This window comes from Streptomyces sp. ADI95-16 (genome assembly GCF_003721495.1).
Lineage (GTDB): Bacteria > Actinomycetota > Actinomycetes > Streptomycetales > Streptomycetaceae > Streptomyces > Streptomyces goshikiensis.
This window is the reverse complement of record NZ_CP033583.1, coordinates 1-55,917: the sequence shown is the minus strand read 5'-3', so window position 1 is coordinate 55,917 and position 55,917 is coordinate 1. Positions and strand designations below refer to the sequence as shown.

At 68.6% G+C, this 55,917-nt stretch carries 58 protein-coding genes, 7 pseudogenes and 1 CRISPR repeat array (1 of these 66 only partly in view); of the genes and pseudogenes, 42 read left to right on the top strand and 23 right to left on the bottom strand.

The features are described from left to right. Positions 1–42: direct repeats of the CRISPR family, unit length 24 nt (it extends 6,019 nt beyond the left edge of the window). 30 nt (positions 43–72) lie between these two features. The 6 genes from EES41_RS40155 to EES41_RS40130 all read right to left on the bottom strand — a co-directional run bounded on the left by EES41_RS40155 (position 73) and on the right by EES41_RS40130 (position 6,619). After that, positions 73–882 (bottom strand): DciA family protein, encoded by an 810-nt coding sequence (locus EES41_RS40155; RefSeq protein ID WP_123083585.1) that lies wholly within the window; start codon positions 880–882, stop codon positions 73–75. Next, on the bottom strand, positions 879–2,882 hold the full coding sequence (locus tag EES41_RS40150; RefSeq protein WP_123083484.1) for a hypothetical protein: 2,004 nt from the start codon (positions 2,880–2,882) through the stop codon (positions 879–881). The genes EES41_RS40155 and EES41_RS40150 overlap by 4 nt, the downstream gene beginning before the upstream one ends. Positions 2,883–3,739: 857 nt before the next feature. Beyond that, complete coding sequence (locus tag EES41_RS40145; RefSeq protein WP_254211952.1) at positions 3,740–3,943, bottom strand: helix-turn-helix transcriptional regulator; 204 nt, start codon at positions 3,941–3,943, stop codon at positions 3,740–3,742. Positions 3,944–4,432: 489 nt separating this feature from the next. Further along, entirely contained in the window at positions 4,433–4,903 is a 471-nt protein-coding gene (locus EES41_RS40140; protein ID WP_123083482.1) for a deaminase, read from the bottom strand. After that, positions 4,903–5,583 carry a dihydrofolate reductase family protein gene (locus EES41_RS40135; protein ID WP_123083481.1) on the bottom strand — a complete coding sequence of 227 codons (681 nt, stop codon included), beginning with the start codon at positions 5,581–5,583 and terminating at the stop codon, positions 4,903–4,905. The genes EES41_RS40140 and EES41_RS40135 overlap by 1 nt, the downstream gene beginning before the upstream one ends. A 1-nt stretch (position 5,584) precedes the next feature. Next, entirely contained in the window at positions 5,585–6,619 is a 1,035-nt protein-coding gene (locus tag EES41_RS40130; RefSeq protein ID WP_254211979.1) for a DNA-binding protein, read from the bottom strand. A 129-nt stretch (positions 6,620–6,748) separates the two neighbouring features. Here EES41_RS40130 and EES41_RS43645 point away from each other — a divergent pair, with 129 nt between their 5' ends. Then, the gene (locus EES41_RS43645) at positions 6,749–6,916 is read left to right on the top strand and encodes a hypothetical protein (protein WP_254211982.1); all 168 of its coding nucleotides are present in this window, start codon (positions 6,749–6,751) and stop codon (positions 6,914–6,916) included. On the opposite strand, the pseudogene EES41_RS43640 reads toward EES41_RS43645, so the two are convergent. The 3 genes and pseudogenes from EES41_RS43640 to EES41_RS40120 form a co-directional block, all read right to left on the bottom strand. Continuing rightward, a pseudogene (locus EES41_RS43640) lies at positions 6,842–7,012 on the bottom strand (helix-turn-helix domain-containing protein); the annotation flags it as partial. The gene EES41_RS43645 and the pseudogene EES41_RS43640 sit on opposite strands and share 75 nt — an antisense overlap. Before the next feature lie 132 nt (positions 7,013–7,144). Next, on the bottom strand, positions 7,145–7,831 hold the full coding sequence (locus EES41_RS40125; protein ID WP_123083479.1) for an AAA family ATPase: 687 nt from the start codon (positions 7,829–7,831) through the stop codon (positions 7,145–7,147). Next, a complete protein-coding gene (locus tag EES41_RS40120) occupies positions 7,828–8,586 on the bottom strand; it encodes a GntR family transcriptional regulator (RefSeq protein WP_123083478.1) in 759 nt (252 codons plus the stop codon). Before EES41_RS40120 ends, EES41_RS40125 begins: the two co-directional genes overlap by 4 nt. Before the next feature lie 334 nt (positions 8,587–8,920). Here EES41_RS40120 and EES41_RS40115 point away from each other — a divergent pair, with 334 nt between their 5' ends. The 20 genes and pseudogenes from EES41_RS40115 (at position 8,921) to EES41_RS43635 (ending at position 24,796) form a co-directional block, all read left to right on the top strand. Further along, positions 8,921–9,769: a hypothetical protein gene (locus tag EES41_RS40115; RefSeq protein WP_123083477.1), complete on the top strand. Its 849-nt coding sequence runs from the start codon at positions 8,921–8,923 to the stop codon at positions 9,767–9,769. Between the two features lie 165 nt (positions 9,770–9,934). After that, the gene (locus tag EES41_RS40110) at positions 9,935–10,147 is read left to right on the top strand and encodes a hypothetical protein (protein ID WP_164496248.1); all 213 of its coding nucleotides are present in this window, start codon (positions 9,935–9,937) and stop codon (positions 10,145–10,147) included. Beyond that, complete coding sequence (locus EES41_RS40105; protein ID WP_123083475.1) at positions 10,144–10,335, top strand: hypothetical protein; 192 nt, start codon at positions 10,144–10,146, stop codon at positions 10,333–10,335. Before EES41_RS40110 ends, EES41_RS40105 begins: the two co-directional genes overlap by 4 nt. Before the next feature lie 169 nt (positions 10,336–10,504). Continuing rightward, entirely contained in the window at positions 10,505–10,789 is a 285-nt protein-coding gene (locus EES41_RS40100) for a WhiB family transcriptional regulator (RefSeq protein ID WP_123083474.1), read from the top strand. Positions 10,790–11,186: 397 nt separating this feature from the next. Next, entirely contained in the window at positions 11,187–13,004 is a 1,818-nt protein-coding gene (locus EES41_RS40095) for a DUF2637 domain-containing protein (protein WP_123083473.1), read from the top strand. 123 nt (positions 13,005–13,127) lie between these two features. After that, the gene (locus EES41_RS40090) at positions 13,128–13,625 is read left to right on the top strand and encodes a hypothetical protein (protein WP_123083472.1); all 498 of its coding nucleotides are present in this window, start codon (positions 13,128–13,130) and stop codon (positions 13,623–13,625) included. Then, positions 13,622–13,858, top strand: coding sequence for a hypothetical protein (locus tag EES41_RS40085; protein WP_123083471.1), 237 nt, complete (start codon positions 13,622–13,624; stop codon positions 13,856–13,858). Before EES41_RS40090 ends, EES41_RS40085 begins: the two co-directional genes overlap by 4 nt. Before the next feature lie 374 nt (positions 13,859–14,232). Next, a complete protein-coding gene (locus EES41_RS41990) occupies positions 14,233–16,263 on the top strand; it encodes an ATP/GTP-binding protein (RefSeq protein ID WP_254211951.1) in 2,031 nt (676 codons plus the stop codon). A gap of 17 nt (positions 16,264–16,280) precedes the next feature. Then, positions 16,281–16,697 carry a conjugal transfer protein TraB gene (locus EES41_RS40075; protein ID WP_123083470.1) on the top strand — a complete coding sequence of 139 codons (417 nt, stop codon included), beginning with the start codon at positions 16,281–16,283 and terminating at the stop codon, positions 16,695–16,697. A gap of 79 nt (positions 16,698–16,776) precedes the next feature. After that, positions 16,777–18,885: a chromosome segregation protein ParM gene (locus tag EES41_RS40070; protein WP_123083469.1), complete on the top strand. Its 2,109-nt coding sequence runs from the start codon at positions 16,777–16,779 to the stop codon at positions 18,883–18,885. A 73-nt stretch (positions 18,886–18,958) separates the two neighbouring features. Continuing rightward, positions 18,959–19,147: a hypothetical protein gene (locus EES41_RS40065; protein ID WP_123083468.1), complete on the top strand. Its 189-nt coding sequence runs from the start codon at positions 18,959–18,961 to the stop codon at positions 19,145–19,147. 67 nt (positions 19,148–19,214) lie between these two features. Then, entirely contained in the window at positions 19,215–19,745 is a 531-nt protein-coding gene (locus tag EES41_RS40060; RefSeq protein WP_123083467.1) for a hypothetical protein, read from the top strand. A 117-nt stretch (positions 19,746–19,862) separates the two neighbouring features. Next, positions 19,863–20,669 (top strand): hypothetical protein, encoded by an 807-nt coding sequence (locus EES41_RS40055; protein WP_123083466.1) that lies wholly within the window; start codon positions 19,863–19,865, stop codon positions 20,667–20,669. A gap of 116 nt (positions 20,670–20,785) precedes the next feature. Then, positions 20,786–21,001 (top strand): hypothetical protein, encoded by a 216-nt coding sequence (locus tag EES41_RS40050; RefSeq protein ID WP_123083465.1) that lies wholly within the window; start codon positions 20,786–20,788, stop codon positions 20,999–21,001. Between the two features lie 194 nt (positions 21,002–21,195). After that, a complete protein-coding gene (locus EES41_RS40045) occupies positions 21,196–21,660 on the top strand; it encodes an RRQRL motif-containing zinc-binding protein (RefSeq protein WP_123083464.1) in 465 nt (154 codons plus the stop codon). 124 nt (positions 21,661–21,784) lie between these two features. Beyond that, positions 21,785–22,369 carry a hypothetical protein gene (locus EES41_RS40040; protein WP_123083463.1) on the top strand — a complete coding sequence of 195 codons (585 nt, stop codon included), beginning with the start codon at positions 21,785–21,787 and terminating at the stop codon, positions 22,367–22,369. After that, entirely contained in the window at positions 22,366–22,704 is a 339-nt protein-coding gene (locus tag EES41_RS40035; protein ID WP_123083462.1) for a hypothetical protein, read from the top strand. The genes EES41_RS40040 and EES41_RS40035 overlap by 4 nt, the downstream gene beginning before the upstream one ends. Next, a pseudogene (locus tag EES41_RS40030) lies at positions 22,701–22,871 on the top strand (AAA family ATPase); the annotation flags it as partial. The gene EES41_RS40035 and the pseudogene EES41_RS40030, both read left to right, overlap by 4 nt. 721 nt (positions 22,872–23,592) lie before the next feature. After that, on the top strand, positions 23,593–24,222 hold the full coding sequence (locus tag EES41_RS40025; protein WP_216827331.1) for a hypothetical protein: 630 nt from the start codon (positions 23,593–23,595) through the stop codon (positions 24,220–24,222). 199 nt (positions 24,223–24,421) lie between these two features. After that, a complete protein-coding gene (locus EES41_RS43635) occupies positions 24,422–24,796 on the top strand; it encodes a DUF5958 family protein (protein WP_367995827.1) in 375 nt (124 codons plus the stop codon). Between the two features lie 83 nt (positions 24,797–24,879). Here the strand turns inward: EES41_RS43635 and EES41_RS40015 are convergent, their stop codons facing one another. Next, positions 24,880–25,116, bottom strand: a complete 237-nt coding sequence (locus tag EES41_RS40015; protein WP_123083583.1) for a DUF2283 domain-containing protein — start codon at positions 25,114–25,116, stop codon at positions 24,880–24,882. A 121-nt stretch (positions 25,117–25,237) separates the two neighbouring features. Between EES41_RS40015 and EES41_RS40010 the strand changes: the two genes are divergently transcribed. From EES41_RS40010 to EES41_RS39955, 11 genes are all read left to right on the top strand, one after another. Continuing rightward, a complete protein-coding gene (locus tag EES41_RS40010) occupies positions 25,238–25,768 on the top strand; it encodes a GNAT family N-acetyltransferase (RefSeq protein WP_302186205.1) in 531 nt (176 codons plus the stop codon). 281 nt (positions 25,769–26,049) lie between these two features. Next, a complete protein-coding gene (locus tag EES41_RS40005) occupies positions 26,050–26,619 on the top strand; it encodes an SMI1/KNR4 family protein (RefSeq protein WP_123083460.1) in 570 nt (189 codons plus the stop codon). A 186-nt stretch (positions 26,620–26,805) separates the two neighbouring features. Continuing rightward, positions 26,806–27,528 (top strand): AAA family ATPase, encoded by a 723-nt coding sequence (locus tag EES41_RS40000; protein WP_367995824.1) that lies wholly within the window; start codon positions 26,806–26,808, stop codon positions 27,526–27,528. Next, positions 27,525–27,911, top strand: coding sequence for a hypothetical protein (locus tag EES41_RS39995; RefSeq protein ID WP_123083459.1), 387 nt, complete (start codon positions 27,525–27,527; stop codon positions 27,909–27,911). The genes EES41_RS40000 and EES41_RS39995 overlap by 4 nt, the downstream gene beginning before the upstream one ends. Positions 27,912–28,031: 120 nt before the next feature. Beyond that, positions 28,032–28,334 carry a hypothetical protein gene (locus EES41_RS39990; protein WP_123083458.1) on the top strand — a complete coding sequence of 101 codons (303 nt, stop codon included), beginning with the start codon at positions 28,032–28,034 and terminating at the stop codon, positions 28,332–28,334. 89 nt (positions 28,335–28,423) lie between these two features. Beyond that, positions 28,424–28,618: a hypothetical protein gene (locus EES41_RS39985; protein ID WP_008742152.1), complete on the top strand. Its 195-nt coding sequence runs from the start codon at positions 28,424–28,426 to the stop codon at positions 28,616–28,618. After that, the gene (locus EES41_RS41985) at positions 28,618–28,788 is read left to right on the top strand and encodes a hypothetical protein (protein WP_008742153.1); all 171 of its coding nucleotides are present in this window, start codon (positions 28,618–28,620) and stop codon (positions 28,786–28,788) included. Before EES41_RS39985 ends, EES41_RS41985 begins: the two co-directional genes overlap by 1 nt. A 96-nt stretch (positions 28,789–28,884) precedes the next feature. Further along, positions 28,885–29,256, top strand: coding sequence for a DUF6193 family natural product biosynthesis protein (locus tag EES41_RS39980; protein WP_123083457.1), 372 nt, complete (start codon positions 28,885–28,887; stop codon positions 29,254–29,256). 697 nt (positions 29,257–29,953) lie between these two features. Then, a complete protein-coding gene (gene ltrA, locus EES41_RS39965; RefSeq protein WP_123083456.1) occupies positions 29,954–31,384 on the top strand; it encodes a group II intron reverse transcriptase/maturase in 1,431 nt (476 codons plus the stop codon). Between the two features lie 239 nt (positions 31,385–31,623). Continuing rightward, positions 31,624–32,769 carry a ParA family protein gene (locus EES41_RS39960; protein ID WP_123083455.1) on the top strand — a complete coding sequence of 382 codons (1,146 nt, stop codon included), beginning with the start codon at positions 31,624–31,626 and terminating at the stop codon, positions 32,767–32,769. Then, positions 32,766–33,779 carry a ParB/RepB/Spo0J family partition protein gene (locus tag EES41_RS39955; protein ID WP_123083454.1) on the top strand — a complete coding sequence of 338 codons (1,014 nt, stop codon included), beginning with the start codon at positions 32,766–32,768 and terminating at the stop codon, positions 33,777–33,779. Before EES41_RS39960 ends, EES41_RS39955 begins: the two co-directional genes overlap by 4 nt. Before the next feature lie 243 nt (positions 33,780–34,022). On the opposite strand, the gene EES41_RS42525 is transcribed toward EES41_RS39955, so the two are convergent. From EES41_RS42525 to EES41_RS39940, 3 genes and pseudogenes are all read right to left on the bottom strand, one after another. Further along, complete coding sequence (locus EES41_RS42525; RefSeq protein WP_216827330.1) at positions 34,023–34,484, bottom strand: DUF6193 family natural product biosynthesis protein; 462 nt, start codon at positions 34,482–34,484, stop codon at positions 34,023–34,025. Positions 34,485–34,652: 168 nt separating this feature from the next. After that, complete coding sequence (locus EES41_RS39945; RefSeq protein WP_123082039.1) at positions 34,653–35,525, bottom strand: IS3 family transposase; 873 nt, start codon at positions 35,523–35,525, stop codon at positions 34,653–34,655. 17 nt (positions 35,526–35,542) lie between these two features. After that, positions 35,543–35,821 (bottom strand): annotated as a pseudogene (locus EES41_RS39940) (transposase); the annotation flags it as partial. Between the two features lie 572 nt (positions 35,822–36,393). Here EES41_RS39940 and EES41_RS39935 point away from each other — a divergent pair. Both EES41_RS39935 and EES41_RS39930 read left to right on the top strand, forming a co-directional pair. Continuing rightward, complete coding sequence (locus tag EES41_RS39935) at positions 36,394–37,359, top strand: restriction endonuclease (RefSeq protein ID WP_164496247.1); 966 nt, start codon at positions 36,394–36,396, stop codon at positions 37,357–37,359. Further along, complete coding sequence (locus EES41_RS39930) at positions 37,359–38,342, top strand: restriction endonuclease (RefSeq protein WP_123083452.1); 984 nt, start codon at positions 37,359–37,361, stop codon at positions 38,340–38,342. The genes EES41_RS39935 and EES41_RS39930 overlap by 1 nt, the downstream gene beginning before the upstream one ends. A gap of 262 nt (positions 38,343–38,604) precedes the next feature. Here EES41_RS39930 and EES41_RS44000 read toward each other — a convergent pair whose 3' ends face one another. After that, positions 38,605–38,733, bottom strand: coding sequence for a hypothetical protein (locus EES41_RS44000; protein WP_274536221.1), 129 nt, complete (start codon positions 38,731–38,733; stop codon positions 38,605–38,607). Between the two features lie 177 nt (positions 38,734–38,910). On the opposite strand from EES41_RS44000, the gene EES41_RS39925 reads away from it, so the two are divergent. After that, entirely contained in the window at positions 38,911–40,890 is a 1,980-nt protein-coding gene (locus tag EES41_RS39925) for a tetratricopeptide repeat protein (protein WP_123083451.1), read from the top strand. A 256-nt stretch (positions 40,891–41,146) separates the two neighbouring features. On the opposite strand, the gene EES41_RS39920 is transcribed toward EES41_RS39925, so the two are convergent. Beyond that, on the bottom strand, positions 41,147–41,884 hold the full coding sequence (locus tag EES41_RS39920) for a PP2C family serine/threonine-protein phosphatase (RefSeq protein WP_254211948.1): 738 nt from the start codon (positions 41,882–41,884) through the stop codon (positions 41,147–41,149). A 134-nt stretch (positions 41,885–42,018) separates the two neighbouring features. After that, positions 42,019–42,329: pseudogene (locus tag EES41_RS43630) on the bottom strand (hypothetical protein). Between the two features lie 723 nt (positions 42,330–43,052). On the opposite strand from EES41_RS43630, the gene EES41_RS39910 reads away from it, so the two are divergent. Then, positions 43,053–43,274 carry a hypothetical protein gene (locus tag EES41_RS39910; RefSeq protein ID WP_123083450.1) on the top strand — a complete coding sequence of 74 codons (222 nt, stop codon included), beginning with the start codon at positions 43,053–43,055 and terminating at the stop codon, positions 43,272–43,274. Positions 43,275–43,878: 604 nt separating this feature from the next. Here EES41_RS39910 and EES41_RS39905 read toward each other — a convergent pair. Next, on the bottom strand, positions 43,879–44,751 hold the full coding sequence (locus EES41_RS39905) for an IS3 family transposase (RefSeq protein ID WP_123083449.1): 873 nt from the start codon (positions 44,749–44,751) through the stop codon (positions 43,879–43,881). A gap of 17 nt (positions 44,752–44,768) precedes the next feature. After that, positions 44,769–45,047 (bottom strand): annotated as a pseudogene (locus tag EES41_RS39900) (transposase); the annotation flags it as partial. Positions 45,048–45,177: 130 nt separating this feature from the next. On the opposite strand from EES41_RS39900, the gene EES41_RS43625 reads away from it, so the two are divergent. Further along, positions 45,178–45,906: a hypothetical protein gene (locus EES41_RS43625; protein ID WP_254211946.1), complete on the top strand. Its 729-nt coding sequence runs from the start codon at positions 45,178–45,180 to the stop codon at positions 45,904–45,906. 113 nt (positions 45,907–46,019) lie between these two features. Here the strand turns inward: EES41_RS43625 and EES41_RS39890 are convergent, their stop codons facing one another. Continuing rightward, on the bottom strand, positions 46,020–46,799 hold the full coding sequence (locus EES41_RS39890; RefSeq protein WP_123083447.1) for a hypothetical protein: 780 nt from the start codon (positions 46,797–46,799) through the stop codon (positions 46,020–46,022). Between the two features lie 953 nt (positions 46,800–47,752). On the opposite strand from EES41_RS39890, the gene EES41_RS39885 reads away from it, so the two are divergent. Genes EES41_RS39885 through EES41_RS39875 form a run of 3 tightly spaced genes read left to right on the top strand, consistent with a single transcriptional unit; the run spans position 47,753 to position 49,444 of the window. Further along, on the top strand, positions 47,753–48,256 hold the full coding sequence (locus EES41_RS39885; RefSeq protein ID WP_216827329.1) for a DUF3592 domain-containing protein: 504 nt from the start codon (positions 47,753–47,755) through the stop codon (positions 48,254–48,256). A 13-nt stretch (positions 48,257–48,269) separates the two neighbouring features. After that, positions 48,270–48,527, top strand: coding sequence for a transposase (locus EES41_RS39880; RefSeq protein ID WP_254211225.1), 258 nt, complete (start codon positions 48,270–48,272; stop codon positions 48,525–48,527). Then, a complete protein-coding gene (locus EES41_RS39875; protein WP_164495652.1) occupies positions 48,524–49,444 on the top strand; it encodes an IS3 family transposase in 921 nt (306 codons plus the stop codon). The genes EES41_RS39880 and EES41_RS39875 overlap by 4 nt, the downstream gene beginning before the upstream one ends. Before the next feature lie 127 nt (positions 49,445–49,571). Here the strand turns inward: EES41_RS39875 and EES41_RS39870 are convergent. Continuing rightward, positions 49,572–50,102 (bottom strand): annotated as a pseudogene (locus EES41_RS39870) (transposase); the annotation flags it as partial. Further along, positions 50,078–50,650 carry a winged helix-turn-helix domain-containing protein gene (locus EES41_RS39865; protein WP_302186201.1) on the bottom strand — a complete coding sequence of 191 codons (573 nt, stop codon included), beginning with the start codon at positions 50,648–50,650 and terminating at the stop codon, positions 50,078–50,080. The pseudogene EES41_RS39870 and the gene EES41_RS39865, both read right to left, overlap by 25 nt. Before the next feature lie 188 nt (positions 50,651–50,838). On the opposite strand from EES41_RS39865, the gene EES41_RS39860 reads away from it, so the two are divergent. Continuing rightward, positions 50,839–51,252 carry a hypothetical protein gene (locus tag EES41_RS39860; protein ID WP_216827328.1) on the top strand — a complete coding sequence of 138 codons (414 nt, stop codon included), beginning with the start codon at positions 50,839–50,841 and terminating at the stop codon, positions 51,250–51,252. Between the two features lie 91 nt (positions 51,253–51,343). On the opposite strand, the pseudogene EES41_RS39855 reads toward EES41_RS39860, so the two are convergent. Then, positions 51,344–51,541 (bottom strand): annotated as a pseudogene (locus tag EES41_RS39855) (IS30 family transposase); the annotation flags it as partial. A gap of 52 nt (positions 51,542–51,593) precedes the next feature. Here EES41_RS39855 and EES41_RS39850 point away from each other — a divergent pair. Further along, positions 51,594–52,229 carry a hypothetical protein gene (locus tag EES41_RS39850; RefSeq protein ID WP_123083446.1) on the top strand — a complete coding sequence of 212 codons (636 nt, stop codon included), beginning with the start codon at positions 51,594–51,596 and terminating at the stop codon, positions 52,227–52,229. Between the two features lie 157 nt (positions 52,230–52,386). Here the strand turns inward: EES41_RS39850 and EES41_RS39845 are convergent, their stop codons facing one another. Next, positions 52,387–55,053 (bottom strand): DEAD/DEAH box helicase, encoded by a 2,667-nt coding sequence (locus EES41_RS39845; protein WP_123083581.1) that lies wholly within the window; start codon positions 55,051–55,053, stop codon positions 52,387–52,389. Positions 55,054–55,917 lie beyond the last annotated feature (864 nt).

The following is a 55,917-nucleotide window of genomic DNA, read 5'->3' as shown; positions in this document are numbered from 1 at the left end:
GAGTGCGGAGCAGGCTCGGTGCTCCCCGCCGACGCGAGGATGGGCCCGTTTGTGCCACGGGTCATCGCATGATCAAGCCGTCGTCCGGAGCGGCGCAGTCTGAGGCAGCAGAACTGCCGCTCCGGAGCGCTGGGCACGCTCGGCGCGGGCCCGGCGGAGGGCGGCGTCCTCGATGGCCTCGGCTTGGAGGTACCGCTGCACGCGGGCGTCCTCGATCGGCGACGGTGGGACCTGCGGGATGACGTCCAGGTCGGGGAACGCGCGCCGACTGAGCTCCCGCAACTCCCGGGTCTGTCGTTCCACCGCGTCCGCGATGGCCGTGTCCTCCCGCCTGGCTGGTACTGCCTCATGGTGCTCGGCGATCGCGCGGCGGTAGCCGTCCGGTGTCGGCCTCCGTATCGGCTTGGCGGGCTCGGACGGGACTGCCGAGGCGGTGCCATCGGCCGCTGTGGGCACGGCGCCAGGGGGCAGAATCCGCAGGGCGCGCACGATGGTACGGCCGGCCGCGGCGTTGGCGGCCGCCACGACGCGGGCCTGCTCCAGGCGTGCTTTCGTTGCCCAGGCCGATGAGTCGGGGCACACGGTGAGTCGGCCGGAGTCCGGGTCGAAGCTGACGGCGGCAACGTGCCCGGCGAGGTCGGGGGCGATGGCCGCCCATCGCTCGCACAGGGAAGCACCGGCGGCTGGAAGCATCCAGGCCCTCTCGGTGACCAGCGCGCCCAGCGCGGCACCGAGGCCCATTGGCTCGCGCCCGTCCCGCCGCACTGTACGGACCGGCCGAGGCTTCGTCTTCTGGCCGCTGCCGGTCTTTCGCGCCGCCTCCATCGCGGCCCGCAGCGCGACCCTCGCCAGGTCGACGCCAGACACCTCGCCGCCGCTCATGCCTGCCCCCACGGCGTGTAGCCGAGGTCCAGGTGCCCGAGGTCGGATAGGCGTTGCACGGTCGCGACGAACCTCCGGGTGAACAGGCGCTGTGCCGAGTGCTCGCCGTACCGGGCGATGTGGTCGAGGACGATCTGATGGTCAGCAGCCGCGCGGTCGCGCCAGCCCAGGACCTGCTCCCGGGTGAGGTCCTCGAGGATCAGCTCCTGGTCGACGTCGGCACGTCCCGGGGCCGGGGCAGCGGTATCAGCGGCCAGACGCGGCGCGGGCACCACGACCGGGGCCGCCGGCGCGGCCGGGACATCGAAGGCCGGCTGCGCGGCCGCGGCTTCGGCACGGGCTTGGGCGGCAGCCGCCTGCTGCTCCCGGACCTGCGCCCACCTGTGCTCACGAATCCACGCTTGGGCGGTCACCGCCTCGTGCAGCTGCCGGTCGGTAGCCGCACGTCGCTCCGCCTCCGAAGCTCCGGGCATCGAGGCGTCGACGGCGGCCGCGACCGTGTGGCGGGTGGCTCGGCGCTCGGCCTGCCGGTCCTCGCACCACGGGCAGTCCTGGCCGGAGTCCAGCAGCACCCGGTCGTCACACCTGGCGTCGCCGCACTGCTGACGCTGGGGCAGGGCCCACCCGATCAGCCAGCCCACCGGGTTCGCGATCGGGCCGCCCAACCGCATCTGGTCCTCCAGGCGACGGGCAATCCGATCGGCAAGGACCTTGGGCGCATCGGCGCGACCAGTGAACCCGGCCAGCCGGGCGAGCTCGCTGCGGGCAGCAGCCTCCACCAGGCGTCGGGCGGCCGGACGCTCCAGGCGCGCCCAGACCAGGTCGACCGGAGCCAGTACGACCCGCAGCTCCTCCGACGGCAGAGGCACCCGCCCCTGCGGCTGCCTTTCATGACCCGCAGCATCCACGCCCCGCACCGGAGCGCCAGCCAGCGGCTTCCAGCTCGGCTGCTTGCTGCTGATCGACGGGGACTTCTGCTGCTGGTCCCCGCGCAGCGGGCCGCCGTCCTCGCGCAGGCACGCGCGGTCCGGCAAATAACCGGACCCACCACGGCCTTCGCCGGAAAAGCCACTAGAGAGCGAGAGAGACGAGACGGGAGTAGCCACAGGAGAGTGGTCAGTGTGAAGGGTTGCCGCAACATCGGGCACTGCAACTTCAACCTCAGCCGACTCTAGCGATGGGCTGACCTGCTGTTCCTCCTTCGCCTCCGACGTCTCACCAAGCCCTGCCGCAACATCGGGTTCTGGAAACACGGGCTTGGGGGCCACCGCACGGTCCTCTCGGACGTCAACGGCACCCGTGCGGCCGTGCGCGGCGGCGACTGCTGGCACCATCAGCCGCGAACGCTGCGCCAGCCCGGACGCCGTCCGCAGACGCACCCGGCGCACTAGGTCTCGGTTTTCCAGGCGCTCCAGCACCCGCTCCCCCGCCGACGCCGTGCAGCCCAGCAGCCGGGCCAGCGTCGCCGCCGCACGGCCGCGCTTGGTGTCCACGGTGCCGCCGCACTGCCGCACCCGACCCGTCTCGCGCGCCTCCAGCACCAGCAGCAGGAGCGCCAGACGGTCTGTCGGAGCGCCGCGGCCCGTACGCGAGCCGAGCAGCCCGGCCGGAATAACGCGCCCGTCCTTCAGTGTCCAGCCCGGGGCCATCACGGCCTCCAGGAGGCGCAGCAGCGTCGCCAACTCTTTCTTTTGCAGGGCCAGTGGGTGCCCGACTACGTCCTGCGCGGCCCACAGAGGCAGCACCAGGCATTCCAGCCCGACGTCCTGGCCGTACTCGCCCTGCGCTGTGTCGACGGAGACCACGCCGGAGCGACGCAGTACTGGCAGTACTTGGGAGGCGACGTAGGACGCCGACAGCCCGAGCCACCGGCCCAGCTCACCGGTACGGATCTCCACCACACCCGACTCCGACGGAGTACGCGACGCCAACACCACCACGGCCAGACGCACCGCGTCTGACGCGTCGACCAGGCTGGCCAGGTTCAGCAGCGCGCGCACCGCGCCACTCAGCCGGGCACGCGCATCCTGGCCCAGTGCCAGCGGGTGGCCCGGCGCGCGGGTCGGCGACGGACCAGCCTGCGCTGGAACTGATCGCAGCCGACGCACGGGCATAGCCTCGGCGGCGGCAGATGAGATGGATGAGCGCGGAGCGGGGATCACCACAGCGGCTGATGCCGCCACGGGGCTCAACGCCCCGCCCTAACTACACGACGGGTAAGGGGTTGTCCAGGAAGAGCCTCTTCCAGTCGGCGGACCTTATAGGAGCGCAAAACCGAACAAAATGGGCAGCCCGCTGTTCGCTTCTCGGCGAAACGGGCTGAGGTCAGCTTTTCAGGGGACACCAGATCGGGCACTATGAGCTCGTCCACCTATCCATGCAGAAACTGAGACCGGCTCCCTTGCGGGAACGCGATCGCTTCTATGTGGGGATGTGGGCCCGTCTGCCCCTGAGGAGCAGACGGGCCGAACGAAGACCAGCGGCGACCTCCAGTTCTTCTCTTGGATCTCGACGGTGCGAATCGGACGGTGACGCTGCGGAGCCCCTGTGGTGGGGGTCCCCGCGGTGCGGACCTGGTTAGGGCCCTGTTTTGTGGCCTTGGTTAGGGGCCGGCCCCGCCTGGAAGCGGGGTGTTTTGCAGTGACTGAATGGCTCGATGAGCCGAGCTCAGATCCGGGTGGTACCGGGGACTGAGCGGCCGACTTGGGTGGTAACCCCAGGTGGCAGACGGGCCGCATGAGCGCCAGCAGCGGGTGGTTAGTCCACTGCAAGGCGCGCGGTCGATGGCCTTCTAGGTCATCCCAACCCCCTGAATCGGAGGCTGGCGTCAGCATGTCCGAGTGAGGCGGCGGAGAGTTCAGGGTTCATCCATTACCTCCTCCTCCGCCGCCGGGTACTTTTCTGCGAGGCGCCGGAGAAGGTGGGCGTAGATCTCGCGATATGGCTTTCGGGGATGAGCCTGACCCAGCTCCCAGCGTGCAACCGCCAGTCGCTTGACGCCGACAGCATCGGCGACCTCGGTCTGTGAGAGACCAGCGGCGAGCCGGAGTTGCTGGCGCACCCGCGGACTCGGCAGGGTGTCACGCTCTACCAGGGCGTCAACTCGCCGTAGCGGATCCGACATGAGGCCTCCCACCGTCGCTAGCAATGCACTGAAAGATACAACAGTGGAGCGATCGTCGGTGCCGGAAGCGAGGCGTTCCGACTTGAAAATGCTGACTGACCGCATCTGAGGCCCCCACCCTCCGCTGACGGTCGCTCTGTCCTGGCGCGAAAAGGGCCAGTTCACGACCCAAAGCGCTGCCCGATCCGAACAGATTTACGATGGCTGCACCTGGCCTCTCCACGAGGACCTGAGCCCCAAACCGTGTGGCGGAAACCAGACGGGAAACGGTCCCGCCGCACGGGGAGCCTGGACCGAACGCAAGTCCCGGAGCGTCCCGAATCCCGGCTTCCACGCCCGCTACCGGTGATGGCAAGCGCATCGTTTAGGTCCGCGAGGGCAACTGTCGCAGCACGGCGTGGTTGCAGACGGCCCGGATCGGATAGGTCACCCCAGCTCGGCGCTTCCGAGGTGCGAGTTGACGGCCTTGGCTTCCGGGGCCAACTCAGGCAACTCGACAATGGTGATCCCGGCTTCCGCCAGCTGCTCGACGCCGACGCAGTCAGCGACGAACAACGCCGGCTCGCGCCACGCAATTACGACACGCGTGACAGCAGCTGCGACGATCAGTTGCGCGCACGGCAACGGCCGCGACCGGCGCTGGGAACAGGGCTCCAGCGTGCTGTAAATCGTGGCCCCAGCAAGTTGAGGGTCCTCCCGCCCCAGCTTCGCCAGCGCTGACTCCTCCGCATGCACGTGCTCGTCGGTCTCCCGGCTGTACCCGAACGACAGCTCGGTCCCGTCGGCGCCGACGATAACCGCGCCCACCGAGTACGCGCCCTCGGAGACCGGACACAGCTTCGAGAGATCGATTGCCCGGCGCATCCAGTACAGGTCACGCTCATGTGCGGCGTTCATCAGGAGCGCTCCTTCGGCGCGTAGCGGAGCAGCACCACGTCGCCGATCGTCTGGGCTTCGAGGAGACGCATTCGGGCAGCGGATCCGCCGGGATACTCAGCGGTGCCGAGGAATCGCGGGGCGTCGGCTTGACCCACGAGGAGAGGAGCGATGGCGAGGTGGACCTCGTCGGCGAGGTTCTGGGACATGAGCTGGGTGTGGATGGTGCCGCCGCCTTCCACCATCAGCCGGCGAATGCCCCGGCGGCCGAGCTCGTCGAGGACCTGGCCCCAGTCGAGCTCCGGACCCGTGCTGACCACATCGGCAAGCCCGCCCAGCGTGGCGCGCACCTTCGCCACCGCGCTGTCCACGGTGAAGACCAACTTCTCGCCCCCGAAGTGCCAAAACTTCAGGTCCGCGTCCAAGTTCCCGGTCGCGGTCACACTTACCTTCAACGGGTACTCCGGCTTGCCGTCCGCGATCCGCTTGGCGCGGCGCTCGGCGCTGTTGACCAGCAGCCTCGGGTTGTCGCGGCGCATCGTGGTCGCGCCGATCAGGATCGCGTCACAGGAGGCGCGGACTTCGTCGACCCGGTCGAAGTCATCACTGTTGGAGAGCAGCAGCCGGCTATCGCTGGTGTCGTCCAGGCATCCGTCGACGGAGGTCGCGGCCGACAGGAGGACATACGGGCGGGCGGTCATTTCAGACATCCATTTCTGATTCGTGGTGAATGGTTCCGTCGAAGGCGCCGCGGAACTCGGCGACCGCGGGCAGGCGCTGCCAGGGCTTCAGTGCCCGGTCCAGCCGGATGAGCTCGTTCGTGATTCGACCGGAGCCGGTGTCCTCGGCGACCATCAGGGCGTGCATCCCGATCGAGGCGGCCTGCTCCGGCACCCGGGCACCCGCCAGGGCCACCGCCTGCCGAGCCAAATAGACACCCCGGTCACGGTGGTACCCATCCGGCAGTAGTCGGATAGCCCCGGCGAACGCGTCCGCAGCCTGGTCGTGCCGGCCCAAGACCGACAAGCCCTGCGCGCGGTGGACCTCTACATACGACGCATTCAGCCACACACCCCACGGCGACGGGTCGGCGGCCACACCATCGAGCACGTTCCGTACCTGGTCGATGGCACGCTCGCTCTCGGTGTGCTCCCCACGCAGCGCATGCCCGTACGCCTCATATGTACGAGCCACCGCAGCCAGGCGACTGCGCGGCCGCGCCATCCGTTGCGCCGCCTCGGCCAAGTCCACGACGTCGGTGAGGTCCGCCATGTCGCCGGCCAGCTGCGCCTTGCGGGCCATCACGTAGCTGGTGAGGTCCCCGTCACCGACCGTATGCGACCACTGGAAAGCCCTATCCAGCCAGAACTGCGCCTGCTGGTTGTTCCCCAGGTCTTGGTAGAGCCAGGACAAAAACTCCCCGTACTGGGTCTGCAATTCCAACAAGTCGCGCCGGTCAGAGCCCTTCGCTTCCTGACGCAGCTCCTTGATGACGTCGACATACTCGCGAGCGGCCCGGATGGCCTGGCGGGGGCCGAGCAGGTTGTCGCTGTCGATGAGGAGCCTTCGCGCCTTGCGTAGGTGGTCGACAGGAGTCGCCCCGTACGCGGACGCGGCCCGAACTCGGCGAACCAGCCCAGGCACAGGATCCGCGGCGGCTGGCGTGCCAATGCCCAGAGCGGCCGCAGCCCCGACCCCCACCCCGCTGCGTAGCAATGTGCGCCGGTCGAGCGCCACCCAAACCACCGTCCCATCCCGTAGACGACAGGGGACAGAGATCCCCTCACCGTCAGACGCTGCCTGCTCCGGCAGGGCTAATGCCAGGGCCGCAGCCGACCTGGCCACATGGGCCACGGGATTGGCCACATGGCCACGAACACCGGTGAGGCTGTCCCAGAGGTGGACCAGAGAGCCGTTGGCATCCAGGTGCTTGTCCAGGAGGACTACTTGGTCTCGGTCTGGTGCACGCTCGCCGCGCTCCCATCGGCTCATGTGGCTGTGGTCGAGCAGCGCGACGCGAGCGAGAGCCCGTAGAGAAAGCTGACGGCCCTCGCGCTGCCTGCGTAGTTCCGCCCCCCACTCGTGGAGGGGCGATTTTTCGGGCGTCAGCTGATTCGGACGCTGTCCCATATATCCCCCCGAGTCCGTGGCTCGTGTGGCCAGCCTCCCCGGCCACATGTCGGATCTGGCACCTGCTGTTCCCCCGGGCGTAGAACCGAACTGCAACCAGCCGAGCCTAGTTGGGAGGAGCGGAACGTGCGGTCAAGGAATGACGCTGAGGGCAGCCAGCACGGCTTCCGGCTGCCCGGCGTAGACGATATGAGGCTCTTCGTCGGTGGGCGTGGCGAAGCGGCCCGCGTGGCGAAGCAGGTCTTCCTCGCTGAACTCGATGCTGTTGGCGTCGACCAGCGACTGCTGGTTGCGCTGCCGGATCCGGTCCCAGCGCACCTCGTGCGGCACTGGCAAGTAGATCAGGATGGGAGCGCCGCCGGCCTCCATCACGGTCGCTGCCCACTGGGCCCGTTCTTCGTGGGTCCAGAGGCCATGGTCGACCACGACGTCGTGCCCGGCCTGCAAGAGCTCCTGGAGCTCAAGGGCGATGTCCTCGAGTACGGGAGCCTCCCTGACCTTGAACTCCCCGCGGGGGAAATCCCTGCCGTAGTGGCCGTAGCGGCGGAACACCTCCTCGTCCGGGCAGAGACGCCGGAATCCAGCCTGTTCCAGAGCGCGGGCGAGGGTCGTTTTGCCGGATCCCTGCAGACCGGACAGGAGGATCGCGCGCGGCGCGGGGCTCGGTCGGCCGGACAGGGCTGCGGAGATACGTCGGATCTCGAACCGTCCTTTCAGAGGCAGGGTGTCAGTGCGCTGCGCGTGCAGGAGTACGTCGAGCCGGTGCTCAAGGCAGCCGACGAGGGTGTCGTCCAGGAGCCCGGCGGCGCGTGCAGTCACCGCAGGACCTTCGAGGTCGTCCTGCGCGTGCGGCCGGGGGCGCCCAGGTCCACGCCGTATTCGAGTACCTCGCCATCAGCGTCCAAGAAGCGGGCGGTGAGGACAAGAATCGCCGCAGTGGTGCCGGCCTTCAGTTCCAGGAGCTCGAGGTCGTCTGCGGTAGCGATGCGCGCCGACTCCTCGTCCACCCGCTCAGCAACCTGTCGTCCGGTTGCCCGAGCAATCAGGTCGAGCGACAACCCGCCCTTGAGTCGCGCGCTGCGCGCCAGTTCCGGGAGCAGCCGGGCGAACTCGGCATGGATCCAGGATGTTGAGTGGGAGACGATGCCGTGATCGTCCCGGTAGACACGGCTGCGACGAATCACGTCGTCACCGGGCGAAATGCCGAGGGCGTGCGCAACATCCTGGGGGGCTTCGACTATGCCGGCGGTGTGGCCGGACGACTTCTCGCCTACGCCCCAAGAGGACTGGGTCTTGCTGCTGCGGTCGTGACGCTCCGATCCGGAGGACAGCGAGATGGGGCGGGCCATCACCTCCGTGCCTACGCCCGGGATGCCCTGCACGAGCTTCTCCTCACGCAGCAGCCTCATCGCGCGGTCGGCAGTAGCAGTGCTGACGTTCCACTCGGTGGCCAGCGCCTTGATGCTGGGCAGGAGATCGCCGGGCGCAAGGTCCCCGGAACTGATCAGGTCGCGGTAGTGGCCCGCGATGCGCGCGTACGGCGGCCGATTGTCGGCTCGGGGTGGCCCGGACATGTGCCTTCGCCTCCTTCAGTTCCATCTGGTTGCCTCACTATACCGCTTGACACCTGAGGGTACCTGAGGCAACCTGATGTAGGTAAGGCGGTGGTCCTCCGGAGCACTGCCTAGCAGCACCGCAAAACAGCGGGAGTCTCTGCCCTTTCGGGGTGGGAGGCAGTGGGGTGAGCCGAGCTCCCCCGGCCGAGGCGCCTGTACCGAATAGCTCCACCTGATCTACCTCGAACGGCGCTGCTGCGCTGTCTGTCCGCCAGGACCAACCCGCCGAAAGGCCGGCCTGGCGCGGCAGAGAAGGCAGTACCCGCACCCGATCCCACATCAGGAGGATTCGATGCCCCGCATCCGTCCCGGCCGCGTCCGGACCAAGAACACGAACCGCCGTGAGGCGCTCAGGCTCAGCAGCATGGCCCCGGAGGACTACAACGTCCGGCCCGGCGAAGTGAAGTCGATCGCCTGTCCCGACTGCCGTACCTGGCGCCGGATCATGGGCGAGAAGGTCCTCAAGATCCGCGAGCACCGTATCTCCGACAAGGTCGCCGAGGGTGAAAGGCACGTCCTGTGCCCCGGCACCGACCAGGTCGTCGTCGTCGACATCGACGTCCGGCGCTGGCAGGTCAAGCAGGACTGCCTGCTCCGGGAGGCGATGCCGCAGGACACCCGCCGCGCGGCGCAGCAGTTCTACAAGCCGCTCCCGGCCCCGGCCGCGCCGGTCTCCCAGATGAACGCGGAGATCACGCTGGAGTCGGCCCGCCAGGCATACCTTGCCCACCGCACCCGAATCGTCGGCCGGGGGCGGAGTGCTGCACGGCCGCAGGGATGTACGCGGTGCGTCGGCGGCCAGCACTGCCCGGACGGCGCGATCCTGGCCCGCCGCTTCGTCTTCGCCCTCCAGGCGGAGCCCGCCCGCCGCGAGGCCCGCGAGCAGCAGGAGCGCCAGGAGCAGCGCGCCGCGCGGCAGCAGTCGAGGCCGGCTGTCCGCCGGGCGCAGTGGGCCAAGCACGGCGGCGAGGCAGTCGAGCGGGCGAACAACCGCTGCACGGAGCGGACTTCGGGAACGGTCTCCGAGTTCCGCGGCGCCGACCTGCCGATGCTGCCGCAGAACATCGAGGCGCACGACCGGCGGCAGGCGGAACTGGGCAGGCAGTACGCCCGGAAGACCGCGGCGACGTCGGCGGCCTGACCCCGCACACCGCGACGAACGACCACGGCCCCGGCCGCCCCCTTTACTGCGGGGCGGCCGGGGCCGTGGCTGCTCGTACAGCAGTCGACTCCCCAGCAAGGGAGTGATCGCGACAGCCCTTGGGATTGCGCCCCTTGGACTGTCCAGGACCCTGTGGAGGACCTGATGCTCGACATGATGGCACGCCTTCTCCCCGCCGCTCCGTCGAACAGCGTGTACAGCGACATGGAGGACAAGGACAACGAGATCGGCCCGGAGCGAGACGAGACCGACAGCTTCTTCCAGCTGGTGGGGCCCCTGATGGCCGACGACATGGAGGAGCTGAGCCGGAAGCTCGCCGAGATCAACCGGCGCTCGTCCGAAGGAAGCGGCCGATGACCGCGCCGAAGGCCGACCCGCTGTACGTCAGCTACATGGAGGCGTTCAGCGCCTCCACCCTGCACACCCGCGACTGCACGGCCTGCCAGAACGGCAAGCACTGCGCGGTCGGGGCGCCGATCCACAAGGCGTTTGCGAAGGCCCAGGACGCCTACCAGGTCCGGCAGGCCGCGAAGCGCCGCAGCTGAACCCGGCATTGCCCGTCGTCCCCGCCCCTTCATCCGGGCGGGGCCGGCGGAGAGCGCCGGGAGCACACGCTCCCCCTTCTCGCTCCGGCCCTTCGGCCGCAGAAACAGAACAGCCCCGGGGATGCCGCCCCGGGGCTGTCTCGTACGCACGGACCCTCTGGAGGCCCTCATGCGCACCATCGTACGCACCACGTCCAGCACGCCCGCCGTTGCGCCGAAGCCCCGTCCGGCCTGTGCCAAGGCCGACCCCGAGCTGTTCTTCGCGCATGCCCTGTCGACCCTGCAAATCGCACGGGCCAAGGCGATCTGCGCCACCTGCCCTCTGGTTGCGTCCTGCCTCGAAGGCGCCCTGGAGCGCGGCGAGGAGTACGGCGTGTGGGGCGGGCTCACCGAGGATGAGCGTCGCTCCCTCAAGCGCCGTGCGGTCCGCGGCCACGTCGCGAGCGCCGCCTGACCGCTTCGGTTTCGCGCCCGCCTCGCGGGAGCTGTCCTCAGGTTCGCGCCCGCCCCATGGCACTTCGAGCGCCCGGCTTCCCGCCCTCCGGGCCGTCGGCCTTTTCGTGCGTCCGGGGCGGGTAGAGCCGGTGTCCGATGTCCCGACGATGATCCGTACCGACCGTCGTTTCGAGAACGCCCCTCCCCCGTTTCGCGACCAGTCCCGCCGTTTCGCGCACCCCCTGAACGACCCCTCACGGAGGCCCCCACGACGCTCACCGACTGGCCGCGCACCGCAGCCGAACCCGTCCCCCAGGCGGCTGCACCAGTCGCCGTTTCGGGAACGCGCCGCCGCGTTTCGGGAGCAGCCCCCGCCGTTTCGCGCACGCCCTGAACGACCCCTCTCGGAGGCCCCCATGACGATCACCGACATGCCGCAGACCGCGGCTCCTGTCACCCCCGTTTCGTGCCCGCCGGGCCGCGCTTCGGACGCGCCCGAGAGGGTTTCGGGTGCGGCCCGGGGCGTTTCGGGCCCGGACAAGCGGAAGACGATCAAGCCCACCCGCGACCGGCTGATGACCGCGCTGTCGCTCGTCGCCGCAGTCGGCGGGACGCTGGTCGGCGTCATCGGCTTCGCGATGTCCTACAGCACCCTGGCCAAGGTCGCCTTGAGCTGGGGATTCAGCAAGGAACTGGCCCCGTGGTTCCCGGTCGGCGTCGACGCCAGCATCATCGCGTTCCTTGCGCTCGACCTGTACCTGATCCGCAAGAACACCGCGTGGCCGCTCCTGCGGATGGCCGCGCACGCGATGACCGGCGCGACGATCTGGTTCAACGCCAGCTCGCAGGGCCAGATCGCCTCCGATCCGGTGAAGGCCGCCAGCCACGGCGTCATGCCGGTGCTGTTCGTGATCGGCGTGGAGGCGGCCCGCCGCCTGATCATCCAGAAGGCCCGGCTGGAGGCGGGTACGGTCGCCGACCGGATCCCGCTGCACCGTTGGATGCTCTCTCCCATCGCTACGCCGCGGTTCTACCGCCGGATGCGGCTGCACAACGTCACCTCCTACCCGGCGATGATCCGGCGTCAGCAGGAGCTCATCGCCTACGAGCAGTGGCTCAAGCGCAAGTACAAGGGCGATATCTCCAAGGCCAGCGAGGATGAGCTGCTGCCGATGAAGATGGCCCCGTACGGCTACACCGTCGCCCAGGCCCTGGCCATGCCTGATGACCAGGAGCGGGCAGCCCAGGAGCGCAAGGCGGAGGCCGAGCGGCGCCGCCTGGAGGCGGAGACGCGCAGCGAGGTCGCCAAGGCCAAGGCTGAGGCCGAGCGGCTGCGCGCCAAGGGCGAGGTCGACCTGGTCCAGGCGGAGGTCGACGGCCAGACCGGCCAGGCCCGCGCGCACGCCCGAGCCCAGGTCAGCGCCGCAGAGCGGGCCGCTGAGCTGGAGCAGAAAGCCCTCGACAAGGCCGTGATCGCCGAAGCCCGCGCCCGCGAGGCCGAGGCGGAGCGCCTGGAGGCCGAGCAGCGCAGGGCGGCGGCGGCCGCGGACCTGGAGAAGGCCGGGCTCGAGCGGAAGGCCGCCGAGCAGCGCAGGGCTGCGGCGGAGGCGGACAAGGTCGCGGCGGCGGAGGCCGGCGCGATCGAGACCGAGCGGATCGCTCAGGCGCGCAAGGCGGCGGCCGCCGCGGACCTGGAGGCGGCCGAGCTGGAGCGCCGGGCGGCGCAGAAGCGGAAGGAAGCTGCGGAGGCCGACCGGGTCGCTGCGGCGGAGGCGCAGGCCGTCGAGACCCAGGCCATCGCCGAGGCCCGCGAGGCCGCTGCCGAAGCGGACCGGCGTGCCGCCGAAACGGAGAAGGCCGCTGCCGAAACACGGCGGGCCGCTGCCGAAGCCGAGCGTAAGAAGGCGGAGGAGGACCGCCGCCGGGAGGCCGCTCTCGCCGACGCCGCACGCTCTCAGAAGGAGACCGCCGAAGCCGAGCGGGCCGCTGCCGAAACGCGACGGCTCGCCGCCGAAATCGAGCAGCGCGCGGTCGAAGCCGAGGACGCCGCGAAGCTCTCCCCGCGCGAGCGGGCGGTCCGCAAGGTCGCCCGGATGATCCTCGGCACCGAGGCCGGTGTCGCCGGCCAGCTGCCGCTCGCCGACATCCAGCGCGTGCTCGAAGTCTCGCTCGGCACCGCCTCGGAGTACCGCCAGGAGGCGGCCGAGCTGCTCGCCGGCGGCTACCGCCCCTGATCCACCGTCCGGCACACACCAGTGAGGGCCAGCCCGCGGCATTCGGGCTGGCCCTCGCTGCGACTGCCGGAAGCAGTCCACAGCCCCCCGAGTACAGCAGATCCGACCCCCACGGAGGACCCCGTGAGCACCGAAAACAACGGCCAGCCCTTCTTCGACGACCCGCACGCGGCGCTGCGCGAGATCGCGCGGAACCCCGACGCCTACGCGCACTACCTCGCGGACTTCCACCGGGTCGTGCTGGACATGCGGGCCAAGCTGGAGATCCTCCAGCGCGAGGCCCGCGTGCACTGCCGCGGGGTCCGCGTGGACGGTGACAAGTGGGGTCAGGCTTTCCTGCGCTCTTTCCCGGTGGAAAACTCGCTGAATGGAGTCCTCAAGGACCTCAAGAGCGCCACTTCGGGACTGGAAAAGAGCGCGCATAAGCGCCACGCCCACGACGAAAAGGTGAAGGAGGTAAAGAAAGGCAGAAAGGAAAAGGCGCAGCTCAAGGCGCGTAAGAACAACCCGACGCTCCAGGCCGCCCCGGAAAATCCGGGTCAGCAGGGTGCGCAGAGCCCGAATCCGGGCTATGGTGGTCCCACGTCGATTTGCAACCTGGACCGCAGGGAGTCGGCGTGAGTGCCGGTCGCCCGCTCACGAAAGCGGAGCGGAAGCAAATGAACCGTGCGGAACACGAGCGCAAAATCAAACAGGATTTGATTGCGCAGCACGGCAAGGACCTCGGCACCTTCTACGCCTGGCTCCGGATTGTGAATATCCGAGGCACCCAGGCATATCGCGATGGGGACACGGAGTTCATCCGTGAGGCCGCGCTCGCCCTGCACAACGTCTACAGCCGCCACTCCGGCTAGCTCTCCGCGCCCCGTACGAAGGGCCGCTCCCGATCCCCGGGGGCGGCCCTTCGGCGATCCCAACGCGTGCCGCGCGTGTCGCGTGCCGAGCGTGGCGTGCGCGCGTGTACGCGAGGCCGACGCCGACTGTCAAGCCCAGGAGGAGGGGTCGCGTGTCCGACGACACCGACAGCAACGTCATCAACCTCCCCACTCGGGGCGGCGATTCCGGCGGAATGCCGGATGCCCCCGACGCCGGGGATTTCTTTTACTCCGAACCGTCCGGCAGTAGCGCGGATGGCGGTGCTCCTTCGGACTCCCCGGAAGGGGCGGCCAGGGAACTCCCGGCCATTCGCGGCCCTATTTCCCCGGAAGTCGCATTGCGGGAAACGGGCTTGCCCGACGCCCCGGATTCCGACGAGGAAGAATACGAGGAAGGCGAATACGAGCAGCCTCGTTCCCTCGCCGATCGTCTCGGTGACTGGCTGGAACTCCGTTTGGAAGTGGCGCGGGACCGGCACGCCGGTGAAGCGCCGTTCCGTGAGGCGGAAATAGCACGCAAGGCCGCGCTTTTGGAGGCCCGCACCGCTCAGGAAACCGCGATGATGGAGCAGAACGCCAAGCTCCACACCGCGCAGATGAAAGCGAAGTCCGACAAGGCGGCGGCGCGCGGCAAGGCCGACGCGGCACGGTCCTCCGGCTCCGGCCTGGGCGCCGACAAGGGCGGCCGCTCGAAGGCCGGCGGCGGGGGCAGCTCCGGCGGCTCCGGCCGCGGTGGCGGCCGGGGCTCGGGAACGAACGGGTCCGGCAGCTCCGGTCGCGGTTCCGGGGGCGGCAACTCCCCCAAGGGCGCCGGGAAGGGCGCTGATCGCTCCGCTGGCGGCGGCAAAGGCCCCTCGAAGGGCAATGAGTCGTCCGGCGGGCCGAAAGGCCGCCAGAACGGCGCTGGAGGCTCCGGGTCGGGCAAGGCCGGTACGGGCAAGGGAAGTTCGGGCGGCTCCGGCGGCAAGAACGGCTCGGGCAGTACCGGGACAGGCAAGGGCGGCTCGAAGGGCGACGGCGGCAAGTCGAAGGACTCGCCGGCCGCCAGCCCTCGGACCGAGCGGGCCCGCGGCCGCCAGGAGCGCGCCGCCGCCCGCCAGGCGGCACGCCATCAGCGGCGCAGCGCCGACCAGGCCGCCAACCTCGCCGACCGCAGCAAGGACCGCGACCAGGACCGCGCCGCCGTCCAGGCGGCGCGCGAGGAACGCCGCAGGGTGAAAGCCGAGCGGAAGGCCGCGGCACGGGCGAAGCGGGAGGCGGCCAAGGCCGCCGACGGCCGCACCACCCTGGGCGCGGCCATCGGGCAGGAGGCGCAACACCGCTGGGACAAGCGCCGCGCGGCGGAGAAGGACAAGGCCGCGAAGGACGACAAGGCCAAGGACGACGCCAAGGACGCCACCGGCGACAAGGACTCCGAGGCCACGACCAAGAAGATGACCAAGGACGACCCTGAGAAGCCCTCAGACGGTCCGAAGGACGACTCCGCGACCAAGGAGCCGGACGACGACAAGAAGAGCGGCGAGAAGCCGTCTGACGCCTCCGCAGACACGAACGCGAAGGACGGCACCGGGACGGACACCGACCCCAAGGCCGACGAGGTCAAGGACCCGCCGGACGCCGAAGACAGCGACGACGAGCGCTCCTTCAAGGAGCGGATCAAGGACTTCTTCACGAAGGCCGGCGAGGACAACGCCCCGCCCGAGCCGGAGGAGAGGCTTCGGCCCGAGGACCTGAAGGTCACGGTGGACCGCCCCGGCGGTCCGACCCGGACCCCGCAGCCCGAACCGGCCGAGGAGTACATCCCGGACGCGGTCATCGTCGACGACCCGTCCGACCCCTTCGGGGCGCGCACCAGGAGCCCGGCGAGCCTTCCGAGGGCACCGGAACGCCACACCCGGCGCCCCGGTACCTCCCGGCCCGAACCCGAACCCGAACCCACAGAGTCAGGAGGCTTCAGCGGCATGCGCACGACCCACGCCGTGGTGACTCAGGCCCAGCTTCAAGGCCAGCATCAGACCGACATCACTCTCGATGACTACCTGGTCGATATGACGAACATCGCTCTCGGAACCGACCGGGACAAGGAAGACGCCCAGGAGTTGGCCGCATCGCTGGGACGAACGGCCGACGCCCTGCGCGACATGGCCACTGACCTGGTGGGAGACCACAACGTCGACACCGAGGTGACGCGGTTGGTCTCGGACCTCGCTGATGCCGCGGACAGGATGAAGCGCCGGGCCGAGCAGTGCGCGGTCGAATGCGAGCACGCCTCGGACGGCGCTCTGCTCGCCGCAGGCGCCGTGGCCAGGACCTACCAGGCCGACGCCGACGCCATCGACCAGGCCGGTCTCACCTACGCCTCCTCCTCGGCTCACCACGACTGACAAGAAGGGACCCACCCGTGAGCAACAGTCTTGTCCCCCGTCCCAGCGGTGCGGCCGCGCCAGCGGACGGCGACAGCCGGTTCAAATCCGTGCAGCGCAAGCTGAAGACCCTGGGCGATGCAGTCGATACCGCGAGCGGTGAACTGGAGGCCCTCCAGTTCCGGATGCGCCGCAGGGCCGCCGCAGCTTCTTCGGTGGCCGACGCCATCGCCAACGCCCACCTGGACAAGAAGTTCGTCGAGATGACCCATGCGGTCAGCAGCGCCCTCAGTGGCGCGGCCGTAGAGGTCAACAGCCTCCGCGAGGCCGCCGAGGACGTCGTCAGCCTGGCCCGCGAAGCTCGGCGTACCCACGCCCGGTTGTACGAAGGCCTGGACGACGTTCGCTCCGGACGCAAGGAGCGCACTCCCAAGCCGGGCTTCTTCGTCCGCTGATCCGACCTACCGAAGCCCCTGATGGGCGGCCCGCCACCGACGGCGGGCCGCCCATCGCCACACCCTGGAGGAGAATCCCGTGTCCGTGCCGCGCAGCGTGGCCCTGGAGCGCACCTTCTACACCTTGACCGCGCCGGTCCTCGCCGCGGCCCCGAACCTTTTCGCCGACAGCCCCGTCAACACGGTCGTGCAGCTGGCAGGCGCGGCCGGCATCGGCGGCTGGATCCTGGCCGCCAAGAGCAACGGCTCCGGCGCGGGGCGCAAGATCCTGCGCTGGTCGCCGCTCGTGGCCGCCGCCGCGATCGACATCGCCGCCAAGAACACGATCGGCTGGGGCCCCTACTGCCTGGACGGTATCCTCGCCGCCGGCTGGGCGGCGGCGGGCCTGCTGGTGATGCCCTTCTCCCGGCACACCCGCCGCCGTCACCGCCCCGCCCTCGCCGCCCCGGTCCCTGCGCCGCGGCTGCGGGCCGCCCCCGAGCCGTCCCTCGTGCAGCCGGACGACGGCGCCGACGCCTTCACCCGTCAGGTCCGCTCGCTGTGGGAGGCCCGTGGCCTGCCCGGCCGCACCATCGTCGTCACGGCCACCCCGCACCCGGGCCTGCCCCATGACCTGTCCCTGCTGCTGCGCTCCTCCGAGGCCGGACGGCCGATCTCCGGCCTCACCCAGGAAGCGGTCGCCGCCGCGTTCGGTGTCGAGATCGCCGATGTGCGGATCGAGGACGTGGTCCGGCAGTACGGGCGTGAGGGCGGCCCCGGCTGGAAGGAAGTCCACGTCACACCGGACATGACCGAGCGCCGCCGTAAGGCCCCCACCACCCACGAGTGGTGGGCCGACCGGATCGCCGGCGGGCCCGTGCCCGGCTCGGAGTTCATCAAGAAGGTCCGCGACCACGAGCGGAAGGTCACCCACTACATCGCCCAGGTGCCCGACGAGATGGGCGAGCCGCGCGTCAACCAGCACTCGCTGGCCGCCGCGCTGAAGACCAAGTACGACGAAGGCCGGCTGTTCGTCACCGTCGACGGCAACCAGGTCCTGGTCAGCCTGTGGGACTCCAGCCCGCTCGCGCAGGTCTTCCCCGCCACGAAGGAGCTGCTGACCCCGGACAAGGATGGCCGGTGGGTGACTGGCTACCTCGGCAACGGCCAGCCCGCCCGCAACCGGGTCTACACCGACCGGGGCGCGGCCCATGGCCTGTTCGTCGCCCCCTCCGGCGGCGGCAAGACCCAGTTGATGGGTCTGCACGTCGCGGCCGACGCCCTGTTCGGCGCGGTGGTGTGGCTGGCGGCCGAGGCCCCGGACGAGAAGGCCGCCAAGCTCGGTGAGTACACCGACCGCTACGGCGTCGGCGCGCTCTACATGATCCGGCTCCTGCGCACCCTGGACGCACTGATGGAGATCCGCGGCCAGATGGTGTGGGACGACGGCAGGGTCTACGACTGGGACCCCAACCAGCCGGGCTGCCCCTACCGGATGCTGTCCGCCTACCTGGACGAATTCCTCACCGCCGCCCGCAACGGCGACTACGGCGCGGAGATCATGGACCTCGCCGAGACGGTGTCGGTCAAGGGCCGCAAGTACGGCATCGGCCTCAAGGTGGCCGGCCAGTCCATCTACGTGCAGGACGGCTTCACGCAGCTGCTGTGCGAGAACCTGCGCGAGAACTGCATCCCCGTCGTGCTGAAGGTCGCGCCGAAGAAGGTCGGCGAGATGTTCAAGGCCCTCGGCATCTCCTCCGAGAACACCCCCGAGCCGCTCCCCCGCTCCTTCTCCCCCGCCGAGGCGGGACGGATCGAGCGGGTGATGGCTGGCGAGCCCGAGCCGCCCGCCAGCTCCAACACCGGCGGCGCCGGGTGGATCGTCGAAGCCAAGCAGCCCGAGGTCCTGCGCACGCTGTACATGAACTTCAAGGTCAGCCTGGACGGCTACTTCCCCGACACCACCACCACCCTGACCGACCACGAGATCCGCGAGCTCGAAGCCCGGGACCTGTGGTTCGACTGGACCGAGCCGCCCCGACCCGGCGAGTTCGGCCCCGAACCCACGGACGACGCGGACTGGGACGAGGACGTACCGAAGGAGAGCGGCGGCAAGCGCAGCGGCGGCGGGAAGTCCGCCGCGCGCCGCGATGCGGTCACCTCGCCCCGCCAGGCGCTGGAGGCAATCAAGAACCTCTCCGGCGTCTGACCCACCACTCCACTCAGCAGGGCCCGGCCGAGGCGGCCGGGCCCTGCTCACACCTGACAAGGACACATCGCTCGTGGCCGTATCGATGTCCGTCGTCGTCCTGCTCGCCATCGTCGTGGTCGTCCTCATCCGAGGCGGCTCCGTACGCCCCTGGCACGCCCTGGCCTGTACCGCCTTCGGCTTCTTCCTCGCCTCCACCGGGGCCGCGCCCTTCATCACCGAAGCGATCAGCGGCGTCACCGGCTGGATCTCCACCTTCTGACACCGCCCGGCCGTCGGCGTCGACGGCCGCCGCCCCCTGCACCTCCGACGCCTTCCGAGGAGCCCCGATGCCCCACCCCACCCACGCCCCGCCCATACCGGCCCGCTCGAGCGCGCCGCCCGCCGAACTGTCGCTGGAGGCCCGCATGGCAGCCACGGACGCGGCGATGACCATCCGGCTGGAGGAAGCCGCCGTCGCCTACGAGGTCAACACCGCGCACATCCCGATCGAGCCGGTCGACCTGGGCGACGTCGTCACCCTCCCGCTCACCCCGACGCTCCAGCCCCCGACCCCGTACCCGACGCCGGTGGCGGCGCTCCTTCAGGGCGCGCATCACCGGCTGCTCACCGGCGGATGGTGCTCCGGCGCCCTGGTCGACGAGAACGGTGCCCGGTGCCTGTACGGCGCGATCCACATTGAAGCCCGCGGCGACCAGAGCCTGGAGTCGCGCGGCCTTCAGGTCCTGATGGACGCGATCCGCCGCCAGTTCGGCGACGTCGACTCCGTGCCGTCCTTCAACGACGGCTTCGCCAGTGGCCGCATCCCGATGCGGATGCTCGACCAGGCCGCCGGCCTCGCCGACGCCCGCTGCCTCTGACCCCTGCTCCGGACCACCTGCCTCGCACCCGAACCCACGCGGTCGGGTGCGGGCCAGGCCCTCCGGCCTGCACACCACCGGTCCACCACACGAACCCATCAAGGGAGCACCCTCGCTATGCAGTCCGACGACAAGCCCATCAACGGCCAGCCCAACCCGAGCTTCCTCGACCTGCTCAACCAGACGCCCCCGCAGCCGGACATCGACCTCAACAAGGACCCCGGCACCCCACGCTTCACCCAGCTGCGCGCCGGGTGGAACGCCTCCTGGGAACAGGGCGGCTTCCTGCACGGGCGGTGGGAGGAACTGCGCCAGGCCCCGCAGGCCGGATGGCACCTCATGGCCAACTGGATCAAGGCGCTGCTGGTGCTGACCGGCGTGTGCGCGGTCATCATCCTGCTCGACACGGCGGGCGACATCTTCGACGCCACCCTGAGCCGCATGGCCGACACGGTCCCCGCCACCCGGGCCGGCACCAGCGCCGCCGGCGAGCTGTGGGGCGTGGTCGACAACCCGATCCGCGCGTACATCACCGAGAACACCGCCGGCCTCAGCGTCAGCGCCTCCGCCGCCTACACCTTCTGGCAGCTCGTGGGCTGGTTCGGCCTGATCGGCGGGTTCACCGGCAGCACCGGCGCCCGCATCACCTGGACCTGCTGGGGCGCGGGAAGCGTGCTCGCCGTGTGGTCCGCAGCCCCGGCCGACGGGCGCACCGTCGCCACCGGGATCGCCGTCCTCGCCTGGACCATCGCCTCCACCCTCGCCCTGCGCGGCCTGGGCCTGCGCCCGGTGGTCAACAACTTCCTCCCGCCCGCCCCGGCGTTCCAGCCCCAGATCGAGATCCGGCCCGAGATCCACATCCCCGCCCCGGCCCCCGCGCCCGACGACGACACCCCCGACAACGTCCACCCGCTCCAGCGCTGACCCGGTCGCTCCGCCTGGTCCTCACCCTTCCCCGCAGCCGCGGGGCCGGGCGAGGGCCGGACAGGCCGACCGGCCTCATGCACCACCCGCCCTGTCCCCGACCGAATGGAGAACACGTGGCCGTCATAGGCGTGCTGACGGAGCCGACCCCGCCCACCTGGTGGAAGGCGAACCGGCACAAGGTCTACGGCACCGGCGGACTGCTGATCGGCTACCTGATCGGCACCCACCTGCAAGGCGCCCCCGACCCGCGGCCGCAGCACCCGCGCCCGAGCCACACCACGCCGGCCCCGACCACGCCCGGCGCGCACCGCACGCACACGCCCGCCTGACCCGGCACCCGCTGCTCCGCACCCCGTAGACACGTTCGACGTCGGCGGGGCGCAGAGCCGTGCACCGATCCTCTGGAGGAACTGCCCGTGCTCATCCCCCGCCCGCGCCGCCGCATCGGCCGGCCCCGCCCGCAGCGTCCCGGCCCCCGCTACACGTACCGCCCCGACCGGCTGCCCGGCACCTGGAGCCGGTGATGCCGCGCCGCCGAACGAGGCGCCGCCGCCGCGAGGTGACCCGGGTGCTGCGCAGTGACGCGGCGCTGCCGGAGTTCGACCGCGGCACGGTGCCCGAAGGGCTCGTGACCAGACGGACGTTGCGGGACATGCAGCTGAGTCCCGGCGGCAACGAGGGCCCGGTCGCGATCCTGCGGTGCAGGTTGTGCGCGACCCGCCCGCAGTGGTCCTGCCGTCACCCGACCCGGGGCTTTCTGCTCCGCGTCGACCTGGCGGTGCCCAAGCGCACGCCGACGCTCGCTCAGGAGTGGGCTCTGGACAAGGCGATGGCAGCTCGCCAGACCTGCGGCGACTGCGGGAGGCGCTTCTACTTCTGCCTCTCCAAGAAGCTCGGCTGTTGCATCGAGTGCTTCGACGGCACCCCCGTGGACCCCAGCAGCTACTTCGCACCCTCGGCACCCGCCGCTCACCGGCTGGCCGCGTAGCGCGAGCCCCGTCCCGGCCACACAGGCCGGGACGGGGGCCACACCCGGGCGGCCGCAGCACCGGCAAAGAGCCGGCCGCCCTGCTCCCCTTTCACCCGAGATTCGAGATCAGGAGAACCCCAGCATGCCCCGTCTCTCCCTCACCACCGAGCGCCTGGCCCTCTTCGGCACCCTGCTGGCGATCTTCGGCGAGCTGCACCCTGCCTGCGACCACTGGGTCCAGGGCAGCAAGACGGCCTCGCGCAAGCGGCTGTACGGCGAGGACCTGGTCCACGCCGACGGCTCCCCCGCCACGCCGGACTCCACCCGCCCGACGATGACCACCAGCGCGCTCGGCAGGCGCGCCGTGGCCTGCCACGTCGCCTCGTACACCGCCGTGCAGCTCGGGGCGACCGTCGCGATCACCCGCGCGTTCGGCTACCGCGTCACGCCCACCGCGCTGCTCGCCGGTGCGGCCATCAACGCCGGGACACACGCGGCGATCGACCGCGGGGCCGCTCTGCTGTGGCTGGCGAAGAAGACCAGGAAGACCGGGTACATCGACCACTGCCAGGCGGTCCGCCTCGACGACGAAGGCACGGTCACCAAGGAGCTCACCGGACCTGGCAGCGCGTGGATGGAGCTGGATGCCGCTCTACACCGAGCGATCGGCGTCGGTGCGGCGGCCGTCACCGTCTGGCTGACCACCCGTCCCGGCGCCCGCCGGTGACCCGCACCCGCCTGGACCGCGTTCAGGCGGCCGCCGGAATCGCCAAGCTCGCCCTCCAGCAGATCGAGGACGAACTCGCCGGCGAGGTCGGCGCCCAGGAGCTCGCGCAGATCCTGCGCGAGCTCCACCACGAGGACCACCGCCAGGACGGCGTCTTCGGCTCCCTCGCGCAGCTGCTCACCGTCGCCGCGCAGGCAGCCGGACGGATCGAGCCGGACCGAGACGGCGAGATGTCGTGCCCGCTGCACGAGGCCGCGGCCCTCATCACCGAGAACGCCGGTCTGCAGACCTACTACGCCACCCGTGCTCTTGACCCGCAGGGAGAAGCCGAATGACCACCTTCCGCCTGGAGAACGCGCTGCCCGTCGACACGACGATTCCGGACCCGTCGTTGGTGTGCCTGATCGGCGCGGCCGGTTCGGGCAAGTCGACGTGGGCCTCCACCTGGCCCGCCACGCAGGTCCTGGAGCTCGACAGGTTCAGGGCGATGGTCAGCGACGACTTCTCTGTCAAGTTCTGCGTGTTGATCTGATTCGATGGCCCACGGGGGCGACAGTTCGCGAGTAGCTCTCGTGGACGTCACGAGGTCCCGTTCCGCCCAAAGGCGGGGCGGGATCTCGGCGTTTCCGGGGTCTGTTCGAGGCGATGTCCGGCGCGGACGGGGCCTCGGGCGGTTATCCGGGGCGAGGATCGGCCGGGGTTTCGGGGTGGACCGGGTGCGTGAGGGGCTTGCCGAGGTCACCGGGACGGTCGGTGATCGTGGGCTTCTGGCAGATCCGCGGTAGTTCCTCCCTGGGCAGGGCCTTCAGCCGGGAGCGGGTCGTCTCCGCCCTCCGCCCGTTCGAGGTGTCCGAGATGTCCTTCCCGATCGCCGCGGCAGGTGTCCTGCGCCTTCATCGCCCGCCCGGCCCCCGCCGACAGCACCGGCATGCGCTCGCGGGCAACCGCCAACTCCAGCGGCCCCGACGACACCGGCGGGCAACCGGATCCGCGGCCTCGTCGGGCAGTGAGTCCGGCGTCGGCGCATCGCGCTCGCTGTCCTCCGCCGGCGACAACTCCCGCTCGCACCGCAGGCCGCACCCCGTGCTCACAGCAGACGGCGCCGGCTGTCGCAAGTGGCGGCAGAAGCTTGGGCTGACCTGCTTCGTTCCCACGCCCCAGAAGATCCGATGTCGGTGACGCCGGATATGTTGCGCCCAAGCGAGCACAGTGCTGGAGGGGCCATGCCATCTGAAGAAACACCTCTCGCCGCGCTTCTGTCCGTCATGTCGGCCCATGACGGTGCGGATGAGCAGGTGGACTGGGATGCGCTGCGACGAGCTTGGGGAGTCGGCTTCCCTTCCGACTACGCAGCCTTCATGGCCACCTATGGAGCTGGAGGCATCAACGATGCGTTCAGCGTTCTCACTCCCGAAGCGACCACGCAGCCACCAGACGGCCCGGGATTCGGGAGCATGGCGGGCGAGACCGCCATCATGCGGCAGCTATGGGCGACCGAAGGAGGCCCCGACGGTGTCAGTGCCAGTCCTGATTCCGTCATTGCTTGGGGTGTCAGCTGCGGAGCTGACGTCCTCGGCTGGGTTGCCGTTGATGAGGACCCTGACAAATGGCCGGTCATCGTGTGGGAACGGCACGGCTGGCCCCACTGGAAGATCTACGACTGCGGAATGGTGGAGTTCCTCCGCCGCCTGTTCGTCGAGGACTTCGACGAGTGCCCGCTCAGCGATTTGTCCCTCTGGGGAGATTCCGCACCGCGCTTCATCCACTGGCGCGAGGAGCGGCGACGCTGGGAGTCCGGCATCGACCCCTACACAGGCGAACCCAACCCGTACTTCGGCATGGAGTTCGACTGATTGCGCGTTCCTGCCTCCGGCCCAAGCGCCCTGCCCACGGGAAGCGATCTACGGCCGGCTGGGGAGCGATCTCCGATCACGCTCAACGTGCCCTGGTCAGCGGCACTCGTGAACAGCCCGGGGGCGAGTCGCCTCGGCCGAGTCGAAGCGGGAGACGGATGGACGAGCGCACGGTCATGCTGAACATGCTCGCGCAGGGCTGCGGCCGATCGAGCAGGGTGTCGAGTGGTTCGAAGCTCTGCCGGCTGAGAACCAGTTCGAGGTTTTGCGGGATCTGTGCGGACACTGCATGCAGGCCCGCGCAACGGAGGAGGACGGTCCCAAGAGCGTGCGACGCGCCGGCCTTCGGCCGACGTATACCCCGGCGGTTTTGATCACGCGTGGGCAGCTGAACGTACAGCTGGCAAAGATCATTAATTTGCCGCAGGACGAGCGTGTGAAGGCATTTCGGCTGTTGGTTGCGCTACTGGGGGTGGCGGACGAGCGTCGTCGGGAGCGGTTCTGCGCTGACGGGTGTGGTCATGCCTGGCACCAGTTGGCGAAAAATCCCGATTCGGGAGCGGCCATCGCGTGATCATCAAGGGTTGCGTCAACGTCTGAGGACGCTGCCATGGCCGAGGCCATAGCGCAGATCTCGCTCGATGACGGGCTACCGAATCAGACGCTCGGTTGGCGCGGTTCACCATCGATCCTGTCGGCGCTCGACAACAGTTCCGGGTGCAACCGGCGTCGGGCGCTGAACAGCTCGATGCCCAGAAGCCGTCCGTCTGAGTCGTAGTCGAGTATCGCTGTGTTGTCCTCGGCAGGTACTTGCCGGACGGCTTCGCCTGGGGCGATCTTGTCGACAAGATAGATGTACGCCATATTCGCCGATGCGTCGTACTCGATCCGCATTGCTGGCCTCCCCGTTGTTCGCCGACCTGGGGCGTCAGGTCCTGCTATTCCGGAGAGGGTACTGACGTTGAAGATCGCAGGGCAGGCCCGACCGGCTTGCTGGACTAGCACGAGACGTCGGGTGGTCCGGCAACGAGTACGCCTACGCGGCATCGAGCCTGAGGACTGGAGCGCGTTCATGCGCTTCGCCGAAGACGAGGAGCGGTTGGGAGACCTGCTCAACCCACCCCGTTCGGCGGAGGGCTTCCGGGCCTGGGCGAAAGAGCAGGCCGCTGCCAAGTCCGAGGGCGACTGTTTCGGTTTGGCGATCGAAGCCGTCGACACGGGGAAGATAGTCGGTGCTGTTGGCTCGCACCACGCTGATCCGCGCGCGGGCTGGTTCGAGTACGGCGTCACGATGGAGGCCGAGCATCGGCGCAAAGGCTACGCGTCAGAAGCTGTGGTGATGCTGCTGCGCTTCATGTTCGAAGAGCGGCGCTTTCACAAGTGCGGAGCGCGGGTCTTCGCAGACAACGAGGCCTCGTTGGCATTCCAACGGCGACTCGGTTTCGTTGAAGAAGGTCGCCTCCGCGACCAAGTGTTCTCTGCCGGCCAGCATCTCGATGTCGTCATGATGGGCGTGCTCGCTGAAGAGTTCGCGCAACTTCACTGAGCGTTTTCAGCTTCGCCACTCCAGGGTGACGCCGTGGCCCTCGCTTGAGTCCTGGAAGCTCCTCGGCTGGGCCCGCCGGGCACAGTGGGTTGTCTGTGAAGATTCGCGGACGGCCACTTCGCTGAGGGGCCGACCCTGCGCTTCCGGGCGGAAGATGATCGCGGGGAGGGATGGAACGCATGCTCGAAGTACCATCCCTGCAAGGTTCTCCGGCCGGTACTTCCCAACCTCCGCAGCGGCGTAGTCGGACGGAGACATCCCTGTAGAGAGGGCAGAGGGCGATGAGTGTGGCTGAGAGTTGGTCGCGTGTGATGAGTCTTCTTCGGGAGCACGCGCCGGCCGATCACGCGGATCTGCCAGGGCCCGCTACGGAGCAGATGCTCGCGGCAGCCGAGGAACGGATGGGGATCTCCCTGCATGGGGACCTGCGGACGTGGCTGTTGCAGAACAATCTGGATCTGCCGGAGGAAGACGTCGACGACGAAGTGGCATGCTGCGGCTTCGACGGGTTCCCCGACGAGGGAAGCTTCTTTCTGGGGATCCGGGCGATGGAGAGGCTCTACGCGAACCGCTCCATGCCTGGTGGATTCGACCCCGCGGACCAGCCGGACAATCCGTTCTGGCGTAACGAGTGGATCCCGTTCCTGTCGGACCAGGACGGCTGGATGGGAAAGTTCATCGATGTGCGGGACGGCCGTGTCGGCAGATGGTTCGTGGGTGAGGTCACGGTCACAGGCGAGTACGAATCGATGGCCCAGTATTTCGACTTCGTGGCGGAGACGCTGACGAGGATCGCCGATGGAAGCTACCCGGTCTGTCGGTTCACCGAAGGTCGACTTGTCTGGTCGTGAGACGGTTCCCAACTGGATGACGGCCATTGCCGATCCGTCCTCACCCTGGAACGGCAATGAGCTCTCACCCACACTGATGCCACCTGCTGGCGGTCCAGCAACATGAGCTGCACACAGGGCCTGTTCCGGTTGATTCCGGAGCAGGCCCTGAGGCGTTCCCGCCCGCAGGAGGCTGAACAGAAGAACTTGACAGGGAACGCCACGAACGTCACCCCCGAGACCAGGGCCCCGCTGGTCGCCGCCGCCAAGCGCCACAACATGCCCGCCGTCGCGGTCATGGTCTCCACCCCGGTCTCCGTGTGCATGGAGCGCCAGGCCCCGCGGCCGGCCAACCGGACCGTACCGGACGACACCGTCCGCGCGCAGCACACCGCGATGGTCCGCTCCCACCCGAAGCTGCTGGCCGAGGGCTTCAACGAGGTCGTCTTCTCCGACAGCCTCTGCCAGCTGCTCCCGTTCCTTCAGCGCCTGGGCGATGCCCGGAACGCCGACCTCGGGCTGGACGGCGGCGGCGGCCTGGGCGAGATGCTGCTCGTCCGCCGGGTATTCGGCGCCGAGGTCCTGCCGCTGTGGCGGTGGAAGCCCGGCTCGACGGCCGCCGGCGGCGACCGCGTCGCGGAGATCCGCCTCGGCCAGCAGCACCTCACCCTCGCGTTCCGGACGAACGTCGACGGGCAGGGTGATTACGGCTTCGACGTCGCGCTGCCCTGCCCGCACGACGACGAACGCATCGGCTATGCCTGGGCGCCCGCATACAGCGTCACCTGCCTCGCCCGCGCACTGGCCGGAGAGCTGGACGACAGCGAGGACATCGTCTGCTCCGTCCACGGCGGCCTCAACGACGCGGACCAGGAGCCCGACGACCACGCCGACGAAGCGCTGCGCGAGACTGCCGGGAGCGCGCGATGACCTTCCTCCAGGAGAGCAGCAACCCCGGTCGGACCGACTGGGAACTGGCCCGCCTCGCGATCCACCTGCGCGGCTACGCCAAGTACGCCGACGATCCGGAGACCGACGCCGTCCGGCGCCTGGGAGAGGCGTTCACGGAGGACGAGGTCCGCCAGGCCGACGCCTTCCTGGAGGCCGCCCACCAGGACGCCGACCGCCTCGCCGCGATCGCAGCCCGACTCGGCAACGACGCCGCCAGCGATGAGGCGTGGCTGGTGCAGCAGCTCGCGACGGCGTGGATGCGTTTGGACGAGCTCCGGGACCGGATCGACGACGGCGGCAGCCTCATGGCCAACATCCACGTGGCCAGCGCCATCGACTACGTCCGCGGGTCCCGGCCGTGAAGAACCGGCCCTGCCGCGCGTGACGGTCCTCCGTGCCGCCCCGCCCCCTGCCGATCGGGCCGTGGCCGGGGCGGTCGCGGTGGTCCCTCACCACCGCGAGCACGAGAGGAGCTGGACGTCATGGCCAAGGACTACTTCGAGGTGGACGTCCCGATACGGAGCACGCAGTCGCCGGGCCTGCGTGGCGTGCACGTCTTCACCGGCCGGGCCGACAGCGGCAGCGCCGCCATCAAGGCCGCTCACGAGGTCTACGACGCGGCCCGCGCCGCGGCCGAGGCCGGACTCGAAATCCCCCACGGGCGTCCGGACGGCTGGGGTGCCTGCGGATACCGGGCGGGCTGGGAGCTCGACTGGCCCGCCGCGAAGGCCGTCCCCTGGAACAGCCCGTACAGCTGGCTCAACCCCCGCGCCTTCGAGCTGTAGCTCTGCCCCGGGACAGACGCACACGGTGTCCAATCCAAGCGCCTGTCCCGGGCCTCCCATCCCGTACGAGACGAGACGGAGACCCAAGTATGTCGTCCCACCGCGACGTCGTCCTCGCCTACCCGGAACCGCCGGCCTCGCCGCTCTGGCACCGCAGCGGCCCCAAGGCCCGGCCGATCACGCCCGTCCAGCAGCAGCGCAACTGCGAGCTGCTGCTCCGCGCGCAGTACACCCCCCGACCCCACTGCCCGCGCACCGCCAAGGCCCGGACGGAGGCCCGCTGATGGCCAGCCCCCAGACTCACCTCGCCGTAGACGGCTACCTCGACGCGATCCCGACCCCCGGCACCAGTTGGGGCACCGCCGTCTTCGATCTGATCCACTCCCCCGCCGACGCGGACCGGATCGCCGCCGACACCCCGGACACCGTGTACGCGTCCAGGACGTCGTCCTGAACACCCGTCTCATCGAAGCTTGATCAGTCTCATCGAAGTTTGACCGCCGGGGCAGAGCGGGTTGTCGTGGCCAAGCCCGGACGTCATGATCACGAGATGGCTGATGAGACGGTCGTCGAGAAGACCTGGCGCGGAATACTGGAGCGGCATCCTGAGGCGCGGCGGGGGGAGCCTGCGGTCATAGCGGCCGCCTACGCCGAACCTCGGCTGCGGGCCCTGTACCCGTTCCCGAGCCACGGGGCGCTCAGCTTTCACCGGAACACGCATTTCCCGTGGAGCAACGACCTGCCGTACATCGTGGGCGACGCGCAATCGTGCATCGTCTACGCGCCGCTGCGCGCTGGCGGCATGCTGGGCGAGTCGCTTACGCCGCAGGAGGCGGCCGCGTTGGTGGTGGCCCATCTGCCCGAGGGCTGTGGGCCGGCCTTCGAAGGGCCTTGGCCCCAGCCGGACAGCCCTGTCGGCTGAGCCGCTGCTCAGCTGCAGGGCCGGTCAAACTTCGATGAGACTGATCAAGCTTCGATGAGACGGGTGTGCGCCACGAGGCGCTATGCAATCGAGTGGAGGTGAAAGACCACCACCGCCGGGTCGTCGCAGCGGCCTGGTGAAGCTGGGGGCAGCCTGATCCGGGGAACGCCGGGGAGGGCGGCAAGCAGCCCCGACAACGGCGGGACGTGCCGGGACTACCGGACGGCGCGGGTCCGTCTAGCGAGGTCAGAAGGTGTAGCGAAAGCGAACCAGTGGTTGAAGCTCCGTAAGCATCGAGCCGGCTCAAACCTGGTGGATACGGGCCGGTATGCAGCGCGTGAACCGTCGCCTTCATGGGGCGGGTCAACTCCGAAGCCGGATTTCCTGTTCCGGTGGGGAGGCCACGTTGAAAGCCTGCGGCGTAGGCGTGGCGATGCTGCCGGAGTAGAGCTGGGCGTCTCCCTGACCGATCGATTGTGTGGTGAACGTGGGAACCATCCGCGGTCGCCCGAGCCGCCGGACAGCCGGTCCGGGGGTGGGCAGGTCCGTTGCCGACTGATGGCCGTGGGTGGGGCGGAGGCCCCGTAGTAGTCGCGGGAGTAGCGACCCGTCGTGGAGACCGGGAAAGCCGGTCGCAGGGCAAAGGGGGCCAGCAAGTCAGTGGCTGAAGTACTGGAAGGTCAGGAGGTTTTCGCCGGTGAATACCGACGAACTGGAGTGGGCCTTGATGAAGGCCGAGCGCCGGGTACTGGAGATCCAGATCAAGCTGCACCATTGGGCTCGTGATGATCCTCATCGCAGGTTCGACGACCTGTTCAATCTCGTTGCCGATCCCGGCTTCCTGTTGGTGGCCTGGGATCGGGTGCGGGGTAACAAGGGTGCACGCACGGCCGGGGTGGACGGACGCACTGCGTCGTCCATCGCGCTGTGGGTCGGTGTCGAGGAGTTCCTCGACGTACTGCGGTTGCAGATCAAGGACCGCAGTTTCCAGCCCATGCCGGTGCGGGAGCGGATGATTCCCAAGGCGGGCGGCAAGTTGCGCCGTCTGGGGATCGCGACGATCACCGACCGGGTGGTGCAGGCATCCTTGAAGCTGGTGCTGGAGCCGATCTTCGAGGCGGACTTTCTCCCGTGTTCCTACGGGTTCCGTCCGAACCGCCGGGCTCATGACGCGGTGGCGGAGGTGCGTCTGCTCACGTCCAAGAAGTACGAGTGGATCGTGGAAGGCGACATCAAAGCCTGCTTCGACGAGATCTCACACACCGCTCTGATGGAGCGGGTGCGGGCACGCGTCGGGGACAAACGGGTCCTGGCCCTGGTGAAGGCGTTCCTCAAGGCGGGCATCCTCAGCGAGGACGGCCTGCTGCGGGACAACGACACCGGCACCCCGCAGGGTTCGATCCTTTCGCCGTTGCTCAGCAACGTCGCGCTCTCGGTCCTGGACGAGCACATCGCCCAGGTGTCGGGAGGCGCCGGAACTGATCTCAACGAGCGCCGGAGGCGTCGACGCCGAGGTCTGCCCAACTACCGGCTGGTCCGGTACGCGGACGACTGGTGCCTGATGGTCCACGGCACCAAGGCAGACGCCGAAACGCTACGCGAAGAGATCGCGGAAGTCCTCACCACGATGGGCCTGCGCCTGTCGCCGGAGAAGACTCTGATCACCCACATCGAGGAGGGCCTGGACTTCCTGGGCTGGCACATCCAGCGCCACCGGAAACCAGGCACCGACCGGTACTACGTCTACACCTACCCGGCCAAGAAGGCCCTGCGGGCCATCATGGCCAAGGTCAAGACGCTGTGCCGGGAGGTCGGCACGAACCAGCCGCTCGACGCCCTGCTCGTCCGGATCAATCCGGCAGTGCGGGGCTGGTGCGCCTACTTCAGGCCCGGGGTGTCCTTCGCGACCTTCTCCTACCTGCGCAACTACATGTGGCACACGGTATGGCGATGGGTCCAGCGCAAGCACCCCAAGACGGGCCGGAGGAAGATCTTCAGCCGCTACATCGGCCGCAGATCATGGTGGACCGGGGAGACCCGGGAGTTGTTCAACCCGATCACGGTAGGCACCACGCGCTACCGCTACCGGGGCCTGACGATTCCCACTCCCTGGGACGCCACGGGATGAGAACAACCACCACGAACCCCTTCGGGGCTTGTGGAGAGCCGGGTGCGGTGCCAAGTCGCATGCCCGGTTCGGGAAGCGGCTCCGGGGAAACGGGCCGGTCGAAAGACCGGAACCGCGCCCCGGGCCGACTTCACCACCTGGGCCGACGTTAGCACCCCGGCAGGAACTACCGTAGGAAATCGGCAAAACGCGCCTATTGGATCACGCGATTCGCCGCCTACGGCAGTATGCTGCCGTCCATGTCATCTCCGAACCCGGGAGAGGAGCGGGAGAAGCTCGTCTCCAAAATGCCCGCTCACCTCCAGCAGGCCCTCAAGGTCCGTGCAGCACAGCTCCAGACCGACATGCAGGACGCCGTAGCCGCCGGCATCCAGGCGTGGCGTGCCTGCACCGATGAGCTCCCCACCGTCAACACCGCCAAGGCCGACTCCTTCGGGACCTACCTGCCCGAAGGCCTCTACGAGGACTTCAAGGCCGACTGCCGCGACCGCGGTGTCTCCTACATCCAGGGCCTCGCGCAGGCCGTCGCGCTCTGGCTGGACGACAACCCGGCCGAAGCTCAGCAGGTCACCCGCCGCTTCATTGTCTGCAACCAGAAGGGCGGCGTCGGCAAGACGGCTGTATCCGCCGGCCTCGCCCAAGCACTTGCCGAAGGCGGCCTGCGAGTCCTCCTGGTTGACTACGACCCCCAGGGCCACCTCACCCACCAGCTCGGCCTCACTGCGATTCCCGCCGGTGAGGAAAGCCTCATCACGCACATGCTCAACCGCGACCAGGCCAAGCAACCGCTGCTGGACCTGACCGTCGCCATAGACGGCGACCGCTTCGGTGGCCGACTGCGCATCCTGCCCGCCGCGTTCGACGCCTTCCTCCTCGACTCCGGCCTCACCGTCTTCCGAGGACCGCGCCAGGCCGCCCTCGAGCGGGCCCTCGCCCCCCTCGAAGACCACTTCGACGCCATCGTCCTGGATTCCCCGCCCAGCCTCGGCCTCGCCATGGACGCCGCCCTCACCTACGGGCGCCAGCGCGAAGACGAGAAGCCCGGCGCCTCCGGCCTCATCATCCCCGTGGAAGCCGAAGACACCTCCGCCCAGGCGTACGGGATGCTCATCCAGCAGATCGACTCCCTCTCCAGGGACTTCGACATCGCCATTGAGCAGCTCGGCCTCGTCGTCAACAAGTTCGACAGCCGGCGCGGCTACATCGCCACTTCCTCCCTGGACAAGTGGAAGAGCCTCGGCACTCCCCCCGTCCTCGCTGTCATCCCAGACGTCAAGGAACAGCGCGAAGCAGTCCGCAAACAGCAGGCCCTGCTGGACTACGCCCCCGACTGCGAGCAGTCACACCAGATGAGGCAGATCGCCCGAGGGGTGAAGATCGCATGAGCAAGGCAGACATGCTGGGGGACTCCCCCACCTTCGACGCGGTCGCACAGCCGATGAGTAGCCGCGCTGCCAGCTTCGCCAGGTTCTCGGGGCAGGAAACCGAGCCGGCCGTGGGCCGACAAGAGACTCTTCGCATGCCCGTGGAAGGGCTGGCACACAATCCCTTCAACCCCCGTGTAGAGCTTCGGTCCATCGACGAACTCGCGGACAGCGTGGCCTCGCGCGGAATCATCCAGCCCCTTACCGTCGTCACCAGGCTGGCCTTCCTCGACGCCCACCCTGGCCAGTCGGAACTGGGACGCGCCGCGTTCGTCGTCGTGGACGGCAACAGGCGGCTAGCCGCCGCGCGCCTCGCAGGCCTGGACGACGTGCCGGTGCACGTGGACGATTCCCTCGCCGAGAGCGCCGACATCCTCCTGGAAACAGCCCTCACCGCAGCCGTTCAGCACGAGAGCCTGGACCCGCTGGACGAGGCGAAGGCCCTTGCACGTCTCGTCGAGGTACACGGATCCCAGCGCGCCGTTGCGCGCGCCCTGGGCAAGTCCAGCCCCTGGGTGACCCAGCGCATCGCCCTGCTGAAGCTGACCCCCGAGCTTCAGGCAGCCGTCGAGGACCGCAGCCTTCCCGTGGAGATCGCGCGGAACGTCGGGCAGCTACCCGCGCAGCAGCAAAAGGATGCGGTCCAGGAGGCCCTGGAGAAGCGGGCTCAGACCAAGGAGCGCAAGCGAGCCCAGACCGCCAAGGGTGCTAACGCCGTTAGCACCCCGCCTACGGACGCCGGCGTCGACGTACCCGAGCAGGTGTCCACGCCTGTGCGGATCCTGCCGCCTACATCCGACGCCAGCAGCGTCGCCTCCGATGTACCACGTGTCCTCCAGCCGGCCAGTCCGCAGGTCCAGTCGCCGTGGGACGACGGCAACAAGGTCGCCGACCTCGTCTTCGAGAAGATGTCAGCCTCACAGCGAGAGGTACTCCTGGAACGACTTCTGGCCGCCCAAGGCAGGGACTAACCAAAACGGAAACGGCATGAGCCCGCGCAGTGATCCCACTGCGCGGGCTCTCGTATGGCTGGGGTGCTAACGCCGTTAGCACCCCAGCCGTGTATGTGGGATAGACCTGGTGTTGGCCTGAGGCGCACCGTGGGTGCACGGGGGGACGCTCTCTCCAGGTGTCCCTTCTCAAAGATCTGGTTCGAACCCAGGGCTGTGAGCTGCGGGGACCAGATCGATTGAGACGGGCGGACCTTCGATTTCTCAGTCGGTTTGGTCCAATGCGTGAGAACGTCGCTCGTCGTCTCCAAGGATCTGGTTCGGCGGGACCGTGTCGCGCCGGTCGAGTTCTTCCCGGCGCCCGACGATCGCAGGGCCGCAGCCTGGTGGCAGACCACCGACGATCAGAGCAATGGCTTCCTCGGCGGTGTCCGCCTCCCCGACGATCTGGGAACGGGACGGCCCAGCGACGAGGTAGCGCCCGCCAGGAAGATGCATGACGAACGGAACATCCCAGGACCAGCCGACAGTGCACCTGCTGAAGTGCAGGTTGTGGTGGCTGCTTGAGGGATGGAGCTGCCGGAGAAGCGGCTCAGCATGCGCGGCTTGCACCAGCTCGAAGTCCATGTCCTCGCGATGGAGCAGCTGCTGCCAGGCAACCTCCACGACATCATCCTGACCAGGCTCAGCGTCATCGGAAGCACTCGGCGCATCTATCGATCCCATGCGCTCATTCTGCCGCCCCGTGCGCCAACAGAGCTTTGCCCGAGCCAGTTCCTCCAAGGTGACTTACGGATCGGTCCCGTTCACTTGAGACAGGGACTAGACCGGCCGTGACGGGACAACAGCACTAATGAGCTTGTTCCGCTTTGACGGACACCTTTGGTGTGGTGGTCAGGCTGCCAGGGCGGTCTCGTATTCGGCCGGGCTGCGGTAGCCGAGGCTGCTGTGGAGCCGGTGCAAGTTGTACCAGCTCTCGATCCACTCGAATATCGCGGTGCGTGCGGCAGCCCGGCTCGGCCAGGGGTCGGTGTCGCCCAGCTCGTTCTTCAGGGTCGAGAAGAACGATTCCGCGAGCGCGTTGTCCCAGCATTGCCCAGTGCGTCCGACCGACAGACGTATGCCGAACTCGTCTGCCAGAAGCGCGAGTTCGCGGCTGGTGTATTGGCAGCCGCGGTCGGAGTGGAAGATCACCGGACCGGCCGGCCGCCGGGTTCGGCAGGCGGTCCGCAGGGCGTCGGCGACGAGCTCGGTTCGTAGGTGGTCGGCCGTCGCCCAGCCAACGACGCGGCGTGAGGCGATGTCGATCACGGTGGCCAGGTAGAGCCATCCCTCACGTGTGGCGACATAGGTGATGTCCCCGCACCAGCGGGTGTCGAGAGCCGAGAAACCGGGCTGGAAGTTGCGAAGTACCAGGTCAGGGCGGGTGACCGCGTGCGGGTCGGGGATGGTGGTGCGGTGCCGGCGTCGTCGGTGCTTGCCGGTCAGGCCGGCCTGCCGCATCAGCCGTGCGACTCGGCGGCGTCCGCAGTCGGCGCCCTCGCGCCGGAGGACGGCGTGGACGCGCGGGGCACCGTAAGTGCCGCGGGACTGCTGGTGAACAGCGGTGATCTGTTCGGTCAGCTCGGCGTCCCGCACCGCCCGGGGGCCGGGGGTGCCGGTGCGGCGGGCGTAGTAGGCGGTCCGGGAGACCTTGAGGAGTTCACACGTCCGTTTGACGTTGTGACCTGCGATTTTCTCCGCCTCGATGAACGGATGCACATTCACCGGGTCTCCTTCGCGAAGAAAGCCGTCGCACGCTTGAGGACCTCGACGTCCTCCCGCAGCCTGCGGTTCTCCCGCCGCAGTGCGGCCAGTTCCTCACGTTCGCCGCTGGTCAGGCCGTCCCGTTCGCCGGCGTCAACCTCGGCCTGCCTCACCCAGCTCCTCACCGCGGTCTCGGTCAGCTCGAAATCCCTGGCGACCTGGCCAACCGAGCGGTCGCCCCGCCGGCACAGCTCGACGATCTCGGCCTTGAACTCCGGCGTGAACGAGCGGCGAGGGCGCGGCCTCTTCTTCCTCATGCTCTCCATGATGAACATCATCCTTCCGGGGCCGAAACCCCTGATCTCCGATGTCCGTCAAAGCGGATCAAGCCCACTAAGCCCGTTCGGCGAGACGGCTCCCTCTGCAACGCTTGCGAGTTACCGGCCGGAGTCGAGGGCGAGGTTCCGGGGTTCTTCCAGCGGGTCGATCTCCCGAACTACCCGATGTGGACTGGTGACGACGCGTCCCCGGTTCTCTGGTTCTCTGCTCCCGGACCTTTTCGGGCTGACGGCCGAGTCCTGGCTGCACGTCTTCGGTAAGACACTGGCCCATCTCTCGGCAGTCTGCACCGCCGTCCCGGGACGGCGGGCCCAGTGGCAGGGGGGACAGAGTCGACTGTCGACAAGCTTCCCTTCTAGGCCCTCATGCGGACTCGGCTCGGTAGGCATCCATGAGTCAGAAGTACTCCTCGACCAGAGTCGAGAACCATTCGTGAACTGTCTCTGGTGTGCGGCAGGGGGCTCTGCTGCAGGAGGAGGCAGACCGGGGCAGTGGGCCGTTGAACCCAGACACGGACACCACTGTCGGTAGCGGTGTGTAGTCTCGCGCGGTGATTATCGACCGTGGTGCCAACGTCACCCCACACCGCTATAGCAGCACAAGTGCCCGTAAGCAGATGGGGCGCCTCATCGCGCGTGCGGACCGGGACGACCTCCTTGCTTGCCTCTTATGGACGGGCGAGTGCCGGATCGCTGAAGCCATCTGCAAGGCGTGGGCTGACCATGCTGGCGTACTGCGAAGGGAGAGCGACGAAGCAAAGCAGCGCAGAGAAGGCCGCCGTCTGACCTTCTTTCTTCAATACGACCAGGTTTCCACCGGTTGCCGAGCTGCTGCCGCCGAGCTATATCAACAGATCGAAGCCGAGCTTGCCGAGACGATTCAGACGCTGACCGAAGCCGAGACCCTCAGCTCCGAGATCCGCCGTGAGTTGGGCGTCGACTTCAGTGCCCGCGCGCAAGCGGAACGGGCACACGGCTACACGCTCGACACTCTCGCCGTCCTACGGAATCAGCTGCGGCAGGCCGAGTCGCGATTAGCCGACCTACTTGCGACGGACCGGACGCGGCTCCACGGCCTTGCCATAACCGAATCCTTCCGGAGGCGGGCAGAGCGGACGACCACGCTGCCGCAGATTGACCAGATGTCCGCTCAGGCGTTCACGGAGCTTGTCCACGAACTGCTGTCCAGCGATGGCCACCTGGTAGTCACGCCCACCGGTCGCTGCCAGCTACTTGCCATAGGGGCGGATGGGCGGCGCATGTCCGTCGCGCTCCAGCACAGGAAGAACGCCAGAACATGGGGCGAGCCACCTGAGACCGTGAACACCACCGCACTGCACAAAGCGCATAGGGCTGCTGTGGCCGCAGCCGCCGAAGCGGTCGTCGTTACCAATGCCACCATCACCCAACCCGCTCTGCGCTTTGCTGCCGCCCACCAGCTACGCCTGATCGACCGCGAGGAGCTTCAGCGATGGGCTGAGTGGGGCGAACCCGTGACGCAGGCGGGAGCGGCGTGATGCACATCAACTGGAACAGCAGAACACCTATGGCGGCGTTCGAGGACGCAGAGCTTCAGACAGCTCTCGCACAGTTCGTCAGCGACGCCACCGACGATGACCTACTGGCGGCTTTCCTCCACGTGAGCGAGGGCAGACTGATCGACACAGCCTATGAGGAGATCTACGCGTTCAAAGTACAGGTGGAGACCGAGCACGCCCACGTCTGCCGCTTTGCAGCAGATCCCCTAACCCCCACCGGGCGCGACTCATCGACGGCCAACAACAGGCTGCGCGACGCCTTCGCATTGCAGCTCACCCACATCAGGGCAGCTGAAGAGGAGGTGGTCGAGATCTGGGAGGGCTTGAGCAGGCTCAGTAGCTCGGAGCTGGCCGCTCGGCATCATCGCAGCAACCGCGACAGCATCCCGGAGATGGACCGCATCGGGGGCATCGTCCGTGAACAGTCCCAGGTGCGTCGACAACTAGACGATGCGGTGCGCGAACACAGTGAAGCCATGCACGACATTGCTTTGCGCGACGCCGACTTCCTGGCCTACATGGCAACGAACGACAGCATCAGCAAGTCAGAGTTCGACTCGATGACCCCCATCGAGTTTGAGCAAGCCACCGCTGCTCTGGCCCGCCGCGACGGTCTCATCGTCACCCAGTATCAAGGCGGTGCCCGAGACCTTGGCGCTGACGTTGTCGCTCACACTCTGGACGGTAGGAAGATCGTCTTTCAGTGCAAGCATCGTCGGCATGGGGGCCGCCGCGTAGGCTCGCAGGCCATCCAGACCATCAACGGCACTGCTCGCCCCGTGCATAAGGCAAACATCGTCATTGCCATCACGAACACCGCCTTCACGGAGCCAGCCCACGACCTTGCCAAGAACCAAGACATTCATCTTGTCTGGGGATTCGATCTCATCCGCTGGGCTACATGGGGCATGTCCTTGCTGGAGGTTCTCGGACTGCCTGAGCCGGACGTGTGGATCGCATGATCCGTGCAATGCCTCACCCTGTAACAGGAGGCAGTCGTTGCCTGGGCTACTACCGGCGCGTGAGGAGGTTCGCCCAAGAACCGCCGAGGGCGTCACGGCCCCGCCGATGGTGTCCCGGCGGCGGAGGCACCGTCGGCCCCTTTCGGCTTCGCTTCGTGTAGCGGTTCAGTCCCCTTGCGAGGCCGGCGAATGCCGCCTGACGTCCCCACACCCGTGCCGAGGTTGGACCTGTCAGGGCTGACAGGTCCAACCTCCCGTTTGCTCAGTTCTCCTCCTCCTCGGTGTTGTCGTTGGTGCGGTTGACGGCGCGAGCGCGGCGCAGCTCCAGGGCGATGCTGAGAGCGGAGGCGAGGACGGTGACGAAGTCTGCGGCAGCGGAGAGCATGTCCATGGGTGTGTCCCTCTTGGTCTTGGGCCCGCAGTGGGTGCGGCGCGGACCAGACCTTGCTGAAGAGTTGGGTTGTACGGACCATGCGGGCCGAACAACGCAGGTAAATTCCGGATAGGCGGCCGTGGTTCCGAACGGGCCGAACGCCGGAACGCGGAGGATCAGCTCAGGGGGCCGCTGATGACAGGGAAGAAGCCGGGACGCAAGTGGCGTGACTTGCCTGCGACCACTGCCCCGGAGGTGCGTCGGCTCTCCGAGTTTCTGCGCGCCCGGGTGGATGAGTCGGGCAAGACGCTCAACGACCTCGCGCCTGTCGTCGGGAACGCGACCTCGGTGATCAGCACCTACCTGGGTGGGAAGATCCCCAATCAGCGATTCGTAACGGCGCTGATCGCGGCGACGGCACCGGCATCGTTACGGGAGAAGCACACCGGTGAGGCCTTGCGGCTGCTGGACGCCGTACTGCATCCGCCGCGCCGCCCGACTGGGGGTTCGCAGGGCGGACCTTCTGCGAGTGGGCTGATGGACATCAACGCACTTCAGGCACAGCATCTTGAGACATACGCGCATCTGACGCGTGCGCTGGAGCAGCACAACGAGGTGCGGCAGGCGGCTGCGAACTCCGAGAAGCTGATGTGGGTGCTGTACGGGATGGTCGGCAAGCTTGAGGAACGCGTCGCCCGTCTCACCGAGGAGCGAGATCGCCTCGGAAAGGGATCCGAGGCCGCCGAGCGCAAACTCACCAGGGCTCTGGGTCAGCAACACCGGGCCGAGAGTGAACTCTCCAGGGCCAGGGAGAAGCAGCGCGAGGCCGAGGATCTTGCAGCCCGCCTGCAAGAGAGAATCGACCACCTGACCAGCGAGCTCGATCGGCTCCAGCCCAGCACCGCAGAGCCACTGCCCGACGTCGCCTTGACCGAGTGTCCGTCCGCCGGCGAGGATCCCGAGGGCGACGACATCGAAGACGCGCTGGCTCGGGCCGAAGCCGTGAACGACAGCGACACCGTCACTGTCGCCCGCATCACCACCGAACTCGCTGCCGAGGCCAGCATTGTTCCGAACAACGCTGTAGCCAGCGCGAACACTGCGAACACGCCTGGCACAACCCTCGCTGTCCTCCACGAGCACGCCCTCGAAGCCGGCTACGCAGGCGACCCGCAGAAAGCTCGGGACCTCTTCGCGGAACTCGTTCTCGACCATGTGCGCGCCCTGGGCGCCGGCCACCCGAACACCCTCTTCTCCCGCCACAACCTGGCGCACTGGACAGGTGAGGCCGGCGACCCGCAGAAGGCGGGAGAACTCTTCGCCGAACTAGTTCCCGCCAATACCAACGTCTTGGGCGCCGAACACCCGAACACCCTCTCCTCCCGCCACGAGCACGCTCGCATGGTCGGCGAGGCCGGCGACCCGCAGAAGGCTCGGGACCTCCTCGCCGAACTCGTTCCCGACCGCATCCGTGTCCTGGGCGCCGACCACCCAGACACCCTCGCCTCCCGCTACAACCTGGCGCACTGGATCGGTGAGGCCGGCCACCCGCAGACCGCGCGAGACCTTCTCGCTAGCCTCGTCACCGACTACATCCGCGTCCTGGGTATTGACCACCCGAACACCCTCGCCTGCCGCCAGGACCACGCCCACATGATCGGTCTGGCAGGGGACGCAACGCTGGCACGGAACCTCTTTGCCGACCTCGTCCCCGAATACTCGCGCGTCCTGGGCCCCCACCACCGGGACACCTCCTGCTCCCGTCATAACCTGGCGCACTGGATCGGCGCGAATGGCGACCCGCAGACCGCGCGAGACCTCCTCACTAGCCTCGTCACCGAATACACCGTCGTCCTGGGTCCTGACCACCCGAACACCCTCGCCGCCCGCCATGAGCACGCCTGCATGGTCGGTGCGGCTGGTGACCCGCAGGCTGCTCGGGACCTCTTCGCTGAACTTGTCACTCACACCACCCGCGTCATGGGCCCCGACCACCCGAACACCCTCGCCGCCCGCCACGGACAGGCTCGCGTCATTGGTGCAGCTGGTGATCAGCAGACCGCGGAGGGGCTTTTTGCCGAACTCGTTCCCGACCGCATCCGCGTCCTGGGCCTCGACCACCCGGACACCATCGCCTCTCGCGATGCCTTGGCTCACTGGCGTGGACAGGCCTGACAGCCTGATCGGGGACACCATGGGCGCCGACTACATCTCCACGAGGCCGGCGTGGATGCAGCGGACCGGTGCATGGACGACTGGGACCGTCACGTCGCCGACGTCGCCGTGCCTCTGCCAACCGAGCTGGAGAACCTCCCGAAGAACGTCACCGCGGCGATCGGATCCCTCGCCGCACAGTCCCCGACCGCCGCGCTCAGGGCAGCCCGCCAAACTGCTGCGGGGCGGTCGTCCCGGCGGGCGGCTGGCAGGGTGATCAGCCGCTCGGTGTGGTCTGGGCCGGGATGATTACGAGGGCGGTGGCGTCGTCGCGGTATCCCGATTCGTTGGGCTCGGCCGCAGCGACGAGGGTGTCGGCGAGGCGCTGGGCGTCGTGCTGGTGTGTACGGATGATGGCGACGAGGTCGTCGGGTTCGATCTGGTCGTGGACTCCGTCGCTGGTCAGCACGACCAGGTGTCCGCAGGGGATGAGTGCCTGGTGCGCGGTGGCGGGGGTGACGTCGGTCAGGTGGACTCGGATCTGGGAGGAGAACTCGTCGGCGATGTCGTCCTCGATCCCGTACGCGGCGAGGTAGGCGGCGACGGTGTGGTCGGTGGTGTAGCGGGTGAGGAGCTGGAGCTGGGGGTCCCATCCGTAGGCGCGGGCATCACCGGCCCAGGCCAGCGTGGTGGGTTCTCCCGCTTGGACTCGGGCGACGACGGCGACGGCGCTCGGGCGTGCGTCGTCGTGTCCGGGGTCGCAGGTCAGCAGGCCGGCGGTGAGCAGGCCGGCGAGCGGCCATCTGATCGCCGCCGTGCGCGCGGCGGCGACTGCGAGGACGGGGGCAAGGGCATGGAGCTGGTCGGAGTGGCCGATCCCGTCGATGACGGCGGCGCCGACCGCCCCGGTCGACGCGTGAAAGGCGTGGGCGGCGTCGGCGTTCGTTCCGTCGGTACCGGTGCGCGAGGCGACACCGACGGCTGGGACGGCGCACGCGGGCATGCTGATGGCCACGGAAATCCTCCAGATCGGGGGAGCGGAAGTCGTCTGTGTGGCCCGGCCGAAGACCGCGCGGCCGGGCCGGTGTGAGCTGGCTGCGAGCTCGGCGTGAGTTCCGGGAAGGCATTCAGGCCGCACCTCGAAGCCGGTCAGGGGCCGGTGAGGATGTCGTGGGTGCCGATGCGGCGCCAGATGATGTGCTGCGTGCCGGGTCGGCGCGCGGGCCCGTATTCCCAGGTTGCGCGTCCTGCGGGGCCGCAGCCCATGGACCAGGTGAGCTCGTAGATGCCGGATGCCCGCTGGACGCGCTTGACCCGTAACCCGGGGCGGAACTGGCAGCCGGGGAGCGTAGGTCGGGCACGAAGGCGCCCAGGACGACCCGGCGGAAGCGCCGGCGTTGGGCGGGGGTGAGGTGCTGGAGATCGGTGGTGAAGCGGGGGAGTGTCTCGAAGGTTGGCATGCTGGACTCCTCCAGGAAGCACGAAGCCCTCCGGCGCGGGCCGGAGGGCGGGGTACGGAAGGGCGTGGCGGTGAACTTGGGTCACCGGTGGGCTGGATCGTGCTCGGCCTCCGGTGGTGAGTTCTGGTACGTGCGGCACGGCGGGTGGTGAGTGAATTGGTGACTCACCGGTGCGTAAGGGCTGGTGAGTGGTGACCGAATCGGTGAGTCACCGGTGCGTGGCGGCAGGGCCCGGAGAGCGGTGACATTCGCTACCGACGCGGGGCCGCCTCCCGCCTGACGGGCACCGGGAAAGAGAGCCGGGCCACTGCTCCCGCCTGGCGGGACCTACCACTGATCGGCCGCTCTTTGCACGGAAGCCAGTGTCCCGTGCCGGGCGATGGACGCCAGTGACCACAGGAGGTGGAGCGTCGGCTGCGGCCTACAACGAGACCGTGCCCGCTGAGGTCTGCAAGGCGCTGAGGGTGGCGATCGAGCCGCCCGTCGTCACCGCCGGGCGCCTACCAGCTATGCAGATTCCTGGGGTGCCGCGCGAGCTGATCGGCTGGATCCGGCGCAGCGACCAGATCGCCGCCTCCCTTTCGAGCGGGAGCACGAGTACGTCACCGCCGTCGACGACGATGGCGGGCTCCGCTTCCTGCCCGTGGTCTCGGAGAAGGTGCGCGCCAGGCTGAATCGGATCGCCCGGATGCCGCGTGGCTTGTCCCGTTGCACGCTGGGGGTATGGAGCATGCGCCGATCCTGGTGCACCGGATCTCCCCGGCCGGCGGTCGGCGGGTCGTGATCCGGATCCGTGGCGTCGACACGGTCCTGGGGGTGGCGTACTCCGATGCGGATCTGATCGAGTTCCTGCGGCGCGTCGACATCCCAGGTCCGGACGAGCTCGTCCTCGGCGATTCCGAAGTCATCGCCTGGCAGGGCGGGCAGCCACACCAATACGAGTAGGCCCCCTGGACCCGGGCCGGGCCGCCGTAGGTGCGGCATCGCTGGGCTTGGCGGGCGTGTACCACGGGGGTGAGAGATGGGGGGAGAGATGGGGGGAGAGATGGGGGGAGAGATGGGGGGAGAGATGGGGGGGTGAGATCAGGGGAGAGATGGGGGAGCCGGTTTCCGTGTCCTTGCCGCATCGTGCCTGGTCAGACCCTGAATCACGGCCGGTGACTAGCCAGACTTATAGGTAGGAGGGGGTGGGGGAGTGAAGAACGGCTGAGGGAACGGAGCGGTTTGAAAGGGGGGGCGTGAGGATGGTTGCGAGGACGGAGAAGGGAAGGAGTGGACGGGGCGGGGGAGAGAGGGAGGAGGAGTGGGCTGGTGGAGGTAGGGGCTGAGAGAGAGCGGTGGGGAGAGGGTCGGTGGGTGAAATGAGTGTGGTCGGCGCCCACCTTTCGCTGAGAGCGGGTGGCAAGAGCGCCGGCTGCGGTGCGGGATAGGTGGAGCCGGCCCACTCCGGAGCCCTGACTCGGCAGGGCCCTCTGGCCCTATCCACGCGCCATACGTGCCTGGCCGGGGTGAGCTTGCTCCGCTTTGACGGACACCTTTGGTGTGTTGGTCAGGCCGCCAAGGCGGTCTCGTATTCTGCGGGACTGCGGTAGCCGAGGCTGCTGTGGAGCCGGTGCAAGTTGTACCAGCTCTCGATCCACTCAAATATCGCGGTGTGGGCGGCGGCCCGGGTAGGCCAGGGGTGGGTGTCGCCGAGCTCGTTCTTGAGGGTGGAGAAGAACGATTCGGCGAGGGCGTTGTCCCAGCACTGACCAGTGCGCCCGACCGACAGCCTGATGCCGAAATCCGTTGCCAGGCTGGCGAGTTCACTGCTGGTGTATTGGCAGCCGCGGTCGGAATGGAAGATCACCGGGCCGGCCGGACGGCGGGTTCGGCAGGCGGCCGTGAGGGCATCGGCGACGAGTTCGGTCCGCAGGTGGTCGGCCGTGGCCCAGCCGACGACACGGCGGGAGGCGATGTCGATGACGGTGGCAAGGTAGAGCCAGCCCTCGTCGGTGGCGATGTAGGTGATGTCGCCGCACCAGCGGGTGTCGATGGCGGCGGGGTCGGGTTGAAAATTGCGAAGGACCAGGTCAGGTCGGGTCACCGCGTGCGGGTCAGGAACGGTAGTGCGGTGGCGGCGCCTGCGGTGCCGGCCGGCCAGGCCGGCCTGCCGCATCAGACGTGCGACCCGGCGCCGCCCGCAGCCGGCTCCTTCGCGCTTGAGGACGGCGTGGACGCGCGGGGCGCCATAGGTCCCGCGGGACCGCTCGTGAACAGCGGTGATGTACTCGGTCAGCTCGGCGTCCCGCACCGAACGGGAACCCGGGGTGCCGTTGCGGCGGGTGTAGTAGGCGGTCCGGGAGACCTTGAGGAGTTCACACGTCCGTTTGACGTTGTGACCTGCGGTTTTCTCCGCCTCGATGAACGGGTCCACGTTCACCGGGTCTCCGTCGCGAAGAAAGCCGTCGCACGCTTGAGGATGTCGACGTCCTCGCGCAAGCGGCGGTTCTCCCGCCGCAGAGCCGCCAGTTCCTCGCGTTCGCCGCTGGTCAGACCGTCACGTTCACCGGCGTCGACCTGGGCCTGGCGGACCCAGTCGCGGACCGCGGTCTCGGTCAGGTCGAAGTCCTTGGCGACCTGACCGACCGAGCGGTCACCGCGTCGGCACAGCTCGACGATCTCGGCCTTGAACTCCGGCGTGAACGAGCGCCGAGGACGCGCCTTCTTCTTGCCCATGCTCTCCATGATGAACATCATCCTTCCGGGGCCCAAGCCCCTGATCTCCGATGTCCGTCAAAGCGGATCAAGCCCAGGGGAGGCTGTGGGTGCCAGGCCCGAAGCAGGCGGTGAAGGAGGCCCACCCCGAGTGGTTCTCACCCCGCCCTTCGAGCCGATGCTCGCTCAGGCCGCCGAGTATGTTCCCGGCTCCGGCGTCCTGGCGAGCGGCTTCGCGGCGGAGCAGAAGTTGGACGGCCACCGCGCGATCCTCTTCACCCCCACTGGCCCCGGCGGCCGGGTGCTTTTGCAGACCCGGCGCGGCTCCCTGGTCCAGGACCGGTTCCCCGACTTGGTCGCGGCCGCCGAGCAGCTGCCGGACGGCCTGGTCCTCGATGGCGAGCTCGTCGTCTGGGACACCGCAGCCGGCCAGCTGTCCTTCGAAGCGCTCCAACGCCGGGCCGCCGCCCGCGGCCGCACCGCCACCGCGCTCGCCGCGAAGACCCCAGCGTTCTTCATCGCCTTCGACGCCCTGCAGATCGATGGCATCGAGCTGCTGATGCTGGCCTACGCCGAGCGCCGCCGACGCCTGGAGGTTCTCTTTGCGGCCCGTGCACTGACGTCGACCGCCGGGTTCGCTCCCTGGGCGGCTTTGAGGCGATTCTCCGCACTGCGCTGGGCGCGTTTGGCCTGGAGAAGCTGCTGGAGTGCCGCCTTCGGTGACGGCGCTCAGTGGGGTGTCACACCGTCGACTGCGGACACAACTGGCAAGCCACCGGTTCCCGCACCGGACATTCGGTGGACCGCTGTGCGCTGTCGTGGCCTACATCGCCGAGACCGAGGCCGGCGAGGGCACCGGGGCGTCATCGGGTCACCCTGACCGACGTCGGCACGGCACGACCCTTGGCGAGTCAGGCTCACCGGCGCCGTCACTTGGACGCTGAAGCGCCAGTACAACTGGGACAACGAACGCTGGGCGGAAGACAGTGATCGTCAGGCCGCTCGCTGCCACCATCGGCGACGCTGCTGTGGGACCGCCGGGACGACGTCGTCCTCGGACCGCAGCATCGTGCGGGCTTCATGAACCAACGCATTCAGGGCCACGGTGAACTCTCGCCTGACCTCGGCGGTCCTTCGCAACATGACCTCGGAGGGACCGTCATAGGCGACGATGTGGTGCGCCTGCTCCTCGGTCAGATCTCCGATGAGGTTGGCGAGCGCTCGTGCCCGGTGCCCTTGGCTTACCTCCATCGCAAGGACTTCGTCTATCTCGTGGCCCACATGAGGGTCATCCTCGACGATGCGCGACAGTACGTTCCTCGCGGACATGACGGGAGCGAATCGCTGAGCATTCTCCTCCACGGTCATAGCCGAGCGGGCGAGCTCTCCCGCTGCCTGCACAACGCTCTCCGTGACGATGAGGCGAACCTCGTTCCACCGCGAGGACACCGCTGCGGATGCGGCGGAGACCTGACCGGCGAGATCGTCACCGCCGTCGATCCAGAAACGGTCGCACACCTCGACAAGCGTGTCTGCGCTTCGGATCAGTTCCGCGAGCTGCACCTGCCTAACGGTCCACAGCGCCGCCACCCGCTGGGCATCGGCCGTAATCTGCGCCGCCTCCCGGGCCGCAGCAGCCTGGTCGCGACCACCACCCGCCTGGATCTTCGCACCGCGCACCCCAGCGAGGTATGAGCCGCAGATCGCAAGCGCCGCGACCAGTGCGGTGAAGATATCGGGGTTGTCCTCGAAGTACTTCCTGAACGCATCCACCGGCATATCATGCCGAAGCGATCTACTGTTTGTAGCCGTTCTGCTTCCTGATCTGCCCGAGCGGTGACGAGACCAGCGCCCACGGGAACTGGTCGTCGCGGCGCGAGGACTCCATTGTCCACGCGGTCGAACAGGCCGCAGTCCGGCGAGCAGCCGAGGCCTACTCGCCGGGCTACGAGCCGAGCAAGGCCGAGATGGCAACGCTCTGGGGGCGGGAGTTCGGCTCGTAGGACGCGGTTCACGCGGTGGCGGGGACAACAACACGCGCGTACGGCTCGACGGGCAATACCCGGACCCAGGTCCTGGAGGCCGCGGCGGCGGTGTTGGACCGGCCTGTGCGGGAGGATGGGTGGCACGGCGAAGAGCGGCGGCCTGCATCGCCCGCTCGGTACCGTGATGAGTCCCCGGCCGGGAGCGTCAGGCGCGGCAAGGCAATGGTCCGAGCACCGGCGCGCACAGGGTTCGCAGACCGCCGGGGGCTTGGACGTAGAACACAGCGACGAGCCTCGTTGTACGGTTCCTTCGGATTGTGGTTGGAGGTGCGGTGGCGGTGGTGTGATCCAAAACAATCGCGATCGGCCTCAGTACGCGGCGGCCGGTCCCTTCTCGGCCCTGTCCTGCGAGGCGTTGCAGCGCTGGGCGGCCTTGCCGTGCCCGTGGCGCGGCCGCCCTTGGGCCCCGCACCCCGGCGGCCACTACATGGGTGTCAATTCACCTGGTGCTCTGGCTGGGTGTCGTTTACTGACTTCGGCTTGTCAGGGTGACAAGTGCCTGATGGGCTTGAGGTGCTGGCTGTATGGACGACCGTGGCAACGGGGTCGCTCGGGCCACCCGTTCTGCCGATGTCCGGCAACCGGACCGGCTCATGGGTGCCGCCAGCAGCGGGTGACCCCGCCGCGGAGCCCCACATACTGTTGCCCCGTACGTGAGCAGGGCATACGGGGGTAGGGAACATGGTGGACGAGACGGTACGTGCAGGCGCCGGGCATCGTACGGAAGTCTTCGTGTGGCTCGGTCTCGCACTACTCCTGGGCGCACTGTCGGCCCTGGTACTGATTCCCCAGGCCCAGCATCTGCGCTCGCTCCGCGACGGTGTGCGCGCCAACGCCACCATGCATACCCGCGGCACGTGCGCGCTGGGACAGTGCTCGGTCGCCTTCGAGGCGCAGGACCGCACCGTCGTGGCGGCCTTGCCCCCAGGCAGTAGTGGCAGCAAATACCCCGTGGGCGCGCACCTCACCGTCCGGTACCGGGCGGACGATCCGCAGACAGTCGCCGCCGCGGCCGACGTGGAGGGCGGTGGGGCGACCTTGCTAGCCGCCTCGACCGGCGCGGGTGCCGTGTTGTTCCTGAGGTTCCCCCGAGATGCGGGAAGTGGTGACAGGGGGTCAGATGGGTCTCATGAGAGGAGTCCAGACGATGCCTGCACCGAGGAAATATCCGTTGGAGTTGCGTGAGCGTGCGGTCCGGATGTATCGGACCACCGAGCCGAAGCCGGTGATCCGTCGTATGGCCGAGGAACTCGGTGTGCACCACGAGGCCCTGCGGAACTGGATCCGGCAGGCCGAGGCCGACGCCGGCGATCGAGGCGATCTCCTCACGACCGCCGAGCGCGAGGAACTGACGGCTCTGCGGAAGGAGAATGTCCAGCTCAAGCGGGCGAACGAGGTCCTGCGGACGGCCTCGGCTTTTTTCGCGGCCCAGCTCGACCCGACCCGGCCCAGGTGACGGCGCTCCTCGATGCGCACCCGCACCTGGGGGTCGAGCACGTACTCCGGGAACTGAACATTCCCTCCTCCACCTACTACCGGTGGCGCCGGGCCGAGTCCGAGCCGTGCGAGCGCCGCCGCCGGGACGCCGAGCTGACGGACCGGATCCGCAAGGTCCACGACGAGTCCGGCGGGATCTACGGTTCACCGCGCGTGCACGCCGTCCTCAAGCGCGAGGACGTCCACGTCGGCCGCAAGCGCGTCGAACGGCTCATGCGCCAGGCGGGCCTCGCCGGGATCAGCCCCCGCCGGGGCAAGGGCTTCACCCGCCGCGACCCGGACGCCGAACTGGCCCCTGACCTGGTGCAACGCGACTTCACCGCGGCCGGTCCGAACCGGCTGTGGGTCACCGACCTGACCATGATCGCGACACTGGAGGGCCCGCTGTGGCTGTCCGCGATCCGCGACGCGTTCTCCCGCCGGGTCGTGGCCTGGGAAACCTCCGCCCGCGCGGACGCCGACCTGGTCCTGACCACCCTCGAGTACGCCCTCGCCTCCCGCGAACCCGCCGCCGACGAGCTCATTCACCATGCCGACCACGGCTGCCAATACACGTCCGTGAAGCTCACAACGCGCCTGGTCAGAGCCGGGATCCAGGCGTCCATGGGATCGGTCGGCGACTCGTTCGACAACGCTCTCGCGGAGAACCTGTGGATGCTCATCAAGACCGAGTGCGTCCGCGGCCGCGTCTTCGCCACACGTGCCGAGGCGAACCTCGCGCTCTTCCAATACCTCGACGGCTTCTACAACCCACGCCGCATCCAGAAGCGCCTCGGATACCTCAGCCCGATCGAGTACGAGGAGAAGCACTACGCCACCCAGGCAGCCACCGAACAAGTGAACCTGAAACCACGTCAACCTATCCTGACCAGCTAGTCAGCACCTCCCGCACAGCGGGGGAACCTCATTCCTGCTTCTGCCGGTCATGAAGACGGTGGCCCGAGCACGGCGGCGGCGCGCGGCGTCCAGCGCCGTTGGATGACGTGCCCGCCCCACATGCCGATCACCGTGCTACTGACTTCGACTCGTCAAGGTATGCCGGGGCGTCGAGGGTCAGGCCGGTGCCTGCTATGAAGCCGTCGAGTGTGTGGGGCCGGTATTGAAGGCGTTTGAGGCGGTTGCGGACGAGGGTTTCGAGGCGGTCGAGGGCCATGACGGCGAGGTTGGCCAGGCTGCGCTTGACGTGCGCCCAGACGCCTTCGACTGGGTTCAGGTCGGGCGCGTAGGCGGGCAGCAGGAACACTGTCAGCCACGTCCGCTCGGCGACGAGGTCCCGCATCTTTCGCGAGACATGGGTGTTCAGCCGGTCCCAGATCAGCACGATCGGCGCCTTGACCAGCTGATGGACGCTGTCGACCAGCGCGATGAAGTCCCGCTCGTCCATGCTGCGGCGCTTGCCCTTGCCTGCGGGGTGGGTCCGCAGCCGGTGGCACAGCCGGGTCCGGGAGCCGGGCCGCATGGCGATCAGGCCGGCCACCGACAGCCGTCCCGAGCGGCGCCCGCTCACCGTCACGACCGGGGTGCGGCCTCGCCTGCCCCAGGTCCGTCCCCGGGGCGGCCGACGGGTGAAGCCCGCTTCGTCCTCGAAGCAGACGTAGCCCCCGCAGGCCGCCCGGGCCCTTTTACCTCCGCCCAGGTCGCCTCCTTCCATGCGATGACGGCCTGCTCGTCACGCTCGGCGACACGCCGCGCGGGAACCTGCGGGCTGAAGCCGAGCCGGTGCATCAACCGGGTGGCACCCGAGACGCTGTAGGAGACGTGGAACTTCCGGCCGATCAGCGTGGCCACCCTCGACGCGGTCCACACCTGGTCCTCCACCCAGCCGTGCGCCGCCGGACCTTCCTCCAGGAACCTTGTCAGCTTCTCGAGGCAGTACGGCGACAGCCGGCACCGCGAACCACTCGGTCCACACGAGACCAGTGCCGCAGCCCCGCCGTCGCGCCACAGTCGGTGCCATTGGTAGGCCGACTTCAGGCTTACCCGCAGGCGCCGGGCGACCTCCGACGGCTTGGCCTTCTGCTCGAACAGCCCGACCGCCTGTATCCGTACCGATTCACGGCGCTGACGCCCTGCAGGGGTCAGCCCGCCCCCATCCGCATACCTCACACACCACGGGATACAGCCACAGCTCCAAGCCCAGCAGGCACTTCACCAAGATTCACCCCGACCAGCCGAAGTCAGTAGCCGCCGAACACCTGGACTACGACCGCCGCGACCCCGCCGCACACAAGCGGATCATCGCCGAGCGCTTCGCCGGCGAGGGCTGGGAGGTGCCGCGCCTGCTGAAGGAGATGGACACCGCGCAGGAGTTCTTCTTCGACTCCAACGCCCAGGTCGAGATGGACACCTACTCGGCCGGCCGCATCGTCCTCCTCGGTGACGCGGGCTACTGCGCCGGCCCTACCTCGGGCCGCGGCACCTCCCAGGCACTGATCGGTGCCTACCTCCTCGCCGGCGAACTCGCCACCCGCGAAGGCGACCACACGGCCGCCTTCGCCGCCTACGAGCAGCAGATGCGTCCCTACGTGGCCGAACACCAGGCCATGGGCCGCGAGGGCGCCGAACGGTTCTTCATGCCTGCTCCCACCCAGGAGATTCTCGACATGCTGGCCGCCAATGCCCCCGAGAACATCCGCACCAAGCCGGTCCGCCTCCCCGACTACACCCCTGCCACCGCCGCCTGACGGGCGACGGCGCATGGACACCTGCACCCAGCCACCCGGCCGTCTGTCGCCGGGGCTGCTGGTTGGGTGCTGAGCAGTTTCACTGGTCCATGACGTCCGTTCCTTTGGGGAAATGCTGCCGGAGCAGCCCGTTCGTGTTCTCGTTCGATCCCCGCTGCCAAGGGCTGTGCGGTTGGCAGAAGTACACCGGAACGCCCGAGGCTGTCGAGAAGGCGTAGTGATGCGCCATCTCGGCGCCCTGGTCCCAGGTCAGAGAGCGCTTGAGATGCGGTGGCAGGCCAGTGACGGCCTCCAAGAAGGCTTTCTGAACGAGGTTCGGCCTGTGACCGCGGGGCCCGCTCGTGGCGCAGGCGGCGCTGGAACTGGCATCCCCGGTCTCCGTAGAGCTCACCTCCGCGCGCACCCTGGCCGAGAAGTGGCTGCCGGGGCTCGCCGCCCTCTACGGCCTCTTCGCCATCGCAGGCGCCGTCGTGGGCAAGGACACCGTGAACGACCTTTCCGATGACGCACGGAACGGGCTCTTCGCCACCCTCGCGGTCGGCGCCTTCCTGGCGGCCTTGTCAATCGTGCTCGGCTACGCCGCGGCATTCGGCTGGCTCCGGATCGGCAAGGGCCAAGACGTCTCGACCGACGACAAGCTTCTGCGGTGGTACGGCACCAAAGGGCGGAAGGCCGTGGTCAGCGTCGCACGACGTCTGTGGATCGCGGTCGGGACCGCCCTCGGGTCGCTGGCATGCCTGATCGTCTCACTCGGGCTGGTATGGCTCGGCCCGCCGAGGAAGCCGGTGACCGCACCCGTGACGGTGACCTACCTTCAGAACGGCCAGACCGCGGCCAAGGCGTCGCTGTGCGGCACCATCACCGCCGACCCCACGCCCCAGCACATCGCACTCCGCGTAACTGACGGGCCCGCAACGCAGACCATCTCCCTTCCCGCTGCCTGGGTCGAGAAGATGGAGCCCACCAAGAGCTGCTGACCGGACACGTGATTGACGCCGTGGTCGAACAAGCCGGCGGCTGACCATCCGATATCCGTAGCGGCTGCGCAACATCGGTGACACGCGGTCAAGGTTTCTGCGGGCCAAGACACCTTGATGCCTCGGGCATCGGATGACGGTCCGGCTCGGGAAGCGGTCACGCCCAGTGGATGCCGAGCTTTGCGAGGGCGGCGAGCTGATCAGCATCGAGTTTGTCGCGTCGGGTTTTGGTGTTGGTGACCCATACGCCGAGCTTCACGATCACCGGTTCCTCCTCGCCGTCGACCGTGATCTCCTCGCCGTGCGCGCGGGGTACCGGCCGGTGGGCGCCTTCCCGCTCCACCCACTGTGCGAGCGCTGCCAGGCCGCGCTGGAACGCCTGCTGTGCCTTGCTCGGCCCCTTCGCCCCGCGACTGACCGCGGGGGCGGGAGCGGGCGCCTGGTCGGGCTGCACGCCCAGCGTGGTCAGCCGCTCCTGCTGCTCGGGCAGAAGCCGCGCCCAGGTGGCCGGCTGCCTCTGCTGCTGGAGCCACCTGCCGACGTCGTCGCCGTCGAAGACGACGCCCGGCGCGATGTGGGGCAGGACGCCGTCGGCGTCGACCAGGTCTGCCAGCACGCGGTAGTGCCGCTGCCAGTCCAGCGGCCACGGGCAGTTCCAGTCCTTGTCGATCGCGGCGAGCTGCGCGGCCCGGGTCGCCGCGGTGTCCTCGTCCTTGCCGAGCCCGTTCTTGGCGCCCTTGCGCCGGAGGTTGGCCATGTGCTGCCCGATGGGCACCATTTCGTTGTCCTCGCCCCACGTCGCGTCCTGTCGGGGTGCGAGGTGTCCGGTGGCCCGGCGGTAGGAGCGGAGCGCGGCGAGCTTGTTCTCCCATGCCTCTTCGCCGGGCTCCCAGACCATCCCGGCTTCCGGTGCGTCCAGCAGGGTCTTGCGCCGGTCCTCTAGGTCCCCGGCGCGCAGGGCCTTGCGCTGCTGGTGCACCCACCGCCCCAGCGGGAACGCCTTGGTGACGCCGACCTCGACCTCGACGTCATAGGGCACGGCGTAGAGGCCGGTGATCTCGTTCTCGGCCCGCCACCTGAGCAGGGCCTGGTAGCCCTCCAGCCACACGAGGGACTCGGGACGGTAGACGCGGGTGCGCAGGAACGCGGCGATGGTGGCGGCGTCCCGCGGGCTGGAGAAGTGGAGCAGGGCCGACTCTGCGGCAGCGCCGGTGTCGACCTCCTGGTCCTCGCCCTCTCCGCCGGCGCCGACGATCTGCCCGTCTTCGTCGCGCTGGAGGTGGACGTTGCGCTTGCCGTGGGTGAGGGCGCGGGAGGCGAGTTGCTCGACCAGGCGCTCATCGTGGCTGCGGAGGCCTTGGAGGACCGCTACGAGGGGGCGGTAGCTGGCGCTGGCGACCATGTCGGTGGGGTCTTCGCCCGGCTCCAGGAAGACCGGCACGATGATCCTGGCGACCTTGGTGCTGCCGTCCTTGTTGAGGCGCAGCGCGCGGCCGATGTTCTGCACGATCTCGACCTGGGAGCCGCGGGTGTCGGCGAAGCAGATGGCTTCGACGCCGCGCTCGCCGGTGATGTCGACGCCTTCCCCGAGCACGCGGCAGCTGGCGAGGAAGGCGCGGTGCACGCGGTGGCCGGTGGCGTCGATGCCGTTGGCGAACTGCCGCAGGACTTCGCGTCGCTCGGTGACGAGGTGGTCCCCGCACAGCCAGGCCGACCAGACGCGGTCCGGGGGTGCGTGGCGGCCTGCTTCCAGCTCGTAGAACTCCGCCTCGATCGACGACGCGGGGAGCTTCTCCGCGGCCGCCAGATCGGCGTCGGAGGCATCGGTGACGTATAGCGCGGCGGCGGTCTGGGGCAGCTTGTCCGCGAACGCGGCGGCCTCTTCGACCTTCTGGTGGAAGGTCATGACGGTGCGCAGGTTGTACGCCGCCGCGTGCTCCAGGAGCGCCGTCTGCAACAGGGCCAGACGCCGGCCGCGTCGGGCCTCTTCCGATTCCCCGAGGACGGGGGAGGGGTCGCGGATCTCCAGGACGTCGATCTCGAAACCGGCGAGGATCTCCCGCTCGATTGCCTCGGAGAGCCCGAGTTCGGCGAGCCATGCGCCGTAGGTGCCGCCCGGGTCGTCGGCCATGCTCGCGATCTCCGCCTCTTGGCCGCCGGTGCCCTTCTGCGGTCGGGCCGCGGCGAGGATGCGCGGGGTGGCGGTGAGGTAGAGCCGGAACTCGGAGGGGATGCGGGTGTTGTCGTGGATCGCCGCCCAGGGCCGTCCGAGGTCGCCGGCGGTGCCGTGGGCCTCGTCGACGATCGCGAGGTCGAAGCCCTCCATCCGCTGGCCATAGAGCCGTTCTCCGCCTGCCAGGGCGGCCTCCAGCGGCCCGCGGACCTTCCGCTGTCCCTCGGGTGCGTCGATGTCCTCGCGGTCTACGAGGGAGGCGTACGTGGCGAGCACGACGACCGGCCCCGTCCCGGCCCACAGGGCGAGCTGGATCGGGTTGGTGGTGGTGCGCACCCCGAGCCCGTTGAGCACCGGGTCGTTCTCCAGCGAGCACACCGCGACCATCGGCGCGGTGTGGCCCACCTGGCGCCACGCCTGGGCGGTCTGCGCGAGCAGGTCGAGGGTGGGGACGGTGACGAGGATCCGACCGCCCGGGAAGCTGTCCAGCGCGCACGCGGCGGCCGTGATCGTCTTCCCGGAGCCGGTCGCTGACACGATCGTGCCTCGGGCACCCTGCGGGGGCATGGATGACCTTGCAGGGAATCCCACCCACTTGCGAAACGCCGATTTCTGGTCGACCTGATGTTCTCGCAGCTGAACGGCAGTCATGAGGGCCATTTCCATGGTGAGATGGTGCGTGATGAGATGGAGGAGGCTGAGGCTCTCAGTGTCGGCACTATGGCCTTATGCTTCCTTGCGTGATTCGTCCTATCTCAGGCCCTCCCAAGTTGAGGCACCTCCTTGGCTCCCTCGCACTCATCCTGCTGATATCTGCTGGCTGGTACGGGCTGCAGCCGGTCTACCCCGACTGTGTCTTCTTTTCTAGCGGGCCTCCCGGGAAATCATTGAACCCAGAGCAACTTCAGCAGCAGGCAATTGATTCCGGGCAGTGCGTTCCTCCCCAAGCTCGCTGGGAAACCTGGATCGATTGATCATCCAGAGCATGCTCTCTCTTTCCGCCAAGAGTACATGCTGCATCAAGATGAGGTAGCCCTGGTCAGGACGGTGATGATGTGGGGACCGGCCGTTTTGACGAGTTGCCGGGTGGTTACGGTGGAGATCGGTATCACGCCTTGCATCATCCCGACAAGGACCCTCATGGACTCGACCGAGTATGACTGCCAGCGGATAACGTGTGGATTTGCGCCGGCCGACTACGAGCACGACCCCAACTGCATGTATCGAGAAGGCCCCTACTGCCGTCCACTCGACGAAGGGAGCTCGCAGGACGAGCCGCCCCAGTGCTGTTGACTGTCTGCCAAGCGGAGCCTGGCCCTGAAGGGGCCGGCTTTGGCCCTGATGATCTGTGTCAAGCTTGATTGTTTACCCTGGTCAGGGCCGCGCCCCCGCCTGTTCCGCTACTGGCGGCCCGCGTCAGCGGGCCCTTGGTCCTGGAGGCGGAGCCGGAAGGGCCCGGGGTCAGGGAGCGGAGCGGACCTGCCCAACGAGCTAGAGACCCGGACCCCGTGAAGC

What these genes read in the sequence shown, in the direction of transcription:
- EES41_RS40155 (WP_123083585.1), bottom strand. Translation starts at nt 882, where the DNA reads ATGAGCGGCGGCGAGGTGTCTGGCGTCGACCTGGCGAGGGTCGCGCTG.
- EES41_RS40140 (WP_123083482.1), bottom strand. Translation starts at nt 4,903, where the DNA reads ATGAACGCCGCACATGAGCGTGACCTGTACTGGATGCGCCGGGCAATC.
- EES41_RS40135 (WP_123083481.1), bottom strand. Translation starts at nt 5,583, where the DNA reads ATGACCGCCCGCCCGTATGTCCTCCTGTCGGCCGCGACCTCCGTCGAC.
- EES41_RS43645 (WP_254211982.1), top strand. Translation starts at nt 6,749, where the DNA reads ATGGCCACGAACACCGGTGAGGCTGTCCCAGAGGTGGACCAGAGAGCC.
- EES41_RS40120 (WP_123083478.1), bottom strand. Translation starts at nt 8,586, where the DNA reads ATGTCCGGGCCACCCCGAGCCGACAATCGGCCGCCGTACGCGCGCATC.
- EES41_RS40115 (WP_123083477.1), top strand. Translation starts at nt 8,921, where the DNA reads ATGCCCCGCATCCGTCCCGGCCGCGTCCGGACCAAGAACACGAACCGC.
- EES41_RS40110 (WP_164496248.1), top strand. Translation starts at nt 9,935, where the DNA reads ATGCTCGACATGATGGCACGCCTTCTCCCCGCCGCTCCGTCGAACAGC.
- EES41_RS40105 (WP_123083475.1), top strand. Translation starts at nt 10,144, where the DNA reads ATGACCGCGCCGAAGGCCGACCCGCTGTACGTCAGCTACATGGAGGCG.
- EES41_RS40100 (WP_123083474.1), top strand. Translation starts at nt 10,505, where the DNA reads ATGCGCACCATCGTACGCACCACGTCCAGCACGCCCGCCGTTGCGCCG.
- EES41_RS40095 (WP_123083473.1), top strand. Translation starts at nt 11,187, where the DNA reads ATGACGATCACCGACATGCCGCAGACCGCGGCTCCTGTCACCCCCGTT.
- EES41_RS40060 (WP_123083467.1), top strand. Translation starts at nt 19,215, where the DNA reads ATGCCCCACCCCACCCACGCCCCGCCCATACCGGCCCGCTCGAGCGCG.
- EES41_RS40055 (WP_123083466.1), top strand. Translation starts at nt 19,863, where the DNA reads ATGCAGTCCGACGACAAGCCCATCAACGGCCAGCCCAACCCGAGCTTC.
- EES41_RS40045 (WP_123083464.1), top strand. Translation starts at nt 21,196, where the DNA reads ATGCCGCGCCGCCGAACGAGGCGCCGCCGCCGCGAGGTGACCCGGGTG.
- EES41_RS40040 (WP_123083463.1), top strand. Translation starts at nt 21,785, where the DNA reads ATGCCCCGTCTCTCCCTCACCACCGAGCGCCTGGCCCTCTTCGGCACC.
- EES41_RS40025 (WP_216827331.1), top strand. Translation starts at nt 23,593, where the DNA reads ATGCCATCTGAAGAAACACCTCTCGCCGCGCTTCTGTCCGTCATGTCG.
- EES41_RS40015 (WP_123083583.1), bottom strand. Translation starts at nt 25,116, where the DNA reads ATGCGGATCGAGTACGACGCATCGGCGAATATGGCGTACATCTATCTT.
- EES41_RS40005 (WP_123083460.1), top strand. Translation starts at nt 26,050, where the DNA reads ATGAGTGTGGCTGAGAGTTGGTCGCGTGTGATGAGTCTTCTTCGGGAG.
- EES41_RS39995 (WP_123083459.1), top strand. Translation starts at nt 27,525, where the DNA reads ATGACCTTCCTCCAGGAGAGCAGCAACCCCGGTCGGACCGACTGGGAA.
- EES41_RS39990 (WP_123083458.1), top strand. Translation starts at nt 28,032, where the DNA reads ATGGCCAAGGACTACTTCGAGGTGGACGTCCCGATACGGAGCACGCAG.
- EES41_RS39985 (WP_008742152.1), top strand. Translation starts at nt 28,424, where the DNA reads ATGTCGTCCCACCGCGACGTCGTCCTCGCCTACCCGGAACCGCCGGCC.
- EES41_RS41985 (WP_008742153.1), top strand. Translation starts at nt 28,618, where the DNA reads ATGGCCAGCCCCCAGACTCACCTCGCCGTAGACGGCTACCTCGACGCG.
- EES41_RS39980 (WP_123083457.1), top strand. Translation starts at nt 28,885, where the DNA reads ATGGCTGATGAGACGGTCGTCGAGAAGACCTGGCGCGGAATACTGGAG.
- EES41_RS39960 (WP_123083455.1), top strand. Translation starts at nt 31,624, where the DNA reads ATGTCATCTCCGAACCCGGGAGAGGAGCGGGAGAAGCTCGTCTCCAAA.
- EES41_RS39955 (WP_123083454.1), top strand. Translation starts at nt 32,766, where the DNA reads ATGAGCAAGGCAGACATGCTGGGGGACTCCCCCACCTTCGACGCGGTC.
- EES41_RS42525 (WP_216827330.1), bottom strand. Translation starts at nt 34,484, where the DNA reads ATGGGATCGATAGATGCGCCGAGTGCTTCCGATGACGCTGAGCCTGGT.
- EES41_RS39930 (WP_123083452.1), top strand. Translation starts at nt 37,359, where the DNA reads ATGCACATCAACTGGAACAGCAGAACACCTATGGCGGCGTTCGAGGAC.
- EES41_RS44000 (WP_274536221.1), bottom strand. Translation starts at nt 38,733, where the DNA reads ATGGACATGCTCTCCGCTGCCGCAGACTTCGTCACCGTCCTCGCCTCC.
- EES41_RS39925 (WP_123083451.1), top strand. Translation starts at nt 38,911, where the DNA reads ATGACAGGGAAGAAGCCGGGACGCAAGTGGCGTGACTTGCCTGCGACC.
- EES41_RS39910 (WP_123083450.1), top strand. Translation starts at nt 43,053, where the DNA reads ATGGAGCATGCGCCGATCCTGGTGCACCGGATCTCCCCGGCCGGCGGT.
- EES41_RS39885 (WP_216827329.1), top strand. Translation starts at nt 47,753, where the DNA reads ATGGTGGACGAGACGGTACGTGCAGGCGCCGGGCATCGTACGGAAGTC.
- EES41_RS39880 (WP_254211225.1), top strand. Translation starts at nt 48,270, where the DNA reads ATGTATCGGACCACCGAGCCGAAGCCGGTGATCCGTCGTATGGCCGAG.
- EES41_RS39845 (WP_123083581.1), bottom strand. Translation starts at nt 55,053, where the DNA reads ATGACTGCCGTTCAGCTGCGAGAACATCAGGTCGACCAGAAATCGGCG.